Source organism: Streptomyces sp. NPDC043427 (assembly GCF_056436655.1).
On record NZ_JBWKCC010000005.1, the window covers coordinates 101286 to 156771 of the forward strand.

Annotated in this window: 53 protein-coding genes (1 of these 53 running past the window's edge); 23 read left to right on the top strand and 30 right to left on the bottom strand. The window is 71.9% G+C overall.

The window, feature by feature from the left end; translation table 11 throughout:
• Window positions 1-135: 135 nt before the first annotated feature.
• Window positions 136-1620: an MFS transporter gene (locus tag AC067M_RS12435; RefSeq protein WP_478696968.1), complete on the bottom strand. Its 1485-nt coding sequence runs from the start codon at window positions 1618-1620 to the stop codon at window positions 136-138.
• Between the two features lie 85 nt (window positions 1621-1705).
• Here AC067M_RS12435 and AC067M_RS12440 point away from each other — a divergent pair, with 85 nt between their 5' ends.
• Window positions 1706-2113, top strand: a complete 408-nt coding sequence (locus tag AC067M_RS12440; protein ID WP_478696969.1) for a MarR family winged helix-turn-helix transcriptional regulator — start codon at window positions 1706-1708, stop codon at window positions 2111-2113.
• Between the two features lie 17 nt (window positions 2114-2130).
• Here AC067M_RS12440 and AC067M_RS12445 read toward each other — a convergent pair whose 3' ends face one another.
• The 13 genes from AC067M_RS12445 to AC067M_RS12505 all read right to left on the bottom strand — a co-directional run bounded on the left by AC067M_RS12445 (window position 2131) and on the right by AC067M_RS12505 (window position 14381).
• On the bottom strand, window positions 2131-2859 hold the full coding sequence (locus tag AC067M_RS12445) for a maleylpyruvate isomerase family mycothiol-dependent enzyme (protein WP_478696970.1): 729 nt from the start codon (window positions 2857-2859) through the stop codon (window positions 2131-2133).
• Window positions 2860-2942: 83 nt separating this feature from the next.
• Window positions 2943-4031, bottom strand: a complete 1089-nt coding sequence (locus AC067M_RS12450) for an S-(hydroxymethyl)mycothiol dehydrogenase (protein ID WP_478696971.1) — start codon at window positions 4029-4031, stop codon at window positions 2943-2945.
• 3 nt (window positions 4032-4034) lie between these two features.
• Window positions 4035-4916, bottom strand: a complete 882-nt coding sequence (locus tag AC067M_RS12455; protein ID WP_478696972.1) for a 3-hydroxybutyryl-CoA dehydrogenase — start codon at window positions 4914-4916, stop codon at window positions 4035-4037.
• The gene (locus AC067M_RS12460; RefSeq protein WP_478696973.1) at window positions 4913-6139 is read right to left on the bottom strand and encodes an acyl-CoA dehydrogenase family protein; all 1227 of its coding nucleotides are present in this window, start codon (window positions 6137-6139) and stop codon (window positions 4913-4915) included. Before AC067M_RS12460 ends, AC067M_RS12455 begins: the two co-directional genes overlap by 4 nt.
• Window positions 6140-6163: 24 nt before the next feature.
• On the bottom strand, window positions 6164-7282 hold the full coding sequence (locus AC067M_RS12465; protein WP_478696974.1) for an alcohol dehydrogenase catalytic domain-containing protein: 1119 nt from the start codon (window positions 7280-7282) through the stop codon (window positions 6164-6166).
• Window positions 7283-7379: 97 nt separating this feature from the next.
• The gene (locus AC067M_RS12470; protein WP_478696975.1) at window positions 7380-8873 is read right to left on the bottom strand and encodes a class I adenylate-forming enzyme family protein; all 1494 of its coding nucleotides are present in this window, start codon (window positions 8871-8873) and stop codon (window positions 7380-7382) included.
• Window positions 8870-10120 (bottom strand): NAD(P)/FAD-dependent oxidoreductase, encoded by a 1251-nt coding sequence (locus AC067M_RS12475; protein WP_478696976.1) that lies wholly within the window; start codon window positions 10118-10120, stop codon window positions 8870-8872. The genes AC067M_RS12470 and AC067M_RS12475 overlap by 4 nt, the downstream gene beginning before the upstream one ends.
• Window positions 10117-10440 (bottom strand): 2Fe-2S iron-sulfur cluster-binding protein, encoded by a 324-nt coding sequence (locus AC067M_RS12480; protein WP_478696977.1) that lies wholly within the window; start codon window positions 10438-10440, stop codon window positions 10117-10119. Before AC067M_RS12480 ends, AC067M_RS12475 begins: the two co-directional genes overlap by 4 nt.
• Window positions 10441-10463: 23 nt before the next feature.
• Window positions 10464-11663 (bottom strand): cytochrome P450, encoded by a 1200-nt coding sequence (locus AC067M_RS12485; protein WP_478696978.1) that lies wholly within the window; start codon window positions 11661-11663, stop codon window positions 10464-10466.
• A complete protein-coding gene (locus tag AC067M_RS12490) occupies window positions 11660-12190 on the bottom strand; it encodes a cupin domain-containing protein (protein ID WP_478696979.1) in 531 nt (176 codons plus the stop codon). The genes AC067M_RS12485 and AC067M_RS12490 overlap by 4 nt, the downstream gene beginning before the upstream one ends.
• Window positions 12191-12376: 186 nt before the next feature.
• The gene (locus tag AC067M_RS12495) at window positions 12377-12919 is read right to left on the bottom strand and encodes a MarR family winged helix-turn-helix transcriptional regulator (protein WP_478696980.1); all 543 of its coding nucleotides are present in this window, start codon (window positions 12917-12919) and stop codon (window positions 12377-12379) included.
• 35 nt (window positions 12920-12954) lie between these two features.
• Window positions 12955-13803 carry a fumarylacetoacetate hydrolase family protein gene (locus AC067M_RS12500; protein WP_478696981.1) on the bottom strand — a complete coding sequence of 283 codons (849 nt, stop codon included), beginning with the start codon at window positions 13801-13803 and terminating at the stop codon, window positions 12955-12957.
• A complete protein-coding gene (locus AC067M_RS12505) occupies window positions 13800-14381 on the bottom strand; it encodes a carboxymuconolactone decarboxylase family protein (RefSeq protein WP_478696982.1) in 582 nt (193 codons plus the stop codon). The genes AC067M_RS12500 and AC067M_RS12505 overlap by 4 nt, the downstream gene beginning before the upstream one ends.
• Before the next feature lie 81 nt (window positions 14382-14462).
• Between AC067M_RS12505 and AC067M_RS12510 the strand changes: the two genes are divergently transcribed.
• From AC067M_RS12510 to AC067M_RS12520, 3 genes are all read left to right on the top strand, one after another.
• Window positions 14463-15368 (top strand): VOC family protein, encoded by a 906-nt coding sequence (locus tag AC067M_RS12510; protein ID WP_478696983.1) that lies wholly within the window; start codon window positions 14463-14465, stop codon window positions 15366-15368.
• A gap of 251 nt (window positions 15369-15619) precedes the next feature.
• The gene (gene paaZ, locus AC067M_RS12515; RefSeq protein WP_478696984.1) at window positions 15620-17191 is read left to right on the top strand and encodes a phenylacetic acid degradation bifunctional protein PaaZ; all 1572 of its coding nucleotides are present in this window, start codon (window positions 15620-15622) and stop codon (window positions 17189-17191) included.
• Window positions 17192-17252: 61 nt separating this feature from the next.
• A complete protein-coding gene (locus tag AC067M_RS12520; protein ID WP_478696985.1) occupies window positions 17253-18236 on the top strand; it encodes an aminoglycoside phosphotransferase family protein in 984 nt (327 codons plus the stop codon).
• Between the two features lie 4 nt (window positions 18237-18240).
• On the opposite strand, the gene AC067M_RS12525 is transcribed toward AC067M_RS12520, so the two are convergent.
• On the bottom strand, window positions 18241-19572 hold the full coding sequence (locus AC067M_RS12525) for a Gfo/Idh/MocA family protein (protein WP_478696986.1): 1332 nt from the start codon (window positions 19570-19572) through the stop codon (window positions 18241-18243).
• A gap of 108 nt (window positions 19573-19680) precedes the next feature.
• Between AC067M_RS12525 and AC067M_RS12530 the strand changes: the two genes are divergently transcribed.
• The 9 genes from AC067M_RS12530 (at window position 19681) to AC067M_RS12570 (ending at window position 31630) form a co-directional block, all read left to right on the top strand.
• The gene (locus tag AC067M_RS12530; RefSeq protein ID WP_478696987.1) at window positions 19681-23967 is read left to right on the top strand and encodes an AAA family ATPase; all 4287 of its coding nucleotides are present in this window, start codon (window positions 19681-19683) and stop codon (window positions 23965-23967) included.
• The gene (locus AC067M_RS12535; RefSeq protein ID WP_478696988.1) at window positions 23964-24815 is read left to right on the top strand and encodes a serine peptidase; all 852 of its coding nucleotides are present in this window, start codon (window positions 23964-23966) and stop codon (window positions 24813-24815) included. Before AC067M_RS12530 ends, AC067M_RS12535 begins: the two co-directional genes overlap by 4 nt.
• A gap of 200 nt (window positions 24816-25015) precedes the next feature.
• On the top strand, window positions 25016-26137 hold the full coding sequence (locus tag AC067M_RS12540) for a Gfo/Idh/MocA family protein (RefSeq protein WP_478696989.1): 1122 nt from the start codon (window positions 25016-25018) through the stop codon (window positions 26135-26137).
• Window positions 26134-27063: a DUF6807 domain-containing protein gene (locus AC067M_RS12545; protein ID WP_478696990.1), complete on the top strand. Its 930-nt coding sequence runs from the start codon at window positions 26134-26136 to the stop codon at window positions 27061-27063. Before AC067M_RS12540 ends, AC067M_RS12545 begins: the two co-directional genes overlap by 4 nt.
• A gap of 59 nt (window positions 27064-27122) precedes the next feature.
• Window positions 27123-27848 carry a cupin domain-containing protein gene (locus AC067M_RS12550; protein ID WP_478697111.1) on the top strand — a complete coding sequence of 242 codons (726 nt, stop codon included), beginning with the start codon at window positions 27123-27125 and terminating at the stop codon, window positions 27846-27848.
• A 65-nt stretch (window positions 27849-27913) separates the two neighbouring features.
• Window positions 27914-29197: an ABC transporter substrate-binding protein gene (locus tag AC067M_RS12555; protein ID WP_478696991.1), complete on the top strand. Its 1284-nt coding sequence runs from the start codon at window positions 27914-27916 to the stop codon at window positions 29195-29197.
• On the top strand, window positions 29194-30147 hold the full coding sequence (locus AC067M_RS12560; RefSeq protein ID WP_478696992.1) for a carbohydrate ABC transporter permease: 954 nt from the start codon (window positions 29194-29196) through the stop codon (window positions 30145-30147). Before AC067M_RS12555 ends, AC067M_RS12560 begins: the two co-directional genes overlap by 4 nt.
• On the top strand, window positions 30144-31010 hold the full coding sequence (locus tag AC067M_RS12565; RefSeq protein ID WP_478696993.1) for a carbohydrate ABC transporter permease: 867 nt from the start codon (window positions 30144-30146) through the stop codon (window positions 31008-31010). The genes AC067M_RS12560 and AC067M_RS12565 overlap by 4 nt, the downstream gene beginning before the upstream one ends.
• A gap of 5 nt (window positions 31011-31015) precedes the next feature.
• Complete coding sequence (locus AC067M_RS12570; protein ID WP_478696994.1) at window positions 31016-31630, top strand: hypothetical protein; 615 nt, start codon at window positions 31016-31018, stop codon at window positions 31628-31630.
• A 22-nt stretch (window positions 31631-31652) separates the two neighbouring features.
• On the opposite strand, the gene AC067M_RS12575 is transcribed toward AC067M_RS12570, so the two are convergent.
• The 4 genes from AC067M_RS12575 to AC067M_RS12590 form a co-directional block, all read right to left on the bottom strand.
• Entirely contained in the window at window positions 31653-32222 is a 570-nt protein-coding gene (locus AC067M_RS12575; protein ID WP_478696995.1) for an AMIN-like domain-containing (lipo)protein, read from the bottom strand.
• Window positions 32223-32526: 304 nt separating this feature from the next.
• Window positions 32527-32724 carry a hypothetical protein gene (locus AC067M_RS12580; RefSeq protein ID WP_478696996.1) on the bottom strand — a complete coding sequence of 66 codons (198 nt, stop codon included), beginning with the start codon at window positions 32722-32724 and terminating at the stop codon, window positions 32527-32529.
• A 50-nt stretch (window positions 32725-32774) separates the two neighbouring features.
• Complete coding sequence (locus AC067M_RS12585; RefSeq protein ID WP_478696997.1) at window positions 32775-34592, bottom strand: glycoside hydrolase family 15 protein; 1818 nt, start codon at window positions 34590-34592, stop codon at window positions 32775-32777.
• Between the two features lie 154 nt (window positions 34593-34746).
• Window positions 34747-35526, bottom strand: coding sequence for a DeoR/GlpR family DNA-binding transcription regulator (locus AC067M_RS12590; RefSeq protein WP_478696998.1), 780 nt, complete (start codon window positions 35524-35526; stop codon window positions 34747-34749).
• A gap of 123 nt (window positions 35527-35649) precedes the next feature.
• On the opposite strand from AC067M_RS12590, the gene AC067M_RS12595 reads away from it, so the two are divergent.
• Both AC067M_RS12595 and AC067M_RS12600 read left to right on the top strand, forming a co-directional pair.
• Window positions 35650-36570: an SIS domain-containing protein gene (locus AC067M_RS12595; RefSeq protein WP_478696999.1), complete on the top strand. Its 921-nt coding sequence runs from the start codon at window positions 35650-35652 to the stop codon at window positions 36568-36570.
• Window positions 36571-36649: 79 nt separating this feature from the next.
• Complete coding sequence (locus AC067M_RS12600; RefSeq protein ID WP_478697000.1) at window positions 36650-37498, top strand: class II fructose-bisphosphate aldolase; 849 nt, start codon at window positions 36650-36652, stop codon at window positions 37496-37498.
• A 68-nt stretch (window positions 37499-37566) separates the two neighbouring features.
• On the opposite strand, the gene AC067M_RS12605 is transcribed toward AC067M_RS12600, so the two are convergent.
• A complete protein-coding gene (locus AC067M_RS12605) occupies window positions 37567-38703 on the bottom strand; it encodes a methyltransferase (protein ID WP_478697001.1) in 1137 nt (378 codons plus the stop codon).
• A gap of 68 nt (window positions 38704-38771) precedes the next feature.
• Between AC067M_RS12605 and AC067M_RS12610 the strand changes: the two genes are divergently transcribed.
• Window positions 38772-39479: an alpha-ketoglutarate-dependent dioxygenase AlkB family protein gene (locus AC067M_RS12610; RefSeq protein ID WP_478697002.1), complete on the top strand. Its 708-nt coding sequence runs from the start codon at window positions 38772-38774 to the stop codon at window positions 39477-39479.
• A 27-nt stretch (window positions 39480-39506) separates the two neighbouring features.
• Complete coding sequence (locus tag AC067M_RS12615; RefSeq protein ID WP_478697003.1) at window positions 39507-40751, top strand: ROK family protein; 1245 nt, start codon at window positions 39507-39509, stop codon at window positions 40749-40751.
• Between the two features lie 10 nt (window positions 40752-40761).
• On the opposite strand, the gene AC067M_RS12620 is transcribed toward AC067M_RS12615, so the two are convergent.
• Entirely contained in the window at window positions 40762-41529 is a 768-nt protein-coding gene (locus AC067M_RS12620) for an SDR family NAD(P)-dependent oxidoreductase (RefSeq protein ID WP_478697004.1), read from the bottom strand.
• A gap of 20 nt (window positions 41530-41549) precedes the next feature.
• The gene (locus tag AC067M_RS12625) at window positions 41550-42134 is read right to left on the bottom strand and encodes a TetR/AcrR family transcriptional regulator (protein ID WP_478697005.1); all 585 of its coding nucleotides are present in this window, start codon (window positions 42132-42134) and stop codon (window positions 41550-41552) included.
• A gap of 160 nt (window positions 42135-42294) precedes the next feature.
• On the opposite strand from AC067M_RS12625, the gene AC067M_RS12630 reads away from it, so the two are divergent.
• The gene (locus AC067M_RS12630; RefSeq protein WP_478697006.1) at window positions 42295-42717 is read left to right on the top strand and encodes a PPOX class F420-dependent oxidoreductase; all 423 of its coding nucleotides are present in this window, start codon (window positions 42295-42297) and stop codon (window positions 42715-42717) included.
• 166 nt (window positions 42718-42883) lie between these two features.
• On the opposite strand, the gene AC067M_RS12635 is transcribed toward AC067M_RS12630, so the two are convergent.
• The 4 genes from AC067M_RS12635 to AC067M_RS12650 form a co-directional block, all read right to left on the bottom strand.
• Window positions 42884-43069 (bottom strand): DUF1272 domain-containing protein, encoded by a 186-nt coding sequence (locus AC067M_RS12635; protein ID WP_478697007.1) that lies wholly within the window; start codon window positions 43067-43069, stop codon window positions 42884-42886.
• A 126-nt stretch (window positions 43070-43195) separates the two neighbouring features.
• Window positions 43196-44104 carry a phosphotriesterase family protein gene (locus AC067M_RS12640; RefSeq protein ID WP_478697008.1) on the bottom strand — a complete coding sequence of 303 codons (909 nt, stop codon included), beginning with the start codon at window positions 44102-44104 and terminating at the stop codon, window positions 43196-43198.
• Window positions 44101-44685, bottom strand: coding sequence for a DUF4865 family protein (locus tag AC067M_RS12645; protein ID WP_478697009.1), 585 nt, complete (start codon window positions 44683-44685; stop codon window positions 44101-44103). Before AC067M_RS12645 ends, AC067M_RS12640 begins: the two co-directional genes overlap by 4 nt.
• Before the next feature lie 30 nt (window positions 44686-44715).
• The gene (locus AC067M_RS12650; RefSeq protein WP_478697010.1) at window positions 44716-45294 is read right to left on the bottom strand and encodes a TetR/AcrR family transcriptional regulator; all 579 of its coding nucleotides are present in this window, start codon (window positions 45292-45294) and stop codon (window positions 44716-44718) included.
• Window positions 45295-45430: 136 nt separating this feature from the next.
• Between AC067M_RS12650 and AC067M_RS12655 the strand changes: the two genes are divergently transcribed.
• Genes AC067M_RS12655 through AC067M_RS12665 form a run of 3 tightly spaced genes read left to right on the top strand, consistent with a single transcriptional unit; the run spans window position 45431 to window position 49019 of the window.
• The gene (locus tag AC067M_RS12655) at window positions 45431-45718 is read left to right on the top strand and encodes an SHOCT domain-containing protein (protein ID WP_478697011.1); all 288 of its coding nucleotides are present in this window, start codon (window positions 45431-45433) and stop codon (window positions 45716-45718) included.
• The gene (locus AC067M_RS12660) at window positions 45715-46461 is read left to right on the top strand and encodes an ABC transporter ATP-binding protein (RefSeq protein WP_478697012.1); all 747 of its coding nucleotides are present in this window, start codon (window positions 45715-45717) and stop codon (window positions 46459-46461) included. The genes AC067M_RS12655 and AC067M_RS12660 overlap by 4 nt, the downstream gene beginning before the upstream one ends.
• Window positions 46458-49019: an ABC transporter permease gene (locus tag AC067M_RS12665; protein ID WP_478697013.1), complete on the top strand. Its 2562-nt coding sequence runs from the start codon at window positions 46458-46460 to the stop codon at window positions 49017-49019. Before AC067M_RS12660 ends, AC067M_RS12665 begins: the two co-directional genes overlap by 4 nt.
• 46 nt (window positions 49020-49065) lie before the next feature.
• On the opposite strand, the gene AC067M_RS12670 is transcribed toward AC067M_RS12665, so the two are convergent.
• Both AC067M_RS12670 and AC067M_RS12675 read right to left on the bottom strand, forming a co-directional pair.
• Complete coding sequence (locus AC067M_RS12670) at window positions 49066-49605, bottom strand: ATP-binding protein (protein ID WP_478697014.1); 540 nt, start codon at window positions 49603-49605, stop codon at window positions 49066-49068.
• A gap of 214 nt (window positions 49606-49819) precedes the next feature.
• On the bottom strand, window positions 49820-50143 hold the full coding sequence (locus AC067M_RS12675) for a hypothetical protein (RefSeq protein ID WP_133929813.1): 324 nt from the start codon (window positions 50141-50143) through the stop codon (window positions 49820-49822).
• Between the two features lie 305 nt (window positions 50144-50448).
• On the opposite strand from AC067M_RS12675, the gene cds1 reads away from it, so the two are divergent.
• Window positions 50449-51573 (top strand): L-cysteine desulfhydrase Cds1, encoded by a 1125-nt coding sequence (cds1, locus tag AC067M_RS12680; RefSeq protein WP_478697015.1) that lies wholly within the window; start codon window positions 50449-50451, stop codon window positions 51571-51573.
• A 115-nt stretch (window positions 51574-51688) separates the two neighbouring features.
• Here the strand turns inward: cds1 and AC067M_RS12685 are convergent, their stop codons facing one another.
• Both AC067M_RS12685 and AC067M_RS12690 read right to left on the bottom strand, forming a co-directional pair.
• The gene (locus AC067M_RS12685; protein WP_478697016.1) at window positions 51689-52159 is read right to left on the bottom strand and encodes an SRPBCC family protein; all 471 of its coding nucleotides are present in this window, start codon (window positions 52157-52159) and stop codon (window positions 51689-51691) included.
• A gap of 49 nt (window positions 52160-52208) precedes the next feature.
• Window positions 52209-53039, bottom strand: a complete 831-nt coding sequence (locus tag AC067M_RS12690; RefSeq protein WP_478697017.1) for a DeoR/GlpR family DNA-binding transcription regulator — start codon at window positions 53037-53039, stop codon at window positions 52209-52211.
• Window positions 53040-53314: 275 nt separating this feature from the next.
• Between AC067M_RS12690 and AC067M_RS12695 the strand changes: the two genes are divergently transcribed.
• Window positions 53315-55486: the 5' portion of a hypothetical protein gene (locus AC067M_RS12695; protein ID WP_478697018.1), read on the top strand. Its footprint extends 294 nt past the window's final position; the window shows 2172 of its 2466 coding nt (coding positions 1-2172); the start codon lies at window positions 53315-53317; its stop codon lies beyond the right edge, outside the window.

Genomic DNA, 55486 nt, shown 5'->3' on the forward strand with positions numbered 1-55486 from the left:
TCCCCCCTCCCCCCCCCTCCCTCCCCCCCCCCCTCCCCTCCCCCCTCCCCCCCCCCTCCTCCCCCCCCCCCCCCCCCCCACCCCCCCCCCCCCCCCCCCCCCCCCCACGGTGGGGAGGCGTCCCCCGAGTCGCGTTCAGTCGCCGACGGCGACGCGCTCCGCCTCCTGGGGGGTGGACTTGGCGACCACCACGGAGGCCTGCGGGCGACGGGTGCGCAGTCCCGTGAGGGAGATCAGCAGCCCGGCGACGGCGATGCCCGTGGCGACCATGAACCCGGGCCGGTAGCTGTCGAGGACGGCCTGCGGGGTCGGGTCCGAAGGGGCGCCCGCGGTCACCACCGCCGTGACGACGGCCAGGAAGATCGCGCCGCCCACCTGCACGGAGGTGTTGAGCAGTCCGGAGACCATGCCCTGCTCGTGGTCGTCGACGCCGTTGGTGGCCTGGATGTTGAGCGACGGGAAGACCAGGGCACAGGCGGCGCCGATCAGCAGCATGCTCGGCAGGATCACCGCGGCGTACACCGGGTCGAGGTCGACGCGCAGGAACAGTGCGTACCCGAGGACCATGAGTGCGAAGCCGCCCGCGATCAGCCGCTGGGTGCCGAACCGGTCGACGATCGCGCCCACCTTCGTCGACGACACCGCCACCAGTGCGCCCGCGGGCAGGAAGGCGAGCGCCGTGTGCAGCGCCGACCAGCCGAGCAGCGACTGCATGTAGAGCGTCGCCAGGAACTGGAAGCCGACATACGAGCCGAAGAAGGCCATCGCGCCGAGCTGCGCGCGGATCTGGCTTCCGGAGCGCAGCACGCCGAGCCGGATCAGCGGTCCCGCCGAGCGTCGCTCCACCAGGACGAACACCGTCAGGAGCGCGGCCACCGCGAGGAAGGACAGCAGCGTGCGGGCCGACGCCCAGCCGGCCTCCGGTGCCTGGACGACGGTGAAGACCAGCAGCAGCATCGAGGCGGTGCCGAGGATGGCGCCGGGGACGTCGTAGCCGTTGTGGTCCTTCTCCCGTTCGCTGCGCGGCAGCAGCTTCAGACCGGCGACGAGCGCGATCAGGGCGATGGGGGCGGGCAGCAGCATGGTCAGGCGCCAGCTGGCCTCGGTGAGCAGGCCGGACAGCACCAGGCCCATGGAGAAGCCGGTGGCCGCGCAGGTGGTGTAGATGGAGAGCGCGCGGTTGCGCAGCGGGCCCTCCGGGAACGTGGTGGTGATGATCGACAGGCCGGCCGGTGCGGTGAAGGCCGCGCTCAGGCCCTTGATGAAGCGGCTGGCGATCAGCAGCGGACCGGAGTCGACGAGCCCGCCGAGCAGCGAGGCCAGCGCGAAGACGCCGAGCGCGATCAGGAAGACCTGGCGGCGGCCGAGCAGGTCGGCGGTGCGTCCGCCGAGCAGGAGCAGACCGCCGTAGCCCAGGATGTAGCCGCTGACGATCCATTGCAGCGTCGAGGTCGACAGACCGAGGTCGGAGCCGATGGACGGCAGGGCGACGCCGACCATCGACACGTCCAGCGCGTCCAGGAACATCGCGGCGCAGAGCACCAGCAGGGTGCCCCACAGTCGGGGGGTCCAGCGAACCGTCGAGGACGGTGACGCGGGGGTGGTGAGCGGAGAGGTCATGCGGAAGACACTACATGCGCATGCATTGGATGCAAACGCATTTAATTCCGATGCAACAAAGTCGCTTTTCTGCTACGGTGCGCCCATGGCGGCGAAGAAGGCCGAGCAGGCGCTCGTGGACCAGTGGCGGGACATCCTGTCGCTGCACGCCCGCACGCACTGCGAACTCGACCGTGCCCTGCACCAACACGGCCTGTGCGGCAGCGACTTCGAGGTGCTCGACGTCCTCGCCGAGGGCTCCACGTCGGACGGCGCGTGCAGCAGCTACCGCGTCCAGGAGATCTCCGAGCGCGTGCATCTGAGCCAGAGCGCGCTGTCCCGGCTGATCGCCCGGCTGGAGAAGGACGGTCTCGTCGAGCGCGGGATGTGCGCGGAGGACCGCCGAGGCGTCCGCGTGTCACTCACCGGGAAGGGGCGTGCGCTGCACGGCGAGGTGCTGCCGGTACAGCGCGCGGTGCTGACCCGGATGCTGGCGGGCGAACAGACCGGCTGACCGCCCGCCGATCTCGGTCAGATCGCCGACGTCTCCCGCCAGAACGCGGCCAGCGAGGCGTCGCCCGTCACCGTGGGAATCGGCACCCGGTTCCACAGCGCCAGGTACAACTGCTCGGCAGGACCGGACAGTTCGCATTCGGCGTCCCCGGACACGCCCCGGGTGGCGGCAGGCGGCTCGGACGTCAGCCGTACGGTCCACACCGCGTCCGCGTCCGTGACGCGCACCCGCAGCACCCGGGGTTCGTCCGTGCGGACCCGGCTCTTCTGCCGGGCGTGGAAGCCGCGCAGCAACTCGTCGATACCGTCCACCGCGAAGTCGGTGCCGATCGGATGCGGCGGACCGGCGAGCGCCGACTCGGCGTCGTAGCGGTGCACCGCCGTCTCGTGCGCCTGCCGCCGTGCCCAGAACGCCAGGGGCGAAGGGGCCGGCAGGAAGGCCCAGCACTCCGTGTCGGACGGCGCGGCGGCCAGGGTGTCCACGAGATGGCGGTGGCTGTCCCGGTACCAGGCCACCAGCTCGGGGCCGTCGACGTCCGGGGCGTCACCCAGCGGCCGGGGCGAGGTGTGGCCCTCGGCGACGAACCCCGCCGCCCAACGGTGGACGGCGCCCGTGTGGCGCAGCAGATCCCGCACCTGCCACTCCGGGCAGGTCGGCACCTTGGCATCGGTCCCGGCCTGCGCGGCGGCCGCGGCCAGCCACTGGCCCTCCTGGTCGAGGACCTCGACGAACTCGGCAGTCTCCATGGGGGAGAGTCTGCCTGATGGAGTGCGGTCGAAGGCCAGCGCTTTTTCCGTGACCACGCTCGTCCTTCAGTGGCCGCTTGTGATCACAGCACCACCACCGAACGCAGCACGTCGCCGTGGTGCATCCGCTCGAACGCCTTCTCCACCTGGTCGAGCTGGATCGTCTCGGTCACGAACGCCCCGAGGTCCAGGCGGCCCTGGAGGTGCAGGTCGATCAGCATCGGGAAGTCCCGGCTCGGCAGACAGTCGCCGTACCAGGACGACTTCAGGGCGCCGCCGCGGCCGAACACGTCCAGCAGCGGGAGTTCGAGCTTCATCTCGGGAGTCGGTACGCCCACCAGGACGACCGTGCCCGCCAGGTCGCGGGCGTAGAAGGCCTGCTTGTAGGTCTCCGGGCGGCCGACCGCCTCGATCACCACGTCCGCGCCGAACCCGCCGGTCAGTTCACGGATCGCCTCCACCGGGTCCGTCTCGCGCGAGTTGACCGTGTGGGTGGCCCCCATCGTGCGGGCGGTCTCCAGCTTGTGGTCGTCGATGTCGACGGCGATGATCCTCGCCGCGCCCGCCAGGTTCGACCCGGCGATCGCCGCGTCCCCGACACCGCCGCAGCCGATGACCGCGACCGTGTCACCCCGGCCGACATCGCCGGTGTTGATCGCCGCGCCGATGCCGGCCATCACCCCGCACCCCAAAAGCCCCGCCACCTGCGGAGTCACCGACGCATCGACCTTCGTGCACTGGCCGGCCGCGACCAGCGTCTTCTCCGCGAACGCGCCGATCCCGAGAGCCGGGGACAGCTCCTGGCCCGTCGAGGCGAGCGTCATCCGCTGCCTGGCGTTGTGGGTGTCGAAGCAGTACCAGGGCCGACCGCGCAGACACGCCCGGCACTGCCCGCACACCGCACGCCAGTTCAGGATCACGAAGTCACCCGGCGCGACATCGCTGACGCCCTCGCCGACCGACTCCACCACCCCGGCCGCCTCATGCCCGAGCAGGAAGGGGAACTCGTCGTTGATCCCGCCCTGCTTGTAGTGCAGGTCGGTGTGGCAGACGCCGCATGCCTGGATCTTCACCACGGCCTCGCCCGGCCCCGGGTCGGGGACCACGATCGTCTCGACCCGTACCGGTTCGTCCTTCTCCGGTGCGATCACGCCGCGCACTTCCTGCGCCATGGGTCAGTGGCCTTTCTCGGAGTAGTCGTGGAAGCCGCGCCCGGACTTCCGGCCGAGCAGCCCGGCCTCCACCATGCGCAGCAGCAGGGGTGGCGGGGCGTGCAGCGGGTCCTTGAAGTCGGCGTACATGGCTTCGGCGATGGCGGTGAGGGTGTCCAGGCCGATGAGGTCGGCCAGACTCAGCGGGCCCATGGGGTGGGCGCAGCCGAGGACCATCCCGGTGTCGATGTCCTCCGCGGAGGCGAAGCCGGACTCCAGCATCCGGATCGCGGAGAGCAGGTAGGGCACCAGGAGGGCGTTCACCACGAAGCCGGCCCGGTCCTGAGCGCGGATCACCTTCTTGCCGAGTACCCGGGTGACGAAGTACTCCGCGCGGGACTGGGTCTGAGCGCCCGTCAGCAGAGACGGCACGATCTCCACGAGCTCCAGCACCGGGACCGGGTTGAAGAAGTGCACCCCGATCACCTGCTGGGGCCGGGTGGTGGCCATACCCAGCTTCATGATGGGCAGCGAGGAGGTGTTCGACGCGAGCAGCGCGTCCTCCCGGGCGACGACCTTGTCGAGTGTGGCGAACAGCTCGACCTTCACCCGCTCGTCCTCGGTCGCCGCCTCCACCACCAGGTCCCGGTCGGCCAGGTCCGCCAGATCGGTGGTGACCCGTACGCGGGCGCGGGCCGCGTCACGTTCCGCGCCGGAGAGCTTGCCGCGCCGTACACCGCGGTCCAGCGAGGCGGTGAGCCGGGCGCGGCCGGCCGTGGCCGCGCCCTCACTGACCTCATGGACGACGACGTCAAGACCGGCCCGGGCGCACACCTCGGCGATGCCCGCGCCCATCAGGCCGCAGCCGACGACTCCCACCCTGCGAATCGGGTCCGCCGCGCTCATCGGAAGGCGGCCTCTCCCGTCAGGGCCTGGCCGATCATCAGGGTGTGCATCTCGACGGTGCCTTCGTACGTCAGGATCGACTCGAGGTTGTTGGCGTGCCGGATGACCGGGTACTCCAGCGAGATGCCGTTCGCGCCGAGGACCGTGCGGGCCGTGCGGCAGATCTCCAGCGCGGTACGGGTGTTGTTGAGCTTGCCGTAGCTGACCTGCTCGGGGCGCAGACCCCGGTCGTCCTTGACACGGCCGAGGTGGAAGGCCAGCAGGGTGCCCTTGTCGAGTTCGAGGGACATGTCGGTGAGCTTGGCCTGCGTCAGCTGGAAGGAGCTGATCGGACGGCCGAACTGGACCCGGTCGCCCGCGTAGGCCAGGGCCGTCCGGAAGGCCGAGCGGGCGGCGCCCATCGCGCCCCAGGCGATGCCGTAGCGGGCCTCGTTGAGACAGGACAGCGGGCCGCGCAGCCCGCGCACCTTCGGCAGCACGGCGGATCCCGGCAGCCGTACGGAGTCGAGGACGAGCTCGCTGGTCACCGACGCCCGCAGCGACATCTTGTGCTTGATCGCGGGCGCCGAGAAGCCGGGGGTGTCGGTCGGGACGACGAAGCCACGGATGCCGTCGTCGGTACGGGCCCACACCACCGCGACGTCGGCGACCGACCCGTTGGTGATCCACATCTTGCGCCCGTCGAGGACCCAGTCTCCCCCACTCTCGGCTCCGCTCGAGCGGGAGGTGCCCCCACCGTCCCGTCTGGCGGCGGTGCGCATGCTGCCCGGGTCGGAGCCCGAGTCGGGTTCGGTGAGCCCGAAGCAGCCGATGGCGGTGCCCGCCGCGAGACGGGGCAGCCACTCCTCCTTCTGCTCCTCGGACCCGAACGCGTGGATCGCGTACATGGCCAGCGAGCCCTGGACCGAGACCAGGGAGCGCAACCCCGAGTCCGTGGCTTCCAGTTCGAGACAGGCGAGCCCGTAGTCGACGGCGCTCATCCCCGCGCAGCCGTAGCCCTCCAGGTGCATGCCCAGCAGGCCGAGCTCCCCGAGTTCCTTGGTGAGCCCGCGGATGTCCTCGATCTCCCCCCGCTCGAACCATTCCGCGATATGCGGTTCCACGCGCCGGTCGCAGAAGGTGCGGACGGCGTCGCGCACGGCCCGCTCGTCCGGGGTGAGCAGGCTGTCGAGTTCGAGGAGGTCGAGGGGATCGGCCGGTCGCCCGGCGTGCTGAGCGTGCATCTGGGTCTCCAAACAGGGGGGTGGTCAGGCCGTGGCCGTCGGGCTGATGATGAAGTTGCTGAAGCCGCCGTTGCGTCGGGCGATTCCGCCGATGGCCTCGTTGACCTGCTCCAGCGGGAACACCTGGTGTTCCAGCGGGCCGAGGTCGAGCAGTCCCGCCTCCACCAGGTCGGCCATGGCCTGGCCCTCACCGGAGGTGAACCACGCCGATCCGATGAGCCGCAGCTGCTGGTCCATCATCCGGTGGATGTCGATGGGCAGGTCACCGGCGACGGCGCCGATGTTCACCGCGATGCCGCCGCGCGCCATCGCCCGCATGCCGGCCAGGAAGGTCTCGTGCGGTGCGCCCGGGCCGAGCGCGTCGATGTAGATGTCGGCGCCGTAGCCGTCCGTCTCGTCGCGGATCCAGTCGTCGAGCGGGCCGTCGTCGAGGGAGCGCAGGTTCAGCCGGCCGCCCGCCAGTTTGCCGACCTGGTCCAGCAGGCCCTGGTCGCGGCCGGTGCCGTAGACGTGGGTCAGACCGAGGGCGGGCGCGAGGAGGGCCGCGCCGATGCCGAGGGTGCCGCTGATGCCGTTGATCAGGATCGTCTTGCCCGGTCCCGCGCCCGCCTTGCGCAGCGCGGAGTACATCGTGCCGAGGTAGCCGAAGCGGGCGGCCGCCTCGAAGGACAGGTTGTCGGGGAGCCGCACCAGGGAGTAGGCGGGCGCCACCATGTACTCGGCGAGGCCACCCTGGTAGCGGTCGAGCAGGTCGATCGCGGTCGGAGAGAAACCGAAGTACCCGGCGAAGGCGTAGCTGGCGCAGTTGATCGAGTCGTTGTTGCGACACGACCGGCACGACCCGCAGGAACGGCCCGGGTTGACGTACACCCGGTCTCCCGGCTTGAACGCCTGGACGCCCTCGCCGACGGCCTCGACGACGCCCGCCGGGTCCAGGCCGAAGATCGCGGGGAGGGTGGGCAGCGGGCTGTGCGGGAACCAGGTCGTCCACATGTTCAGGATGTTGGCGAGGTTCGGGACGATGTTGACGGCGTGCACGGCCACACGGACGTCGCCGGGGCCCGGCTCGGGAACGGGCAGATCCTCGAGCTTCATCGGCTCGCCGACGTGGTGCATCCGCGCGGCTCGCATGGTCGCACTCATGGCCTCTCCTTGGGGGTGGGTGGTGGAAACGACGCCGGGGGTGCCGACGGCCGTCTCGGACGCGTGGGGGGAGAGAAAAACGTGGGTGGGGGTAGGGTCAGTCGTCGAGCAGGTTCGACAGCCGGGCCCGCTGGAGCTTGCCCGTCGCCCCGCGCGGCAGGGCCGGTACGACACACAGCCGCCGTGGCCACTTGTGCCGGGCGAGCCTGCCGTCGAGGTGGGCGCGGATGGCGTCCAGATCCAGGGCCGGGGCGCCGGTCTCCGTGACCATGAACGCGGTCACGACCTCGCCCCAGACCGGGTGCGGCGCCCCGGACACGGCGACCTCGACGACGGCCGGGAGGTCGGCCAGCGCGTTCTCGACCTCGGCGGGGTCGACGTTCTCGCCGCCGGTGATGATCGTGTCCTTGACCCGTCCGACGACCTCCAGCCGTCCCCGCGGGTCGATCCGTCCCCGGTCGCCGCTGTGGAACCAGCCGTCGGGGTCGGTGGCGGGCCGCGGCCCTACGGCGGTCCAGTACGCGGAGGCGACGGACGGACCCCGGACCCAGATCTCGCCGGGGGCACCGTCCGGGGCGGCCGCGCCCGTCTCGTCCACGATCCGCAGCTCGACGTCCGGCACCGGCGGGCCCGCCGAGGTGGCCGGCTCTTCCGCGTCGGCGGAGTCGGGCACGTCCGCCGCCGAGTACGTCACCCCGGCGCTGGTCTCCGTCAGACCGTAGGAGTTGACCACCCCGATGCCGTGCCCGTGGAGCAGCGCCCGCGTCGCCGTCTGGGCCGGCGAGCCGCCGGAGAGGATCCACCGCAGGGTGCGCGGCTCGCCGGCGCCGAAGCGGGGATGCCGGGTCAGCAGCGCCGTCATGGCGGGGACCGCGAAGGCACAGGTCACCCGGTGGACCCGGACGAGGTCCAGGAACAGATCCGGGTCGAACCTCGGCGCCAGGACGACGGTCCCGCGCCGCGCCCAGGTGTACTGCGGGAGTCCGCCCAGTACGGCGACGTGGGCCAGCGGCGTCGACACGAGGGCGACGTCGTCCTCGCCGACGGGCAGCCGGGACAGCCCGCCCACCATGCTCCAGTGCAGGTTGGCGTGGGTCAGCGCGACGCCCTTGGGACGGCCGGAGGTGCCCGACGTGAATGCGATGATCGCGGTGTCGGAGTCGGCCGGCGGTTCGAGGTCGAGCCCGTCGACCGCTTCCTCCCCGCGCAGGTCGTCCCAGGTCAGGCGCACACCCGGCACCTCGTCCGCGCCCGGGAAGTGCTCGTCGGCGACGACGGCGCACGGCGAGGTCTCCGCGCAGAGGACGGCCAGTTCGCCGGCCGTCACCTGCGGATGGACGGGGACCAGGACGGCTCCCATCCGGGTCACCGCGAACAGCGTGATCAGCGCCTCGGGGCGGGCCGCCCCCTGCATCACCACCCGGTCGCCCCGGCACACCCCGGACTTCTCCAGGCGGGCGACGGTACGGCGGACGGCCAGGTCCAGCTCGGCATAGGTCCAGGACCGGTCGGTGAAGACCAGGGCGGGACGGGATCCCGCCTCGGCCGCACTGGTCACCAGATGGGCCCCGAACCAGGAGGTCGCGCTCATGCCCGCACCTCCGCCTTGCGTCTGGCGCGGGCGAGCGCGCCGAGGGTCGAGCCCGCGAGGTCCACGGCCCGTACCGGCGTGTCCCGCTCCAGCAGACGCCGGGCGGCCAGGTGCTCCGCGGGCCAGTTCAGCGTCTCCACAGCCACCAGCCGGTCGGCGCGGAAGGCGTACGCGGCGAGCCGTTCCGGGGAGCCGCCCGTCACCAGGCGCACGGTGTCGGAAGGGGCGCGCAGTCCGGCGATCTGCAACTTGATGTCACCCTGGTCGCTCCAGAACCACGGCAGGCTCGTGTACGCCGACGGCGTGACCGCACCGCCGATGCGACGGCCCACCAGCGCACCCTGGTCGGTGGCGTTCTGCACGGACTCCAGGCGCACCAGCCCGTCCGCGTGCGGGTGGGGATGGCGGGCGCAGTCGCCGACGGCGGAGATCCGCGGGTCGCTGACCGACCGGAGCTGCTCGTCCACGATCACTCCGTCGTCCACGGCCAGGCCGGCGTCCCGCGCCAGCTCGTCCCGGGGGGAGGCACCGATGCCGTAGACCACGAGGTCGGCGGGGAGCGTGCCGTGGTCCGTGACGACCCGGCGCACCCGGCCCCGCGTGCCCTCGATCGCCCGGACGGCCGTCCCGGTCAGGACGCGGACCCCGCTGCGTTCGTGGCGGTCCCGCAGATGCTCCTGGAGCTGTGGTGAGACGGCCCGACTCAGGAGCCCGTCGGCCAGCTCGACGACGGTGACGTGGGTGCCGCGCGCGGCGGCGACCTGGGCGAGTTCGAGGCCGATGAACCCGCCGCCCACGACGACCACTTCCCGGGCCGTCGTCAGCGCCCGGCCGACGGCCAGGGCGTCGTCGAGGGAGCGCAGGGCGTGCACGCCGGTCAGCTCGGCGCCGGGGACGGGCAGCGGGCGGTTGCGCGCGCCGGTCGCCAGGACGAGGTGGCTGTACGGGACACTCGTGCCCGTGGAGGTGAGGACCGTACGGGCGGCGGGGTCGAGCGCGACCACGTACTCGCCGAGGCGCAGGTCGATGTCCCGCTCACGGTAGAAGGAATCCGGCACCAGCTCCACGCGGACGCCGTCCGGCTCGGTGTGGGCCTTCTTGGACAGCGGTGGGCGCTGGTACGGCAGGTGGGGCTCGTCGGTGAAGACGGTGACCGGGCCGTCGTGGCCCGCCCCGCGCAGGGCCGACACGACGCTGAAGCCGGCCTGTCCGCCGCCGACCACGACCACGCCCGCCTTGCTCGTCATACCTGCTCCTCGGGCACGTGCACGACCAGGCCGTCCAGCCCGTCGGAGAGCTGGATCTGGCAGCTGAGCCGACTGGTCGGCCGGCGTTCGGCGGCGGTGAAGTCCAGCATCTCGTCCTCGACGTCGTTCGGCGGCCCCGCGAGGTCGCTCTGCCGGGCGTCGACGTAGACGTGGCAGGTGGCGCAGGCGGCGTTGCCGCCGCACTCCGCGACGATGCCCGCGACGCCGTTGGACACGGCCGCCTGCATCAGCACCGTCCCCGACGCGGCCGTGACCTTGTGTTCGCTCCCGTCGGGCAACTGGAAGATGACGGTTGGCATGAAGTCCTCCCGGTGGGAGCGGCTCAGGCTGCTTGCCAGGTGACGTGCAGCGAGGTGAGTCCTCGGAACACCCAGCCCTCCACGCGGTCCTCCGGGTCATGGGCGAGACGGAGTCCCTTGAGGCGGCTGAAGACGAGGGGCCAGGCGATCGCGCTGACCTCGTGGCGCGCGACCCACGCGCCCATGCAGAAGTGCGGGCCGCCGCCGAAGGCGAGGTGGGGGCGGTGGGGGCGGTCGACGTCGAACTCGTCGGCCCGCTCGAAGACCGAGTCGTCCCGGTTCCCCGAGGCGATCACCAGGGCCACGCGGCTGCCGGCGGGCAGGGTCACCCCGGCGATCTCGTAGTCCTGCGTGAGCTGGCGCGGATACATGCCGATCGGCGAGATCCAGCGTGCCGTCTCCTCGAACACCCGCTTCCACAGCGCCGGGTCCTTCGCCACCCGGTCGAGGACCTCGGGGCGGCGCAGCAGCGCCCAGGCTCCGACGCTGAAGACGTCACGCGGCTCGTTGACACCGCCCCCGATGATGACCTTGACGTTGTTCTGGATCTCGGTGAGCGCCACCGGCTCCGGGGCGTTGACCATCGAGGAGATGACCGAGCCGTCGGGCTCGCGCAGGGCGGCCTCGGCCATCTCGGCCACCGCATCCTCGATCGCCCGGGTGGCCCGCTCGGCGCGCAGCCAGATGTCGGGGTCGTCGGCGTAGTTGCTGTTCCCGGCCATCATGGCCCGCGACCAGTCGGCGACGTCGTCGGCGCTCGTGTTGCGCAGGCCCAGGACCAGGGCCAGGTTGGCGGCGGCGAGCGGCTCGGCGAAGTCGGCGATCAGGTCGGCCTCGCCGCGGTCGGCGATCCGGTCGAGCAGCTCGTGCGCGGTGCGCTCGAAGGCTCCGGCCCACAGGTCGCGCACCTGGCGGGGCCGGGTGGGCGGCTCGGCCGCGGCCCGCAGCCGCCGGTGCTCAGGGTCGTCCTCGCGCAGCATGTTCGGGCCGACGGTCCGCAGCAGCAGCGAGCCCTCCTCGCGGGAGGAGAACACCTCAGGCAGCTTCTCCGCGTGGACGATGTCGTCGTAGCGGGTCAGCAGGTGCCGACCGACCGAGGGGACCCAGGCCAGCGGAGCGGTGCGGCGCAGCTCCGCGTAGGCGGGGTAGGGGTCGCGGCGCAGTTCGGCGAGGTCGAGGTCGACCACGGGGGCGCCGGGCGCCGCGGTGGTCAGGGGGCTCATGAGGTGCCGCCCGCGCCCATCAGGACGAAGAACATCGTGGCGGGCTCGGTGCCGTTGTTGCGCCAGGCGTGCCGGGTGGCGTTCTGCACGACGATGTCGCCGGGCTTGAGCACCGCCGTCTCGCCGCCGTCGAGGTCGAGCACGATCTCGCCGGTCAGGACCACTCCGTAGTCGACGGTGGGGGTGGTGTGCATGCCGGGGTTGTCCGGCTCGAAGAGTTCAGCGAGGCCGGGGGAGGCCTCCAGCTGCTCGGCCGCCGCGGCGGCGGGGTTGTAGTCCGGGTCGGCGTAGACGCTGCCCGGCGGGAAGGTGACGGTCAGCGCCACCGTCTCGCCGGGGGCGGGCACGAAGTTCTTCAGGGACTCCGTCGGGTCGGCCGACGGGGTGGCGGGCGCCGTCGTGTTCCACACCACGGACCGGGCGAAGCCGGGCGTGTGGGTGAACTGAAGGGTGCGGGGCGGCTCGCCGTCACTGACGATCACGGGCTTGCCGCTCGGGCTGACACCGGTGACGACACGACGGACCATGACTCATCTCCTTTGGGGGAACCGACGGCGGGGGCGTCAGGTCGAGGGTGGCTGAACGCTAAAGCGCCTTGGGAAAATTGGTTAGAGATCTGACGGTAAAAGTTCTGACGATGTTCGGGATGTCGGCGACCGGCGCTCATGCGTGAGGTGCGCCGACCGGCGCTCAGGGGGAGAGGCGGCCGGTGATCAGTCCTCGGCCGGGGTCTCCTGGTTGACCAGAGTACGCAGCAGATGCACCAGCTCACTGAGCTGGTCGTCACGCAGGACGCCGGTCCAGGCCCGCTCCCGCTTCGTCTGCGCCTCGATGGCCCGGCGCAGCGTCTCAGTGCCTTCGGGGGTGAGCTCGACCGTCAGCTGGCGGCGGTCGGACTCCACACGTTCACGGGTGACCAGACCGCGGCTCTCCAGGGTCGCCAGCGCGCTGGAGATGCTCGCCCGCGTCGACCCGGAGACCCGTCCGATGTCCTGCTGGGCGAGCGGTCCGTACACCCACAGGGCGTTCAGGATCCGGAAGCCCGCCCAGGTCAGGCCCAGTGGCCGGTGGACGTGCTTCTCGAAGTCCTTCGTCAGCCGGGCTTCGAGGCGGGTGAGGTCCGTGACCATCTCGATCGCGTCGAGGTCCCTGGGGTCGGTCGTGCCCAGCTCGCGGTGGTGGTGGCGCAGCAGCTCCGAGAACTCCCGGGTCCGGCTCGCGCCCGTGGCCTCCGGTTCGCGCACGGTGTCCGTCACGATGTCCCACCCTTCCTGGTCCGGCCGTACCGGTGTCAGCCGGCGACGACCGGGTTGACCATAGTTCCCACGCCCGTGACCTCGGTCCGCAGGACCTTACCCTCGCTCAGGTACAGCCGCGGAGTACGGCGGACCCCGCAACCGGCGGGCGTCCCGGTGAAGATCAGGTCGCCCGGCTCGAACGTCACCCGCTTCGACAGCCAGGCGATCAGCTGGGGCACGCTGAAGATGAGGTCCGAGGTGCGGCCCCGCTGCACCTCCAGGTCGTCGACCCAGCCGGCCACCTCGATGTCGTCCGGGTCCTCGAACTCGTCGACCGTCACCAGGTACGGGCCGATCGGGCTGAAGGTGTCGTACGACTTCGGCAGCGTGAACTGGTTGATCGGTTTGCGCCACTGCTCCTTGCGGTCACTGATGTCCTGACCGGCGGTGACGCCGGAGACGTAGGACCAGGCGTCGGCCTCGGAGATGTTCTTGCCGGTCCTGCCCATGACGACGACGAGCTCGGCCTCGTAGTCGACCTTGTCGTACCGGGCCTCCACCACGACGGAGTCGTACGGCCCGATCACGGACGAGGCGAACTTGGCGAAGACCGACGGCTCGTCCGGGACGGGCAGGTTGGACTCCTCGGCGTGCGCCCGGTAGTTCAGCGCCACGCCGATCGCCTTGTACGGCTTGGCGACGCGCCCCAGGTCACGCTGATCGAATGCCTTCCAGTCGGCGTCCGCGGCGCGCTCGGCGAGGGTGCGCAGTTCGTCGTGGAGCGAGAGGTCGGACAGGACCTCCAGGCGCGGCTCGATCGCTCCCTTGCTGGCGTCCGCGATGTCGAGGACGCGGTCGTCGCGCACGACGACGGGCCGGCCGGCGAGGTTGGCGAGCTTCATGCGGGCACTTCCTTGAGATGGACGGGTCGGGGGAGGGGCAGTGCGAGGTCGCCGTCCGTCCTGACCCCGAGGGTGTTGATGACGGTGGCGATGGTGAGGTACTGGCCGACGGTGTAGAGGACGTCGATGATCTGTTCGACGCCCAGCCGCGACTCCAGCCGGCCGAACAGCTCGTCGTCGACACCCTGGTGTTCGACCAGCGAGTCGGTGGCGGCGAGCAGGTCCTGGTCGAGCTCGTCCAGCCCGTCCCACGCGCCGGTCGCGGCGGCGAGGATCGTGTCGTCGTCGAGACCGGCGCGGCGGGCGATCCGCACGTGCTGGTCCCACTCGTACGCGGCCTGCGCCCGGGCCGCGATCCGCAGGATCATCAGCTCCCTCGACCTCGGCGGCAGGGTGTTCTTGCCCAGCACGTGGTTGCTGAAGACCAGGAAGCGGCGCAGCGCGTCCTCGTGGTGCGCAAGCGTCGCCCAGATCGTGTAGATCCGGCCGTCCTGGTCGCGGTACGGCGCCAGCGACGCCAGTGTCTTCTCCTGCAGGTCGGCCTCGTCGACGGGCCGTACCCGGGCTTTCTCCGGCATCGGAGACCTCCTCGGCTCGATGACGTCAACGTATTCGTATGACCCTTGACCGTCAAGGGTCTAACAAATATCTTCGTCGTCATGACGATCCAGAGCCTTGGTTACGTAGGGATCGGAACCCCCGATCCGGCAGCGTGGGCGCAGTACGCCCGGAGCGTGATAGGCCTCGCGGTCGAGCCGGTCGAGCCGGTGGACCCGCCCGGGCCCACAGCCCCCGTCCGCTATCGCCTGCGCATGGACCAGCACCCCTTCCGCATGTGGCTCACCGAGGCACCGAAGGGCGGCGTGACGGTCATCGGCTGGGAGGTGCGCGACGCGTCGGCGATCGACGAGGCGACGGTGCGCCTGAAAGAGGCGGGCGTCGACGTCACCGTCGGCACCGAGGAGGAGTGCCGCGAGCGCCAGGTGGCCCGGATGGTGCACTTCACCGGCCCCGTCGGCATCCGCACCGAACTGTTCTGCGGCCGCCGCCTCGCCGAGAGCCAGTTCGTCTCACCGCTGGGCGTGGACTTCGTGACGGGCGACCAGGGCCTCGGCCACGTCGTGCTGAAGACCCCGCACGTGCAGGAGGCCCTCGACCTGTACTGCGACGTCCTGGGCTTCCGGCTCAGCGACACCGCCGACTACCCCTGGGGCACCTTCCACTTCCTCGGCTGCAACCCGAGACACCACAGCATCGCCTTCGTCCGCTCCTACAGGAACGAGGGCACCCACCACATCCTGTGCGAGGTGACCACCCCCGAGGAGGTCGGCCGTGCCCTGGACCGGACGCGCGAGCACGACGTGAAACTGATGGCCACCCTCGGCAAGCACTCCAACGACGGGATGTTCTCCTTCTACATGACCTCACCGGCCGGCTTCGGCATCGAGATCGGTGCGGGCGGTGTGCAGGTCGACGAGAGCACCTGGGTCAGCCGCGTCTACACCGCCGACGTCTGGGGCCACCACCCGGTCGACCAGGGCCTGTCCGGCGGATCATGCCGCTGACGCGGGGCCTGGCGCGCCCAGCTGCCGCGTTGTCGTCGGTTGCCGACTCCCCCACGCACGGCTGCGCTCGCGCGGGAGGGGCCCCATCGCGTCGCCGCCCTCCTCCGCCTTGCAGCAGGACGCTCCAGGCCCCGCTCACCTGCGCCAACTCGTTGCCGCCGCTATCCCGCGACCTGATCCGCCGGACAGACCCCTAGCCCGTCTCCCCGCCGAGTTCCGCACCGCCCCCTCGACGAAAGTGGTCGTATCCCATGCTCGAAAGCTACTTGCAGGACACCTGGGTCACCCCGACGGCCACCGACGACGCGGCCGACGTACGCGACGCGGTCACCGGCGAGACGGTCTGCCGTGTCTCCTCCGCGGGACTCGACCTCGCCGGGGCGTTCGACCACGCACGGCGCGTCGGCGGCACGGCGCTGAGCCGGCTGACCTTCCACCAGCGGGCCGACCTCCTGGACGCGCTGGCGGTGGCGGTCCGCGCCCGCAGGGAGGAGCTGTACGCGCTCTCCGCCCGCGCGGGAGCCACCCCGGTCGACGCCCGCTACGACATCGATGGCGGCATCCGTGTCCTGCGCGACTACACCGGCCGCGCCCGCACCGAACTCCCAGACGCGCCCCACCTCATCGAGGGCCCCGCAGAACGCCTCGCACGTGGCGACGACTTCCTAGGCGTCCACCTCCGCACCCCGTCACCGGGCCTGACGCTCCAGGTGAACGCCTTCAACTTCCCCGTCTGGGCGCCCCTGGAGAAGCTGGCCCAGGCGGTGCTGGCGGGCCTGCCCTCGGTGGTGAAGCCGGCGACTCCCACCGCGTACCTCACCGAACACCTGGTCCGGATCATCACCGACGCCGGGGTCCTGCCGCCCGGGGCCCTGCAACTGGTCGTGGGCTCCGTCCGTCCGGCGCTCGACCTGCTCCGCGAACAGGACGTGCTCTCCTTCACCGGCTCGGCCGCCACGGCCGAGACACTGCGCACCCACCGCAACCTGGTCTCCCGCTCCGTCCGCTTCAACGCGGAGGCGGACTCCGTCAACGCCCTCGTCCTGGCCCCCGACGTACGGCCCGGGTCACCACTGTTCACCGCGTTCGTACGCGAGGTCGTCACCGAGATGACCGTCAAGGCGGGCCAGAAGTGCACCGCGATCCGCCGCGTCCTGGTTCCCCGGGAACATGAACTCGCCGCCCTGGACGCGATTTCGGCGGAACTGGCCGGGGTCGTCATCGGCAACCCCGCCGCGGACGGCGTCCGCATGGGCGCCGTCGTCAGCCTCGCCCAGCGTGACGACGTACGCCGGGCCGCACGCCGTATCGCCGAGTCCGGCCGCTTCGTGCACGGCGACCCCGACAAGGTGCGGGTGGTCGACGCCGACCCGGAGCAGGGCGCCTTCCTCGACACGCTGCTCATCTCGGCGGACCCGGACGCCTCGGCGCCCCACGAGGTCGAGCCGTTCGGCCCGGCCGCCTCCGTACTGGCGTACCGCGACACCGCACACGCGGCGGACCTGATCGCCCGTGGCCGCGGCAGCCTCGCCGCGTCCCTGGTGAGCGACGACCTGACCTGGACGACCGGCTTCGTCCGCCGGGCGGCGCCCTGGCACGGGCGGCTGCACCTGCTGGACTCGACGAACAAGGACCAGACGACCGGCCACGGCTCACCGTTGCCCGCCCTGCGGCACGGAGGCCCGGGGCGCGCGGGAGGCGGCTCGGAGATGGGCGGAATCCACGGTGTGCTGGACCTGATGCAGCGGACGGCACTCCAGGCGTCGCCGCGGGTGCTGGAGTCGCTGGGCGGGAATTCGGAGGCCGTCCGACCGGTCCGGTGATATTGCTGTTGTCGAACCACCCACCAGTGGCCGTCAGTTCGACAGCCGGAGAGGCACTGAGATGCGGAGCGCAGCAGCCGATCACATCGCGGAGACCTATGCGCTCGGCACCGGAGCCTGGACGGTCGCACCTGTCACACGCGGCGCGTTGGGGCAGATCTGGAAGCTGACCGGGAACGGCTCCGCATGGGCCGTGAAGGAACTGCTCTTCGGCTGCGACGAGGAGCAGGTCCACCGGGAAGCTGCGTTCCGCAACGCCGCGGAGGAGCTGGGGATCTCCTCGCCCCGGCTCTTCCCGAACAGCGAGGAGGCATACGTCTCACAGCTCCCCGCCGCGCTGGGCGGTTCCTACGTGAAGCTCTACGACTGGGTGGACGGAGCAGAGGCGGACGCTTCCCGTCCGGAGATCCTGGACTGGTGCGGCCGGACCCTGGCACTCCTCCACAGGGCCGGGGCGGGCGCGACCGAGGCACCGAACTCCTGGTACGAACATTGCCCCGAGGACGCCGACTGGGGGAAGCTGCACGATGCGGTACGCCGGGAAGACATGCCGTGGGCGGACGAGCTCGACCGCTTCATCGCCACGTCGGCGAAGCAGTTGGGACGCCACGTCACTCCGTCCGGCCCTGGTGATCTCGTGACGTCACATCTCGATGTGCAGCCCCAGAACGTTCTGGTCGGTCCGGCCGGGCCGCTCCTCCTCGACTGGGACAACACCGGGCCCATAGCGCCGGAACGCGAACTCGCTCATGTCGTGTATGTGTGGGCCGGGCGAAACCACTTCCACGCCGACTCCGCCCGGCGGATCGTGCGTGCGTACGTGGGCGCCGGAGGCCCGGCGGCCATCAAGGGCCTGGACGCGTTCTCGATGCTGTTCGCGACCGCCGTCAACTACGTTTACGTACAGGCCGAGTGCGCTGTCGATCCCACCGTGACGGCCGCGCAGCGCAAGTTCGCGAGCGAGCAGGCCGTCGCCTCCCTGCGGAACCCGCCCGAGCTGAAGGCCGTCTCCCGACTGGCGGAAGCCATCGAGGGCGAGTGGTGACGTCTCAGAGCTCCAGCAGGTCCCGTGTCCGCACCGGAAGGCCCGTCTCGAACGAGCGGTTCGCGGCGAGCCCCGTGACCAGGGAGAGGGCGCCGTCGCCCGCGTCGGCCGCGCGGTGCAGGGGGTCCGGAGCCCGGGTGCCGAACAAATCCCGCAGCATGCGTACGTCACCGCCGCCGTGCCCGCCCTCGCCGGTCGCGACCTTGATCTCACGCGGCTCCTCCCAGAAGCGGCGCAGCAGCAGTTCGGTGCGTCCGGCGGTGTCCTCGACCTCGGTGCCGTGCAGGACGGCCTCGGAACCGTCGGCGCGTACCCGGGGCCGGGCCCACGTCGACTCCTCCACCAGCAGTTCCAGGCGCCCCTCGCTGCCGTTGAAGGCGATCCGGTAGCCCTCCCACGGGGAGTACGCGGTCAGGTGGTACGTGAGACTGGCGCCCGTGGCGTACCGGACCAGCACCGCCATGTCGTCCTCGATCGTCACCCCGGGCCCGAACACGTTCTGGTCGCGGTGGTAGCCGTCCTCCGCCTCCGCCTCCAGGTACAGCGCGCTGAGCACGGGCGAGTCGGCCAGGCGCAGGGCGAAAGGGTCGGTCTCGGCCGCCGGGGAGCCGTGGGCGCGGTCGTAGTCACGGGCGAGGCCGCGGCGCCGGCCGGCTTCGTCGCCGTAGAAGAACAGGCCGCCCTGGGCGTAGACCGTCTCGGGACGTGTGCCGAGCCACCAGTTGACCAGGTCGAAGTGGTGCGTGGACTTGTGCACCATCAGGCCGCCGGAGTTGGCCTTGTCGCGGTGCCAGCGCCGGAAGTAGTCGGCGCCGTGGCGCAGGTCCAGCAGCCACTCGAAGTGCACCGAGCCGACCTCGCCGATCCCGCCGTCCGCGAGGAGTTCCCGAACGGCCGAATGCACCGGGTTGTAGCGGTAGTTGAAGGCGACCCTGACCTCGCGGCCGGTGCGCCGCCGCGCGTCGAGGATGCGGCGGGCCTTGTCGGCGTCCGTCGTCATGGGCTTCTCGGTGACCACGTCGCAGCCCGCTTCGAGGGCCCGCACGATGTAGTGGTCGTGGGTGCGGTCCACCGTGCACACGACGACCAGGTCCACCTGTTCCCGGCGCAGCATCTCGTCGAAGTCCTCGGCCGCGTACGCCGCTACGGAGGCACGGCCCGGACGCGCGTCCGCGAGCCAGGCGTTGTGGACTGCCATCCGGTGGGAGTTGACATCGCAGAAGCCGACCAGCTCGTACCGGTCCGCGTAGGGCCCGGCCAGCGCCTCGACGAACAGCCCGGCGCGGGCGCCCAGTCCGACCACTGCGGCTCGGCGGCGTGCGGTGTGGGGGGTCATGCAGGTCTCCGTTCAATCGGGGGACGGCGCCCGCGGGCAGCGACAGTACCTAGAATCCGCTGAACAAGGGCAGGGGAGGGGTCCGTGGTAAGAGCGCTCGTAGTCGGGATGAGCACCTTCGACGAAAGCAGGCGGCTGCCCGACGACCCCCTCGCCCGGCCCCCACTGGCCCCCTTGCCCTCGGTCCGCACCGTCGCACCGGAGCTGGCCGCCTTGCTCGGCAGGCATCCGGGAGTATCACTGCACGCCGACAGTCCTCGCCTCGACCTCGCGTACGAAGACCTCCAGAACCTGTGGGAGTTCACCTACGACGACTGCGCGCGTACCGGCACCGGGCTGATCGTGCACTTCATCGGACACGGCATCAACGGCCAGGTGGACAACTCCCTCTACCTGGCCGCCAAGAACACCGACTCGCGCCGCCCCGACCGTACGGCCGCCGACATCGGTGCCTGGCTGAAGGAAGTGGAGAACTCGGACGGCGGGCCTCCCGTGCTGTTCCTCCTCGACGTCTGCGGCGCGGGCCGCGCCCCCCTGCAACAGTGGCTGCACGGCCTGCCGGCGGATCGCAGACGTGCATGGGTCATCGCCGCCTGCGCCGAGGACCGCAAGGCCTACGGGGCACGCTTCTCACAGGCCACCGTCGCCGTCCTGGAGCGGCTGCGGCTCGGCTGGCTGGACCTGTCTCCCGGTCTGACACACGTGCCGGTCGAGACCTTCGCGCAGGAGATCGACCGAGAGCTGGCCCGCCTCGCACGCACACAGGGCGGCCCTCCCCAGCGGGTGTTGAGGACGGCGCATCCCGAGGCCGACGTCCCGGTCCCGCCCTTTCTCCGCAACCCGGGCTTCCGTGAAACCCCGGCCGGCCGGTATCAACAGCATCTGGAGAACGGCCTGTGGCAGTTCGCGTCCGCCGTCGACCCCGCGCTCGACCCCTTGCACTTCGTCTCCCGGGCCTCCGGAACACCGCACCAGCAGAACGTCGCCGGCCGCTGCTTCTTCACCGGCCGACAACGGCAGTTGGCGAAGCTCAAGGAGTGGCTGGAGGACGACCGGGCACGGCGGACCATGGTGGTCACCGGCAGTCCCGGATCAGGGAAGTCCGCTCTGCTGGGTGTCCTGGCCTGCCTCGCGCATCCCCAGCTCGCGGAGGTGTCCCGGACGATCCGGTCCGTCGTTCCCCGCCATCTGCGCTTCGAGCGGCACCCGCTGCTCGCCGCGGTCCACGCCCGGCAGCGCGACCCCGCCGCCGTGATCGCGTCCATCGCCCGCCAACTCGGCTTGGGTGACGGACCGTTGCGGGGCTGGACGGTCGAGGGCATGCTGGAACAACTGCGCCAACGGGGAGCGGGCACGCCGGCCGTCGTGATCGTCGACGCCCTGGACGAGGCGTCCCTCGACACCGAGCTGCTGCGCTCGGTCCTGTTGCCGCTGGCCCAGAAGGGTGCCGACGACGACCGGCCCCCGGTGTGCAAGGTCGTGATCGGGGTGCGTCCTTGGTGGGACAGGTTTCCCGAACTCGGGCCGCGGTCGTCGTACGCGACGGACCGCGTCGACCTCGACCGTACTCCCGCAGAGGAACACGAGTCCGATCTCCGCAACTACCTCGCCGACCTCCTGGAGGAGGCCCCCGGATATGTGGGCCGCCACACGGCCGGGCTGCGGGACGACGTGGCGAAGGCGGTCGCGAGGCGGCTGTCGGCCGTTCCGCACGGCGGTGGCTTCCTGCTCGCCTCGGTGTTCGCGCACTACCTCGGCGCATACGACACCGCGCTGGAGGCGGACGAGGCGGTCCGCCGCGTCCCCAACGACCTGCCCGGCATGCTCGATCTCCATCTCGGGGTGCTGGCGAAGGACCGGCCTGCCATCCACGCCGTGCTGCGCGCCCTCGCCCACGGCCGCGGCCAGGGCATGCCGCTGGAGATCATCCGTGCCGTGGCGGAAGCGTTCACCGCTCCCGGAGACAAGGCTCCCGACCTCGCGGACGTCAAGCAGGCGATCGAGGCGGCCGCGTTCTATGTCCGCTCCGGCAAGGACACCGACGGACGCCGGCTCTACCGGTTCTTCCACCAAAGTCTGTCCGACCACCTCGCTCCGGCCTCGTCGGACCACGGCGCACTCTTCGACGCCCTGGTGGCCACGGTCCCCGGAAAGGACGAACACGGCAATCCGGCGTGGGACCTGGCCCTGCCGTACGTACTGCGGCACACCGCCGAGCACGCGGTGGCCGCCGGGCGACTGGACGAGCTGCTGAAGTCGCCCGCGTTCCTCGTGCACGCGAGCCCCACGGAGTTGCGCGCGCAGTTGCCGCACGCCCGCTCCCTGCGGGCCCGGAACACCGCACGGATCATCGAATCGGCGCTCGCGCCCCAGAAGGACCCCTGGGTGCGTTGGGAGTGGCTGCGCACCAGCGCCATCGGCGCCGACGAGAAGTGGCTGGAGCACGGCCTCGACGCTCTGCGCAGCCCGGACAACCGGCCACCGGACCCGCTCGTCCTCCAGTGGGGGTCCCAGTCCCGGGAGACGGAGAGCGCCCTGAGCCACCCCGAACGGGCCGTCTTCGTCCCCTCAGACGAGGGCCCCGTCGTGGTGACCGCGCACGCGGGGGGCGGTGTACAGGTCTGGGACACGAGGACAGGAGGGCTGGTGGACGACCTCCAGGTCAACGGCCACGAGGTCACCGCGCTCTCGGCCGGGATGTCCGACGACACCCTCCTGGTCGCCATCGGCACCGAGGAGGGCGAACTGACTGTGTGGCACCTGGACACCCAGCGGATCGCCTGGTCGGATTCCCTGCCCGCCCGGGTGACGGCCATCGCCTTCGGCACACTTCGCGGCACCCCGGTCGTGGCCGTCTGCGCGCCGCAGGAGCTCTACTTGTACACCCGGACCGGCGAACGGCTGTGGCACGTGGACATCCTCTGGAGCTGGTTCGACGCGAGCGAAGGCGACGAGGAACACCCGTACATGCTCCAGATGGAGCAGGCCGCCACGGCCGAGGTGGTCGCCCTCGCGGAGCTCGACGGCACCCCCACGGTGATCGTGGGCACCTCGGTGGGCACGGTCGAACTGTGGGACGCCGACGGTGGCAACCACCGCAGCAGACGCGTGCACTCCGCCCCCGTGCACACCCTCCTGCCGAGCCGGAACGGCACCGACCGCACGGTCGTCACCTGCGGGGACGACGGGGTCCGCGTCCTGAACATGGACGCGGGCACCGTGCTGGACGTGCCGGACTCCGCAGGCAGGAACCAGGTGGCGGCGCTGCTCGACATCAACGGAGAGGAGCATCTCGCGATCGGACGGGCCGAGCGGGTCGAGGTCCGTTCGCTGCGGAACCCGGCGCTGCCGGGCGGCCTCGTGCGCTCCCACCTCCGCCCGGCGGGCACGAGCCTGCGGGCCCTCGCCGGTGACGGCGCCCGGCTGCTCGCGGTCGCCGAGTCGAAGTACTACGGGGTCGTCGTGCTCAACCGCATCGACAGCGCGGAGCGGCTCGCCCCCTGGGAGGGGCACGACGACGAGGTGGTCTGTGTCGCCATGACCGCTCACCGGGACCGGCAGTTCGCGCTGAGCCTGGACGCGAGCGGTGCGCTGCACACCTGGGACACCGAGGACGGGCTCTGTCTGTCGACCGGCCACTACCCGTACGCGGAGTCGGCCACAGCGGGAGTCGTGCGGGGCCGGCCTGTGGCCTTCGTGGGCGACGTCAGGGGGACGGCCCGCGCCGTCGACATGACGGACGGCAGCGTCCAGCACACCTGGCGCTGGTCCGTACGGCCACGCCACCTGTTCTGGACCGGTCTCGCGGGCAGGCCCCTCCTGGCGGTCCGCGACTTCGCGGGCCGCCTGTACCTCGCGGACGCCGAACACCCCGAACAACTGCGGCGGGTCGACGTCGGACAGCCCTTGCCCGTACTCACCGGCACGGATCTGTCGGGTCTGGGGAACGACGGTCCCGGTTTCCCGGAGGACGCCGATTTCCCGGAGGATCTGGATTCTCCGGAAGATCTGTTTTTTCGGGAGGAACCACAGGTGATCGCCGCCTTGTACGGGCTGCACGAGGGGGAGCCGGTGCTGGTGCGCGGGTTCGAGTCCGGTTGGGTCACCGGGCACTTCACCGCCGACCGGCGCCCGGCGTTCTCCTTCGAGGCCACCGCCCTGTCGCTTGAGCGGATGCACGTTGCGCAGCGCGGCCGGCGGATGCGTGTGGTGACTGCCTCCTACGACGGAACCATCCGCGCCTGGGCGCCGTTCGACCGATCGGAACCACTGGGGCAGGTACAGGTTCCGGGCGGGACGGGCCCGCTGGCTGTCTCCTCGTCGGGGATGCTTGCCGCGTCCGGATCGCGCATCTCGTACTTCAGCTGGGCCGCTACGGGGGAGGAATCAAGGTGACACACCACGACGTGGTCGTCGTTCACGGCGTACGGAACTGGCTGCCGGGGGTCCCCGCGGACGAGGCCGCGGCCGTGTTCGCGGAGAAGTGGGCCGGGGCCCTCGCGAACGGCTACCGGGCGGCCGGCCTCGGGCACGTGGCCTCACCACGCATTCATGCCGCCTACTACGCCGATCTGCTCAACGATGCCGAAGCGCAGTCCGTCGTGGACGACGTGGACGATCTCAGTGCCGGCGAGCAGGCCTTGCTGTTGGCCTGGTTGCGTGCGGCGGGCCTGCCGGATGACCCGCCCGAGGGGCAGGCATTCGGCACGATGCCGGTCCGTCAGGCGCTGGCATGGTTCGCCCAGCGGGGCTCGGCGTCGGCCGAGCGAACGGCCCGGGTGGCCGTCGCCCTGCTGCCCGAGGTGTACGGCTACCTGGCCTCTCCGGCGCGTCGGAAGGGTGCCCGCCGCGTGGTCGCGGACGCGGTGGAGGCGTCGGGGGCGAAGGTGGTCATCGCCCACTCGCTCGGTTCGGTCGTCGCCTACGAGGCCCTGCACGCCCACGCGCTGCCCCAGGTCGAACTGCTGGTGACCCTCGGTTCGCCGCTCGGGCTGCCCGGCGGCGTGTTCGAGATGCTCGATCCCGCGCCGAGGGGCGGGCGCGGCAGCCGGCCGCCCGGCCTGGCCCGCTGGGTGAACATCGCGGACCCCGGTGACCTGGTGGCCGTGCCCCGGCGACTCGGCGAGCGGTTCGACGTCGACGCCCACCACGAGGAGCACATCGCGGCCGTCGACTTCCACATGCTGGACCATTACCTCGGTTGTGGTCTCGTGGCCGCGGCCGTGGTGCCCTATCTCTCCTGACTCGCCGCTCCAACTCCCGGTCCTGCGGGTTCCTCCCAGGCCGTGCCCGGGGCCACCGGGGCATGCCGCACAGCGGCGCCAGGCAAGCCTTACCGCATCTCTCCGCCCAGGGGTTGTCCTGACATTCACCAACGCCTAAGGTCACCAGGGTGTAAGCGCTTTCTGCACGTCCGGGCAGCCGGCCGTCCGAGGAGGACCGCATGTCTCCGTCCCCGTCCGCACCCCGCCGCCGCGTCGCCGTGGTCGGCACCGGCGCCATCGTCGGCGGGAGCCACCTCCCGGCACTCAGAGCCCACGCCGACCGGGCGGAGCTCGTCGCCGCCGTCGACGTGGACCAGGGCCGCCTCGACGACTTCCGGGAGCTGGCGGGCGGGGAGGTCGCCGGGTACACCTCGATGGGCGCGATGCTGGACGCCGTACGCCCCGATCTGGTCCTCATCGGCACGCCGCCGTCCCTGCACAAGGAGCAGACCGTGGCCGCGCTGAAGGCGGGCGCCTGGGTGCTGTGCGAGAAGCCGCTGTGCCTGTCGCTCGCCGAGTACGACGACATCGCGGCGGCCGAGGAGGCGTCCGGCGCTTACGCGTCCGTGGTCTTCCAGCACCGCTACGGCTCCGGCGCCGTCCACGCCCGCGAGCTGATCGCGAGCGGCGACCTGGGCACGCCGCTCGTCGCGCACTGCCAGACCACCTGGCACCGTGACGCCGCCTACTACGCGGTGCCCTGGCGCGGGCGCTGGGCCACCGAGGGCGGCGGGCCCACGATGGGGCACGGGATCCACCAGTACGACCTGCTGCTCCACCTGCTCGGCCCCTGGGTGGAGGTGCGGGCCATGGCGGCGCGCCTGGTCCACGACACCGAGAGCGAGGACGTCTCCACGGCCCTCGTCCGGTTCGAGAACGGCGCCCTCGCCACCGTCGTCAACAGCGTGCTGTCCCCCCACGAGGTGAGCCGCGTCCGCATCGACTGCTCCGACGCCACGATCGAGCTCACCCACCTCTACGGGCACCGCAACGACGACTGGGTCTACACCCCGGCCCCACACGTCGCCTCCGAGCGCGCCGCCGCCTGGAGCACCCCCGCGACGGACGTGCCCAGCTCGCACACCGCGCAGCTCGGCGCCCTCCTCGACGCCTACGACAACGGTGTCCGTCCCCCGGGCAGCGGTCCGGACGCCCGCGCCACCCTCGAGTTCGCCGCCGCCCTCTACAAGTCGGCGTTCACCGGGCAGCCCGTCCACGCGGGGGAGATCGCGCCGGGCGACCCCTTCTACCCGGCCATGCACGGAGACCACCCCCACTGGGCCCCCAAGGAGACGGTATGAGCGCGATCCTTGTCAGCCACGTCCACGGCGAGCACATCGCGGTCTCGGCGTCGGACGGCACCGAGATCCTCCGTTACGTCTACCGGCCGGACCCGGAGCCGTTCGAGTCGCGCAAGCCCTACGCCCACCCGGTGCGCACCCTGTCCGGGCGCACGGTGACCGGCTACCGCCCGAACGACCACCGCTGGCACAAGGGCCTGCAGATGACGGCCAGTCACCTCTCCGGCCAGAACTTCTGGGGCGGCAACTCCTACGTCCACGGCCAGGGTTACCTCGCCCTGCCCGAGCGCGTCGGCTCCATGCGGCACGACGGCTTCCCCGTGTTCGCCGTCGAGGACGACCGGTTCACGTTCGCCGAGGACCTCACCTGGGTCGCGAACGGCGGCGAGGAGTGGGCCCGCGAAGAGCGCGGCCTCACCGTCCACTCGGTCGACGAGGAGGCCGGCGCCTGGGCCCTGGACTGGTCGATCCGCCTCACCAACCTCCGCGACGAACCCCTCGCCTTCGGCTCCCCGACGACCGCCGGACGCGAGATGGCCGGCTACACCGGCCTCCAGTGGCGCGGCCCCCGCGACTTCACCGGCGGCGCCGCCTTCGCCCCGGACAGCGACGCCGGTGCGGAGAAGCTGATGGGTACCCAGGGCCCGTGGCTCGCCTTCACCACCGAGCACGACGACGTCGACGGCCACTCCACGCTCGTCTTCGCACACGCGCCGGAGAACCTCGACGAGCAGCGCGCGATCCACGAATCGCACTGGTTCGTGCGCTCCGAGCCGATCCCGACGGTCGCGTTCTCGTGGGCGTTCTTCGAGGAGTTCGAGCTGCCGCCGGGGGAGTCCTTCGCGTACCGCTACCGGATCGTCGTCGCCGATGGCGCCTGGGACCGCGACCGCGTCGGAACGTACCTGGAGGGCCTGCCGTGGTGAACGAAGCCGTGGAGCAGGACTTTGAGGGGCAGGGCTCCAAGCCGACTCTTCCGCACCCCCTGCCCGGCGCCGTCGGCCTGTCCCACCTCAGCGCCTACGACTGGGAGGCCGCCGACGGCGTCTGCGGCGGCAGCCCGCACCTGCATCTGGTGTGCACGGAGGCGTACGTCGTCACCGGCGGCCGGGGCGCGGTGCAGACCCTGAGCCCGGACGGCTACCGGGACATCCCCCTGGAGCCCGGCTCGGTCGCCTGGTTCACGCCGGGCACCGTGCACCGCATGGTGCAGGGCGGCGACCTGCGCATCACCGTGCTGATGCAGAACAGCGGTCTGCCCGAGGCCGGGGACGCCGTCTTCACCTTCCCGCCCGAGGTGCTCGCCGACCCGGAGAAGTACGCGGCCGCGGCCGCCCTTCCGCCCGGCACCGGACCCGAGACGGCCGCCGTCGCACGGCGCCGCCGGGACCTTGCCGTCGAGGGCTACCTCGTGCTGCGGGAGGCCCTCGTCGACGGCGACAACGGCCCGTACGTCGAGTTCCAGCGCGCCGCCGCCCGGCTCGTCCGCGACAAGGTGCCCACCTGGCGCGAGCTGTGGCGGGCCGGTGCCCTCGCCACCGCCGAACGTACCGGTGCCCAGCTCGACGCGCTGGCCGAGGGGGAGCCGTCGTATCTCGGCGGGGCGACCGCCCACGAGGCCGCGCCCACCCGGCTCGGCGGCTTCGGCATGTGCGGGCGCCGCGACGAGTACGCGCTGCCGGGGACGACGCTGCCGTACCAGGGCGAATAGCAAGGCCAAGGGGGGCCGGAGGGGGGCCAACAGGAAGTCCGAGGAAGGGATGAGGTGACCTCGGCATGCCCGGACACAGGACAAAGGGGTTCTGCGCGTCGGCTCTGACACTCGCACTCTGTGCGGTGCTGGCCGGATGCGGGGGATCCGGGGAATCGGTCGGCGGCGGCAAGGTCGTGCTGCGCTACACGTGGTGGGGCAACCCCGACCGCGCGGAGCGCACCGAGCAGGCCGTCGCCCTGTTCGAGAAACAGCACCCGAACATCACGGTGCAGACGTCGTTCTCCGGCTACGACGCCTACAAACAGAAGCTCGCCACCCAGGCCGCAGGCGGCGACGCACCCGACGTGATGCAGCTCGACTACCGCCAGATCGACCAATACGCCTCCGGAGGCGTATTGCTCGACCTGGCGAAACACAAGGACGCACTCCGCACCTCCGAGATCGATCCCGGCCTGCTCGGCACCGGGCGGGTCGACGGCACCCAGTACGCCGTCCCGCAGGGCCGCGGCACCGAGACCGTCGTGTACGACGTCCAGGCGTGGAAGGCGTCCGGTGTACCCCTCCCGCGTCGGGGCTGGACCTGGGACGACTGGGCCGACGCCATGCGCGCGCTGGCGAAGAGCACCGGCAAACCCGGGGCCACCGACCCGGGCCAGAGCGAGGACGCCTTCGAGGTGTGGCTGCGCGGCCGGGGCAAGTCCCTCTACACCAAGGACGGCAAGCTCGGCTTCACCGCCGACGACCTCACCCGCTGGTGGACCTTCGCCGACAAGCTGCGCCGCGAGGGAGCCGTCTCCCCGGCCGAGCAGACCACCCAGCTCGACGGGTCCGTGGAGAACACCCCGCTCGGGCGCGGCAAGGCCATCGCCGACGCCAACTGGGACGCCCCGTCCAGCGGTTACCTCGCGATCGTCAAGGGCGGGGTGGCGCTCGCCCCGATGCCGTCCGGCGAGAACGGCACGCCCGGCCAGTACTTCAAGCCGTCGATGTTCCTCGGGGTCGCGGCCAACACCGGGCACCCGAAGGAGGCCGCCGAACTCGTCGACTTCATGATCAACGACAGCGAGGCGGCGAAGATCCTCGGCGCCACCCGCGGCATCCCCGTCAACGAGACCATCCGCGAGGAGACCGCCGCGCAGCTCAAGGACTTCGACAAGACCATCGCCGACTTCCAGGCCTCCCTGGAAGGCACCCTGAAGGACCCGCCGCAGGCGCCGCCCTCCGGCGACAACGCCCTGCAGACCACCTTCCAACGCGACTACGACCAGGTCTCCTACGAGCGCATGTCGCCCCGCGAGGCGGCCGAGAACTACGTCACCGAGGCGAAGGCGGAGCTGAGGTCATGACCACCACCGACGTCCCCGCACCCACCGCACGCCCGTCGCACCCCACCCCCGCCCCGAAACGCCGCCCCAAGCGCGAACGCGAGGGCGCCGCATGGGTGTTCCTCTCCCCGTGGGTGCTCGGCGCCATCGTCCTCACGCTCCTGCCGATGGCCGTGTCGCTGTACCTGTCGTTCACCGACTACGACCTCTTCAACCCGCCCCGCTGGGTGGGCCTGCGCAACTACGTCCAGATGCTCACCGAGGACCCCCGCTACTGGCGGTCGGTCGTCACGACCCTGACGTACGTCGTCATCGCCGTGCCGCTGCAACTGGCGCTCGCGCTCGTCGTCGCGCTCGCCCTGAAGTCCATGAAGCGCGGCAGGGGCTTCTACCGCTCCGCCTTCTACGCGCCCTCGCTGCTCGGCGCCTCCATGTCGATCGCCCTCGTGTGGCGGGCCGTCTTCAACGACGGCGGCACGGTCGACCACCTGCTCGGCACCGGCGGCTGGGTCAACAAACCCGGCTGGGCGCTGCTCGCGGTGGCCCTGCTGACGGTGTGGCAGTTCGGCGCGCCGATGGTCATCTTCCTCGCCGGTCTCCAGCAGATCCCCGCAGAGCTCTACGAGGCGGCGGCCGTCGACGGGGCCGGAAAGTGGCGGCAGTTCCTGTCCGTCACCGTGCCGATGCTGTCCCCGGTGCTGTTCTTCAACCTGGTCCTCCAGACCATCCAGGCCTTCCAGGTCTTCACGCCCGCCTTCGCCGTCAGCGCGGGCAAGGGCGGCCCCGCCGACTCGACCCTCGTCTACACCATGTACCTCTACGACCGCGGCTTCGTCGCCTCCCACATGGGCTACGCCTCCGCCATGGCCTGGGTGCTGCTGCTCGTCATCGGCGCCGTCACGGCGGTGCTGTTCCGCACCTCGCGCTCCTGGGTCTTCTACGCGTCCGACACCGATGGGGGAGTCCGATGACCGCCGTATCGACCTCCGTGTCCCGCAAGCCCGTTCGCTGGGGACGGATCGCCCTGCACCTCGGCTGCCTGGCCGCCCTGCTGGTCATGCTCTACCCACTCGCCTGGCTGCTCGCCACCTCGCTCAAGCCCGCCGACGAGGTGATCGCCAGCCTGAACCTGCTGCCCGGCCACCTGGAGTGGTCGAACTACAAGACCGCCTTCGAGGGCGTCAACGACGTCTCCATTTGGCGGCTGCTGTCCAACTCGCTGCTGATCGCGGGCGGCGCGGTCCTCGGCAACGTCATCAGCTGCTCGCTCGCCGCCTACGCCTTCGCACGCCTCAGGTTCCGCCTGCGCGGTCCGCTGTTCGCCTTCATGATCGCGACGATCATGCTGCCGCACCACGCCGTGCTGATCCCGCAGTACATCATCTTCAACCAGCTCGGCCTGGTGAACACCTACTGGCCGCTGATCCTGCCGAAGTTCCTCGCCACGGAGGCGTTCTTCGTCTTCCTCATCGTGCAGTTCATGCGCGGTCTGCCCCGCGAACTGGAGGAGGCGGCCCGCATCGACGGCTGCGGCCCCTTCCGCAGCTTCTTCCAGGTCGTACTGCCGCTCACCCGGCCCGCGCTGATCACCACGGCGATCTTCACGTTCATCTGGACCTGGAACGACTTCTTCACCCAGCTCATCTACCTCTTCGACCCGGACAAGTTCACTCTCACCCTCGCCCTGCGGTCCTTCGTGGACGCCTCCAGCCAGTCGGCGTTCGGCCCGATGTTCGCGATGTCGGTGATCGCGCTGCTGCCCATCGTGCTGTTCTTCCTCGCCTTCCAGCGGTTCCTGGTGGAGGGCATGGCCAGCTCCGGACTCAAGGGGTGAGCGGCATGCGAACACGTGAGCCGGGTGAGGTCTTCGGCCCCCGCATGACCCTCTTCGCCGACGTCCTGAGCGTCGGCCTGGCCATGGCGCTGACCTGCCTGCCACTCCTGACCGCCCCGGCCGCGCTCTCCACCGCGTGCGCGGTGCTGCGGGGCGCCGGGGAGGGACAACCGGCCACCGCGGGGCGCTACTTCGCGCTGCTACGGCAGCGGCTGCGGGCCGGCGACCTCCTCGCCGGGGCCGTCGCCCTCGCGGGCGCGCTGGTGTGCGCGGCGGACCTGGCGCTGGCCGGGGCGGGGCTACCGGGGGCGCCGCTGTTCGCCGTGGCGGCCGCGGGGATCGGCCTGGGCGTCGCAGTGGTGGGCCTCAGGGCGTGCGGACGCCCCGAGTCCCTCACCGACTGGCGGGAGGCGGTCCGCGAGGCCGCCCGGGACGCCGTACGGGACACGGGCGGCAGCGCGCTGGTCCTGCTGGCGCTGGTCACGGCCGCCCTGTGCGCCTGGATGCTGCTGCCGCTCGCCTTCCTCGCCCCGGGGCCACTGGCCCTGGCGATCACAGGCGTCGACGTACGCCACGCCGCCGCCCGCACGGGAAGGGAGAACGCGCGGGAGACGGCGTGACGGCGCGGGTCCGTGCCGGCACCTACCAGGTGTGGGCGACGTCCACCACGATATGGTCGGGCAGCACCTGCACCCGGAACGGCAACCGGGCGCGGACCCCGATGGCGACCTGCGTGTCGCCCTCGAAGCTGACCCCGTACTTGGCGTCCCTGAAGGTGCGGTACCCGGTGAGGTTCACGCCCGGGAGGGCGCGGCCGGACACCCCGGGATACGAGGCCGTCCCGGTCTCGGGGTCGTACGCCGGGGCGTGCAGCCGTACCTCGATGATGGCTCCGCCGCTGACCGGTACCAGACGGCCCGACCCGTCCAGGTAGAACTGGTCGACGTAGCTGACGTAGTACCCGAGCTCGCTGGTGCCCGCGCCGGGGACGTCGAAGACCATCCGGTCGTAGCAGTCGTGACGGCCGGTCCTGATGTCTTTCAGCGGCTTGGCCGTGGAGGCCGTGCTCGTCTTCTCGACGCTGCCCCAGCCGGTCGGGCAGGTGGTGGCCTGAGCGGCGGCGACCGGAGCGGCCTCGGCCGGTACCGCGGCGACCGCCAGCGTCGCGGTCATGAGGGCGGCGGCCGCCCATGCGGTTCTGCTGCGGATCATGATGTCCCCCCGATTGGTGCGGGTTCTGTTGTCAGATGGGACACCCCGACCGCCCCAAAGGTTGCATCGATCGCGGGGGCAGTCATCTCGATCACCCGGCCCAGTATCGCGGCGAGCGTGCCCGTGATGCCCACGGAGGCCGACCTGGTACCGGGAAGCAGTTCGCTCGGCCCGGGGGGTTCCGGATGAGCCGTCGGTCTGGCACTAAAGCAGTACAGGCACGACAGCCCCCGTCACGCCACCGCGACATCCCCACCCCGAGCCGACCGGCGCTCGCCCCACTCGAGCGCCGGTCTCCCTTCCGTCAGCCGGCGCCGGCGCCGACGTACCCGAGCACCGCTTCGGCCAGCTCACCCACGGACCGGCCGCCACCCGCGTGGTTCCGGGCCAGGCTGTCCGTCGACCGGTGTGCGGACTCCAGTCGCTCGGCCGCGGGCTGGGCCACCGTCGGCTTCCCGACGTTCGAGGTGCCGCCGATCAGCGCCACCCGTGCACCGGTCATGGAGAGGCCCTACGCGCTCGGACCACGACCGCACCCCGCCCGATGCACGGTCAGCCCAGTGCCTTGTCCAGGTTGAACGCCGCGCTGATGAGGGCGAGGTGGGTGAAGGCCTGGGGGAAGTTGCCCTGTTGCTCGCCGGTGTGGCTGATCTCCTCGGCGTACAGGCCGAGATGGTTGGCGTAGGTGAGCATCTTCTCGAAGGCGAGGCGTGCCTCGTCCAGGCGGCCCGCGTGGACCAGGGCCTCGACGTACCAGAAGGAGCAGATGGAGAACGTGCCCTCGTCGCCGCGCAGCCCGTCGGGGCTGGCCACCGGGTCGTAGCGGTAGACCAGCGAGTCGGACACCAGGTCCTTCGTGAGCGCGTCCAGCGTGGACAGCCACTTGGGATCGGTGGGCGCGATGAACTTGCTGAGCGGCATCATGAGAACGGCCGCGTCGAGCACGTCGCCGTCCTCGTGCTGCACGAAGGCCCCGCGCCGCTCGGACCAGCCCCGGCTCATGATCCGCCGGTAGATCGCGTCCCGGCACTCCCGCCAGCGCGTCAGGTCGGCGGGCAGGCCGCGCCGGTTCGCCATCCGGATGGCCCGTTCGATCGCCACCCAGCACATCAGCCGCGAGTACAGGAAGTTCCGGCGACCGCCCCGGGTCTCCCAGATGCCCTCGTCGGGCTGGTCCCAGTGCGCGCACACCCAGTCGACCAGCGCACACACGTCGTCCCACTGGTCGCTGGAGATCGGTTGCGCCCACTTGTCGTAGAGGTAGATGGAGTCGATGAGCGCGCCGTAGATGTCGAGCTGGAGCTGATCCGCGGCCGCGTTGCCGACCCGCACCGGCGCGGACCCGAAGTGCCCCTCCAGATGGGCGAGTTCCCGCTCGGGCAGGTCGGTGCGGCCGTCGATGCCGTACATGATCTGCAGGGGGCCGGAGGCCTTGCCGTCGCCCGGGCTGATGTGCCGGGTCACGAACTTCATGAACGCCTCGGCCTCGCCGTGGAAGCCCAGTCGCAGCAGCGCGTACACACAGAACGCGGCGTCACGCACCCACAGGTACCGGTAGTCCCAGTTGCGGTCGCCCTCGAACATCTCCGGCAGGCTCGTGGTGGGCGCGGCCACGATCGCACCCGTCGGCGCGTACGTCAGCAGCTTCAGCGTGAGCGCCGAGCGGTGCACCATCTCCCGCCAGCGGCCACGGTACTTGGAGGCGGACAGCCAGCGCCGCCAGTACGCCACCGTCGCCGAGAACTGCTCGTCCGCCTCGGTACGCGCACACCGGCGAGGAGACACCTCGCCGCCGACCTGGTCCAGCGCGAACACCGTCGACTCGCCCTCGGCCAGTTTGAACTCCGCCCGCACGTCCGGCCCTTCGGCCTCCAGCGGCACGGTCGCGGTGAGCCCCAGCGACAGCTCGCCGGAGTCGAAGACCGCCACGTCGCCGACGAAGCGCAAGGTGTGCTCCCGGGCGCCGTAGTCGAACCTCGGCGCCACCCGCGCCCGGAACGGGATCGAACCGCGCACGCACACCACACGCCGGATCAGCCGATGCCGCTCGGCCTCCGTCGGCCCGCCGCCCACCGGCATGAAGTCCTGCACCTCGCCGACCCCGTCCTCGGTGAAGAAGCGGGTGATCAGGACGTTGGTGTCGGGGAAGTAGAACTGCTTGGTCCGCGCCGCCCCGACCGCCGCCAGCTCGAAACAGCCGCCGCGCTCCGCGTCCAGGATGGAGCCGAACACGCTCGGGGCGTCGAAGGACGGGCAGCAGTACCAGTCGATCGTGCCGCCGGTACCCACCAGGGCGACGCTGCGCAGGTCTCCGATCAGCCCGTGCTCGGAGATCCGTAGATAGCGAGCACCTCCGGACGCCTCCGTCATCGCAGCCTCCCTGGGGTCGGCCCGCGCATGGCGATTTCCAGCTTAGGCGGAGCAGCGGGCGTCGGCCCAGGGATGGCGCCCCCGAGCAACTCTCCGAGCGAATCGCTGAGTGCCTCTCCGAGCCGTCCCCCGAGTGGCGCTCCCGGTCGGCGCCTCAGACGGTCACGACCCGGATCCCCGCCTCCTCGAACCGCCCCACCGTCTCCGCCCCGGCCGCCGTGTCCGTGACCAGCGTGTCCACAGTCTCCGCCGCGCAGATCCGGGCGAACGCCCGTCGGCCCAGCTTGCTGGAGTCCGCGGCGACGATGACCCGCTCCGCCCGCTCGCACAGCAGCCGGTTGATCGCGGCCTCCTCCTCGTCATGCGCGGCGGCACCGTGTGTGGCGTCGAAGGAGACCACCCCGAGCACGGCCACGTCGAGGGTGATCTGCCCGAGCACACCGTCCGCGAGCGGCCCGACCAGTTCGTACGACTGCGCCCGCGCGACCCCGCCGGTCACCACGATCTTGAACTGGGGCCGCACGGTCAGTTCGTTGGCGATGTTGAGCGCGTTCGTGACGATGGTCAGCGCGGGCGACCCCGCCGTGAGGTCCCCGCGCACGGCCAGCGCGCGCGCCACTTCGGTCGTTGTCGTGCCTCCGGTCAGCCCGACCGCCTCCCCGGGCGTGATCAGACCGGCCACCGCCTTGGCGATGCGCTGCTTCTCGGAGGCGCGGCGGGCCGTCTTGTACCGCAGTGGCAGCTCGTACGACACGCCGTGCACGACCGCGCCGCCCCGCGTGCGTACGAGCATCTGCTGCTCGGCGAGCTGGTCGAAGTCACGCCGGATCGTCGCGGCCGACACCGCCAGCTCGGTCGCCGCCTCCTCGACGTCCAGGCGGCCTCGCTCGACGAGCAGCTCCAGCAGCGCCTTCCAGCGGGCGTCGCGCGACATCCGCACCCTCCGTTCACCGATCTCCCGGCGACCTTAGCGCAACCCGGTCCGGTCGGAATGCTTGATTGTGCTCGAAAAAGCGCTGTATCTTGCAAGAAAAGTCAGCCCGGGAGAGGTGTCCGCATGAGCCATGTCGAGGACGAGCTGAACAGCCAGCCCGAGTGCTGGACGCGCGCCGCCGAGGAAGCCGCCGAGCAGGGCGGTGCGCTGCCCCGGCCGGGGGAGCGGGTCGCGATCGTCGGCTGCGGGACCTCGTACTTCGTGGCGCAGTCCGTCGCGGCCCTGCGCGAGCAGGCCGGCCAGGGGGAGACGGACGCCTTCGCCGCCTCGGAGTTCCCGCACGGCCGGACCTACGACCGGGTCGTCGCCCTCACCCGCTCCGGCACCACCACGGAGGTCCTCGACCTGCTCACCCGCCTGAAGGGCCGCACCCGCACGACCGCCCTCACCGCCGACCCCCGTACTCCGGTGATGACGGCCGCCGACGACGTGGTCGTCCTCGACTACGCGGACGAACGCTCCGTCGTCCAGACCAGGTTCGCCACCACCGCCCTCACCCTGCTCCGCGCCCACCTGGGACTGCACACCGAAGCCGTCGTCACCGACGCTCGCAGGGCACTGCGCGCGGAACTGCCCCAAGGGCTCGTGGAGTGCGCGCAGTTCACCTTCCTGGGGCGTGGCTGGACCGTGGGGCTCGCCCACGAGGCCGCGCTGAAGACACGCGAGGCGTCGCAGTCCTGGGCCGAGTCCTACCCCGCGATGGAGTACCGGCACGGCCCCATCAGCGTCACCACCGGCGGTACGGCCACCTGGATGTTCGGCGCGGCACCCGAAGGGCTGGCCCAACAGGTCCGGGAGACCGGCGGGTTGTGGGTCGGGGACAGCGACACGGCGGGGTCGACCGGCCTCGCCCTCGACCCGCTCGCCGACCTGGTCCGCGCCCAGCGGCTCGCGGTCGCGGTCGCCGTGGCCCGCGGCCTGGACCCCGACCGTCCGCGCCACCTCACCCGCTCGGTGATCCTCGAACCCTCATCCGCTCCGTGATCCTCGACCCCTCATCCGTTCGGTGATCTGCGTACCGTCACCCACTCGGTGACCCCCTGACTTCGAGGAAGGACCGGCCGTGCCCCTCACAACCACCGGCGAGCTCGTCACCCGCGCCGCCGCAGCCCGCTCCGCCGTCGCCGCCTTCAACGTCGTCACCCTGGAACACGTCGAGGCCGTCATCGCCGGCGCCGAGTCCGTCGCCTCACCCGTCGTGCTCCAAGTCAGCGAGAACGCGGTGAAGTACCGCCGCGGACGCCTGCTGCCCCTCGCCCGCGCGGCCGTCGCCGCCGCCGAACAGGCCGCCGTGCCCGTGGCCTTGCACCTGGACCACGTCCAGAGCGACGCCCTGCTGCACCAGGGGGCGGACGCCGGGTTCGGCTCCGTGATGTACGACGCCTCCCGCCTGCCGTACGCCGAGAACCTCGCCGCCACCCAGGCCGCCGCCGACTGGGCGCACGGACAAGGGCTGTGGATCGAGGCGGAGTTGGGGGAGGTCGGCGGCAAGAACGGCGAGCCGCCGCCCGACCCGCACGCCCCGGGGGCCCGCACCAACCCGGCCGCCGCCCGGGCCTTCGTCGCGGACTCCGGGGTGGACGCCCTCGCCGTGGCCGTCGGCAGCGTACACGCGATGACGACCCGCACCGCCTCCCTGGACCACGCCCTCCTCGCACGCCTGTCCGCCGCGCTCGACGTACCCCTCGTCCTGCACGGCTCCTCCGGCCTCCCCGACGCCGAGCTGGCCGCCGCCGTCGCGGGCGGCATCACCAAGGTCAACATCGGCACCGCCCTGAACCTGGCCCTGACCGGCGCCGTGCGGGCCTTCCTGGACGCGCATCCCGAGGCGGTCGACCCGCGGAAGTACCTCGCCGGGGGCCGGGAGGCGATGGAAGCGGCGGTGGCGGGACTCATCCGGGCGCTGCGGTGACGCAGGCAGGCCCGCCACGCAGGTCCGCTTGACGACCCGGCTTCCCGGGTCCGTCGGGTGGCCGGCGCTCACGCCCGCTTGACAGCCTTGAGCACCACGAACTTCGGATCGCTCGCCACCAGTGCGCTGTTGCCGAACAGCTTCCGCAGCTTGACGTGGTAGCCCAGGTGCCGGTTGCCCACCACCCACAGCTCCCCGCCCGGCCGCAGCACCCGCCGGGCCCCGGTGAACATTCGCCATGCCGTGGTGTCCGTCGTCGCCTGGTGGGAGTGGAACGGCGGGTTGTTGAGCACGACGTCCACGCTCCCGTCCGGGACTCCGGCGAGCCCGTCCCCGACGCGGAACTCGGCGTGCCCGGGCACCCCGTTCGCCTTGTACGTGGCCTCCGCCGACGCCACGGCCTGGAACGACTCGTCCGTGAACAGCACCGCGGCCTCGGGATTGGCCAGCGCCACCGCCGTCCCCACGATCCCGTTGCCGCATCCCAGGTCCACCACCCGCCGCGGCCCCCGCGTCCCGGGCAGGTGCCCGAGGAAGAACCGGGTGCCGATGTCGAGCCGGTCGGCGCAGAACACGCCCGCGTGGTTGACGACGGTCCGCCCGGAGGCCGGACCGATCCCTTCGGGAAGCGCGTAGCTGTACGGCCACGGATTCGCGGCCCGCTCCGACGAGGTGTCCGGGGTGCAGAGGATCAGCCGGGCCTTCTTCTCGGCGAGCGAGGTGCGGGTCGGGCCGAGGACACGCTCGAACAGCGCCAGCGTCGAGGTGTGGATCTCCTTCACCATGCCGGTGCCGACGACGACCGTGTCCGCGTGTACCGCGGGCGCCAGCCGCAGCAGCTGGTCCTCCAGCAGGGCCAGACTCTTCGGCACCCGCACCAGCAGGACGTCCACCCGCTCGGGCGGCGGGTCCTGGGTGGTGAGCAGCCTCACGGAACCGGCCTCGACGCCATTGCGGTCGAGGTTCGCCCGGGTCGCCTCCCGGGTGAGGAAGGAGTCGGTGATCTGCGTCGGGCGGTGCGCCGCGAGCGCCGTGACCAGCGCGCCCCAGCGGTCCCCGACGACCACGACCGTGCCGGACAGCGGGGCCTCCTGCTCCGCGAGGTGCTTGAGGAGGTAGGCGTCGGAGGCGTCCCAGGCGCGCAGCCTGTCGCGGGGGTCCTCGGGGAAGCGGGTCAGCGCGAGCTCGCCCCATGGCGTCGTCATACGGTCGTCCATCGTGCGTCAAGGCTAACCGAGCCGCAGCTCAGGGCCGGTGGGGGAGGATGGACGGTATGGATCCCACGGACCGCGGGGAGGCCGGGCCCGCCCCGCGCGCCTTCGACGGCGAGCTGTTCCCCAGGGAGCGGACGGAGGTCGCCCCGGGCGCGGTGCACGTCCCCGACTGGCTGGACGCCGAGCGCCAGAGGGAACTGCTCACGGCCTGCCGCACCTGGGCCCGCCCTCCGGCCGGCCTGCGCACGGTCCGCACGCCCGGCGGCGGCACGATGACCGCCCGCCAGGTCTGCCTGGGCCGGCACTGGTATCCGTACGCCTACGCCCGCACGGTCGTCGACGGCGACGGCACCCCGGTGAAGCCCTTTCCCGACTGGCTGGGCGAACTGGGTCACCGCGCGGTCGCCGACACGCTCGGCCCGCGGGCGGCCACGGCAGCGGCGTACGATATCGCGCTGATCAACTTCTACGACGGTGACGCGCGCATGGGCATGCACCGTGACAGCGACGAACAGTCCGACGCCCCGGTGGTCTCCCTGAGCCTCGGCGACACGTGCGTCTTCCGCTTCGGCAACACCGAGACCCGGACCCGGCCGTACACGGACGTCGAACTGCGCAGCGGCGACCTGTTCGTGTTCGGCGGTCCGTCGCGGCTCGCGTACCACGGGGTGCCGCGGGTGCACGCCGGTACGGCCCCGCCCGGGCTCGGCCTGACCGGACGGCTGAACGTCACCCTGCGGGTCAGCGGCTTCCCCGACGCTCCCTGAGGAACGGATCATGGGAGACTCCCCCTCATGAGTGGCAAGGCGGACCCCCGCGCGGCGGGGGAAGGGACCACCTCGAGGACGCGGTTGGACCGGGGGCGCGGAGTGCTCGGGCCCGCGCTGGAGCTCATGCACACCGGCCGGGCGCCCACCCGGGCCGTGCTGACCGCCGAACTCGGTGTCACCCGGGCCACGGCGGGCGCGGTCGCCGCGGAACTGGAGGCGCTCGGGCTGATCCGGGTCGACGCGCGGCCCGGTGCCGCCGCCGGTTCGCAGGGCCGGCCCTCGCACCGGCTCTCCCTCGCCGAGGACGGCCCCGTCGCCCTGGCCGCACAGGTGCACGCCGACGGTTTCCGGGCCGCGCTGGTCGGGCTCGGCGGCCGGATCGTCGCGACCGCGCCGGGCTGCGAGACCGTCGACGCCGACCCGGCGAAGGTGCTCGGCTCCGTCGTCGACGCGGGCGCCGAGCTGCTGCGCGAGACCAGGCGCCGTTGTGTGGGCGCGGGCCTCGCCGTGCCGTCGGCGGTCGCCGAACCGGAGGGCCTGGCGCTCAACCCGCTGCACCTGGCCTGGCCTGCGGGGGCGCCCGTGCGGAAGATCTTCGCCGAGCGGGTCCGTGCGGCGGGCATCATCGGCCCCGCGTTCGCCGCCAACGATGTCAACCTCGCCGCCCTCGCCGAGCACCGGCACGGCGCGGGGCGCGGCGCCCGCGATCTGCTGTGTGTGGCCACCGGGCACCGAGGGGTCGGCGGCGCGCTGGTGCTCGACGGGCGTCTGCACACGGGCAGTTCGGGTCTGGCCCTCGAAGTCGGCCATCTCACCGTCAACCCCGAGGGCCGCCCCTGCCACTGCGGCAGCCGCGGCTGCCTCGACGTCGAAGCCGACCCGCTGGCCCTCCTCACGGCGGCGGGCCGCGAGCCGGGACCCGAGGTGTCCCTGCTCCAACAGGCCAAGGACCTGCTCCGTCACGAGTACGACGACCCGGCCGTCCGCACCGCCGCCGAGGCCCTCATCGAACGCCTGGGCCTCGGCCTCGCCGGGCTGGTGAACATCCTCAACCCCGACCGGATCATCCTCGGCGGCCTGCACCGCACCCTGCTCGACACCGACCCCGACCGCCTGCGCGCGGTCGTCGCCGACCGGAGCCTGTGGGGGCAGAGCGGCGGTGTGCCCATCCTGGCCTGCACCCTCGACCACAACAGCCTGGTCGGCGCGGCGGAGTTGGCATGGCAACCGGTGCTGGACGATCCGCTCGGCGCGCTGGCAGGGGGCTGAGAACCGCCCTCTACAGCGAGGCCCCGCCGTCGATCACCAGGTCGGCGCCCACGACGGAGGCGGCCGCGTCCGACGCCAGATACAGCACGGCCTGCGCCACCTCCTCGGTCGACGACACCCGCCCCAGCGGCGACTGCTCCTTCATCCGCGCGGCGCGGTCCGTCACCGACTCACCCGGACGCAGCGACATCGCGGTGTCGGACGGCCCGGGACTGACGGCGTTGATCCGGACTCCGTCCCCGATGTGTTCGAGCGCCGCCCCGCGGGTGAGCGAGCTGACGGCCGCCTTGGTCGCCGCGTAGGCGGTGGTGCCGGGCGCCTGCCGGTGCGGGCCCAGGTTGGACGACACGTTGACGATCGCCCCGCCGCCCGGCTGCGCGCGCATCTGCCGCACCTCGGCCCGCAGGGCGAGGAAGACACCGGTGACGTTGGTGTCGACCAGGTCCCGCCACTCCTCGTCGGAGAGCTCGGCGAAGGCTCTCCCACCGCGGAAGACGCCCGCGTTGTTCACGGCCACATCCAGCGATCCGAACGCGTCGACCACCGCCCGCACGAGCCCCTCCACGTCGGTGGGGCTCGCCACGTCGGCCACGCGGGCCACGGCCGTGCCGCCCGCCTTCTCGACGAGGACGACGGTCTCGTCGAGCGGCTCCCGGGTCCGCCCGGCGACGACGACCCGGGCTCCCTCCGCGGCCAACGCGAGGGCGACGGCCCGTCCGAGGCCCGAGCCGCCGCCGGTGACGAGGGCGGAGCGGCCGGAGAAGCGGTGCTCTAACATGCGGTTCCTTTCGAGAACGATCAGTTCAGTATTTGGAGGGCCTGCTCCGCCGCGTCCCGCACCCGCGACGGATCCGACGAGGCCTTACCGACCACGCGCAGCCCCTGCATCAGCACCAGCAGCATGCGTGCGAGGGCCCGCGGATCCCGGTCGGCCGGCAACTCACCCTGGGCCTGCGCCCGGACGAGCGCGGAGTGCAGCAGCGTTTCCAGGTGCTCCCAGCCCAGCTCCACGCGGCGAGCCGCCGCCGGATCGTGCGGGGCCAGCTCGGCCGCCGTGTTGGTGACGAAACAGCCGCTGGTACGGCAGGTGTCGTCCGCCGCCTCCGCGGCGAACCGTCGCACCAGCGCGCGCACGGCCGGCAGTGCGGGCCCCGGCTGGGACAGCTCGCGTACGAGCTCGGGGTTCTGCTGCTGCCCGTACCGGTCCAGCGCCTTGAGGTACAGGTCGTGCTTGTTGCCGTACGTGGCGTAGATGCTGGCGCGCCCGATGCCCAGGTGCGCGACGAGGTCCGCCATCGACGTCGCCTCGTAGCCCCGCCGCCAGAACAGCTCAAGCGCCGACTGCAACACCGCGTCCGGATCGAACTCCTTGCTCCTGGCCATGCGGGGACGCTAAGGCAATCAAGAACGATCAGTCAAGTATGGGGAGTTGTCGTCACCAGGCATGGCTCGACGGACTGGTTCGCGCCGCTTCGGGGCAGGCGAGCGCCAGACGAATGTCACGCGTGACCCGTCGCACCGCACGGATCAGAAGGAGCCACGCATGTCCAAGCCCCCGCTGCCCCCGGAGGCCGACGCCTTGCTGCGCCGACCCAACCCCTGCGTCATGGCAACCCTGCGCTCGGACGGCACGCCCGTCTCCACCCCCACCTGGTACGTGTGGGCGGACGGGCGGGTGCTGATCAACCTCGACGAGGGCCGGGTGCGCCTCAGGCATCTGCGGCGGGACCCGCGCGTGACCCTCACCGTGCTCGACGGGGACGACTGGTACACGCACGTCACGCTCATCGGACGCGTCGTCGACCTGTACGAGGACGAGGGCCTGGTCGACATCGACCGCCTCGCCACGCACTACACCCGCAAGCCCTACCCGGAGCGGGCCCGCTCCCGCGTCAGCGCCTGGATCGAGGTGGAGCGCTGGCACGGCTGGGGCGAACTGAAGGACAGCGACCAGGCGTCGATCTGACCCCCAGCGGTCGCCAGGCGTCCGTGTCCCCCCAGCGGTCGCCAGGCGTCCGTGTCCCCCCAGCCGTCGCCAGGCGTCCGTATGCCCCCCAGCGGTCGCCAGGTGTCCGTGTGACCCTGCCCGGTGGTCTCGTCAGGCGTCGATGTGATCCTGCCCGGCGACGCCGTCAGGCCCCCACCGCACGCCGTGGCCTGGCCACCAGCTCGCCGCCGCAGTTGGGGCAGACGCCCCGCATGGCCTCGCCGCACGGCACGCAGAAGGTGCACTCGTAGGAGCAGATGAGGGCCGCCGCGTCGTGCGGCAGGGCCGCCGTCGTGCAGCGCTCACACGTGTCGCGCATCTCCAGTGCCATCGTCCCGCAGCTCCTCACCCTCGGCTCCTTCGCGGCCCGTCCTGCCCATCCTCCCCGCGCGCGTGGAGTGTGACAGTGCTCCGGCGGGACAGGGGCCGACATGATCGGGCCACGCCCGGACCTGTCTCAGCGCCACTCCACGGCGAACGCCCGGCCGGGGTTCTCCGTCAGGATGCGCGCCACCAGCTCCTCGCCCACGGCTGACGCGAGCCGGGGCGCCACCCGGCGTAGCAGGTACGGCATGCCAGGACCGCCGTTGACCGAGCGCCCCGCGTCGGTCGTCGTGTCGCCGCCGAGCAGCAGCCGGTCGCCGAAGCCGGCGTCGGCGAGGGCTCGTACCGCGTCCGGCATCCGCCAGTCCGTGGCGTGGTGGGCGCGCGACGGCCCGTCGAAGGCGAGGTAACAGCCCGCGTCCGCGGCCTGCCGGTGCACGGTGAGGTCGGGGGAGCGGTTCAGGTGGCCGAGGATCACCCGGTACGGTGGCACGCCCAACTCCCCGCAGAGCAGGTCGAGTACGTCGAGTGCGCCGGTGCCGTGTTCCAGATGGACGCCGATGGGCGCGCCCGTCGCACGGTGGGCCTCGGCCGCCGCGGTCATCGTCCAGCGAGCGTGCGCGTCCAGCGCGTGGAAGCCGCCCGCGACCTTGATCAGCCCCGCGCGGACCTCCGATGCGCCGATGCCCTCCGTCAGTTCGGAGACGAACACCTCGGCGAGCCTCCCGCGCAGCTCCTCGATCACCGCGTCGTCGTATTGAGCGCGCTGGTGCAGTCCGGTGGCGGCCACGACGTGCACCCCGCTGTCCCGGGACAGCGGCGGCAGATCGGCGGCGCGCCGCCCCATCCCGTACGGAGTCCACTGCACCACCGTGCCGCCGCCCTGCGCGCGGAACGCGGCCAGTTCCGCCCGTGCCGCGGACACCTTCCGCAGTTCCTGCCCGGGCAGTCGGGGGCTGCTCAGGAACAGGTGGTCGTGGGCGTTGCAGACGCCCAACTGGTCGCCGGGCACGTCCCCGAGCACCGTACGGACCGCGCTCACCACTGGCGCCCCCGAGGAAGCCGGTCGAGACCGGGAGCCGAAAGGTGCAGGACCTGGAAGACGTCACCGTCGGCCTTGGGGCTGTCGTGCTCCCAGAGTGAGAAGTGGACGAGCTCCCACGCACGGCTGTCCACGGCGGCCGCCGTGAGTACGGCGCCGTCCTCCCGCGCCAGCCGCCCGACCTCGTCCACCGCCTCCGCCATGACCTCCGACAGCGTCACCCCGTCCGGCACCCGCTCCCGCCGCCGAACCGCGACCCGCGCGGGAGAGCCGACGGCGCCGCCCTCCTCGTACGCCAGCCCCGTCCATTGCTGCACCGAGGGACGCCCGAAGTCGTCGCTGAGCCCCTGGAAGGGGCCTCCCCACAGGAAAGTGTTCATGCCCTCGACGGTGTTCCACAGGTAGAACGGCGCGTACTGGTTGACAGGTGAGCTGTGCACCCCGCGCTCACGCAACAGATACGCCTTGAGACCCAGCCCCTCCCAGTCGTCGAGCAGATGCCCGATGCGGGACACGCGGGCGCGGATGATCCCCGTGTCGTAGTCGGCGGGCAGCGTGAGCTCGTACTGCATGGCGTGCATCGGGTGCCTCCTCGGGCGGAATGTGCGTCGTCACGCGGCGGGTGGGGTCAGCAGCGAGAGCAGCCCGCGGATGCCGGTGTCGAAGAGGGCCGGTGAACCGGCCGCGCGGGCCAGGACGTAACCGCCCTGAAGGGTCGCGAGGATCGTCGCGGCCACTTCCTCGCCGTCGAGCTCCGGCGCGAACTCGCCCTGCTCCTTGCCCTCTTCGACGAGACCGGCGAGCCGCTCGCGGACCCAGTCGAGCGTCTCGTCGACGGGAGCGCGCAACTCGTCGCTCGCGACGATGTCCGGATCCATCGTCAGCCGCCCCACGGGGCAGCCGCGCAGCACGTCCCGCTCGCGCAGGAGATACGCCCGGATGCGCTCCGACGGCGTCCCCGGCCCGTCGAGCAGCCGCTCGACGAGGGCCCGCATCTCCTCGGCCGTGCGCGTGATCGCGGCCAGGGCGAGATCGGGCTTGCCCTTGAAGTGGTGGTACATGCTGCCCTGTCCGGCGCCGGCGCGCTCCAGGATCGCCTTGGGGCTGGTGCCCACGTAACCGCGCTCCCAGAGCAGCTCGCGGGTGGACTCGATCAGTCGGTCCGAGGTGCTCATGGGAGCACTGTACATACTAGTAGTTACAGAAGTCGAGGTACTCCCTGGGAGGTACGCGCACTGTCGCTGGCCGTACGACGACCCGGAGCCCTCTCCCGAGCCAGTCTCGAAGCACACCGAAAACCGAGAACCCTCAGGGAGATGAACCGACATGCAGACCCTCGCGCACTGGGACGGCGGCCCCGGCCCCTGGATCCTCTTCCTTCCGCTGATCTGGGCCGCCGTCGTGATCGGCGTCGTCACCGTCCTGCGCCGCACCGTGGGGCGCGGCCGCCGCGGACCGTGGCACGCCATGGGCGACACCCGCCCGTCCGGCGACTCGCCGCTCGCCGTGCTCGGCCGCCGTTTCGCCTCCGGCGAGATCGACGAGGACGAGTACTGGCGCCGGCTGTCGGTGCTGGACGAGCAGTTCGGCCGGACGAAGGGCGGCGCGCTGTGACCACCACCGCCCTGCGGACCGCCGCCCGGGTCGTCGACGCCGTGAAGGTGTACGGCGTCGGCGACACCGCCGTCCGGGCCCTGGACGGGGTGGACGTGGCCTTCCCGGCAGGACGCTTCACCGCGATCATGGGGCCCTCGGGCTCCGGCAAGTCGACCTTGATGCACTGCGCGGCCGGACTGGACACCCTGACCTCGGGCGCCGCGTACATCGGCGACACCGACCTGAGCAGCCTCGACGACCGCCGTCTCACGCTCCTGCGCCGCGACCGCGTCGGCTTCGTCTTCCAGGCGTTCAACCTGGTGCCCACGCTGACCGTCGCGGAGAACATCCGGCTGCCGTTGGACCTGGCCGGGAGCAGGGGCGACCCGGAGTGGACCGACGCGCTGATCGACGTCGTCGGCCTGCGCGACCGGCTCCACCACCGCCCCTCCGAGCTCTCCGGCGGACAGCAGCAGCGCGTCGCCGTGGCCCGGGCGTTCGCCGGCCGCCCGGACGTGGTCTTCGCCGACGAGCCGACCGGCAACCTCGACTCCCGCTCCGGCGAGGAGGTGCTCGGCCTCCTCGGCCGCGCCGTGCGCCACATGAACCGCACGGTCGTCATGGTCACCCACGACCCGGTGGCCGCCGCCCACGCCGACGAGGTCGTCTTCCTGGCCGACGGGCGCCTGGTCGACCGTATGGAATCGCCGACGGCCGAGACGGTCCTGGACCGCATGAAAGCCTTCGAGGTGCCGTCATGAACGCCTCCGTCCGCCTGAGCCTGTCCTCCCTGCGCGCCCACAGGCGTCGCTTCGCCGGTACGTTCCTCGCGGTCTTCCTCGGGGTCGCGTTCCTGGCCGGGACGCTCGTCATGGGCGACACGCTGCGCGCCGGCTTCGACACCATGTTCGGCAAGGCGGCCGGCGGCACGGACGCCGTCGTCCGCGGCGCCGACACCATCACAACGCCGGGCGAGAGCCAGGGCGTGCGCCGACCGGTCGACGCCGACCTGGTGAACACCGTCGAGAAGGTCCCCGGCGTCGCGGCCGCCGCCCCCGACATCCAGGGGGCGGGCCAACTCGTGGGCGCGAACGGCAAGCCCATAGGCGGCCAGGGCCCTCCCACCCTGGCCGGCAACTGGATCACCGACCCCGAGCTCAACCCGTACCGCCTCGCCGAGGGCCGCGCCCCCGAGCGGTCGGGCGAGGTGGTCGTCAACCGCGGCACCGCCGAGAAGGGCGGCCTGCGCCTCGGCGACACCACCACGCTGCGCACCCCGGACCCCGTCCGGGTGACGATCGTCGGCCTCGCGACCTTCGGTGGCGAGGCCGGCATGGCCCAGGTGACGTACACCGGCATGACCCGCGCCGACGCCGAGCGGTACCTCACCGCACGGCCCGGCGAGGCGGCGAGCATCCAGGTGCGGGCCGGACCCGGTGTGAGCCAGCGGGAACTCGTCGACCGGCTGACGCCCGTACTGCCCAAGGGAGTCGAGGCGATCACCGGTCAGGAGTCGGCCGAGGAGAACACCGACATGATCTCCAGCCAGTTCCTGACCCTGTTCACCACCTTCCTGCTCGTGTTCTCCGGCATCGCCCTGCTGGTCGCGACCTTCTCCATCCACAACACCTTCGCGATCGTCGTCGCCCAGCGCACCCGCGAGAACGCCCTGCTGCGCGCGCTCGGCGCCTCCCGCCGCCAGGTCACCGCGTCGACCCTCGTCGAGGCGAGCGTCGTCGCCGTCACCGCGTCCGCCGCCGGGCTGGCGGGCGGCATCGGCATCGCAGCCGGACTCCAGGCGCTGTTCCCGGCCATCGGCTTCCCCTTCCCCGAGGGCGCGCTGGTCGTCGGAGCACTGTCGATGGCCCTGCCGCTCGCGGTCGGCGTCACGGTCTGCCTCGGCTCCGCGCTGCTGCCCGCCGTACGCGCCGGACGTACCGCTCCGCTGGCCGCGCTGCGCGAGACGGCCATCGACACGTCGGGCGCTTCCCGGTTTCGCGCGGTCACCGGCACGGGCCTGGCCGCCCTCGCGGTGGCCGTGACCCTCACCGGCGTCCTGGTCACCCCCTCCCTGTGGCTGGCGGGTACCGGCGCCGTCCTCGCCCTGATCGCGTTCGTCGTCCTCGGCCCGGTCGCCTCCACCACGGCCGTACGGATCCTCGGCGGCCCCCTCGACCGACTGCGCGGCGTCACCGGCGCCCTAGCCCGGCGCAACGCGCTGCGCAGCCCCAAGCGGACGGCCGCCACCGCGAGCGCCCTGATGATCGGTGTGGCCGTGGTGTCCCTGTTCACCGTGTTCGGCGCCTCGCTCAAGGCCACCATGGACCAGACGGTGTCGCGGTCCTTCGCGGGCGACGTCGCCGTCAGCACCCCCTCCTTCGGGGCGGGCGGCAGCGGCCTCAGCCCGAGACTCGCGGGTGCCGTCCAGCGCCTTCCCGAGGTCGACACCGCCGTCGGACTCGGGCGCGGCGTCGCCGAGGTCGACGGCAAGGGACGGGCGCTGACCGTCACCGACCCGGTCGCGCTGGAGCGCACCTTCGACCTCAGCACGGTCGACGGCTCCCTGCGTGACCTCGGAACCGACGGCATCGCGCTCACCGAGAAGGAGGCCGCCAAGCAGAGTCTCAAGCCCGGCGCCACCGCCCGGCTCACCTTCACCGACGGCACGACGGCGCCGTTCACCGTCCGCGCGGTCTACGGCCGGTCCGAACTCGCCGGCGACTACGTCATCACGCGCGCCGCCTGGGCCCCGCACCGCACCCAGGACTCCGACACCCTCCTCGCCGTGTCCTTCGAGGACGGCGTGAGCACGGACGCGGGCAAGGCCGCTGTGGAGAAGGTCGCCCGGCAGTACGGCAACCCGGAGGTGCAGACCCGCGACGAGTACGCCCAGTCCTCGGCGGCAGGGATCGACATGATGCTGACCCTGGTCTACGCGCTGCTCGCGCTCGCGGTCCTCATCGCGCTGCTCGGCATCGCCAACACGCTGACGCTGGCCGTGCACGAACGCACCCGCGAACTCGGTCTGCTGCGGGCCGTCGGCCAGACCCGGTCCCAGCTGCGGGCCATGGTCCGCTGGGAGTCGGTCCTGGTCGCCGCCTTCGGTACGTCGGGCGGACTCGTCCTTGGTGCCTTCCTCGGCTGGGTGCTGGTCTCCGCCTCCGACGGGGCGAGCGACAGTGCCTTCGCCTTCGCGCTACCGCCCGCGCGACTCGCGGTGGTGGCCCTGGTGGGCCTCGCGGCCGGCACCCTGGCGGGTCTGCGCCCGGCCCGGCGCGCGGCCCGTCTGAACGTGCTGCGGGCCATCGCCACGGAGTGAGCGGCCCCCAGCGAACGAGGGCACCGAAAGGGTGGTCACCGCCCGGTCAGCCGGCAACGGCGGACCGGGCGGGAGCGTGTGCGGGCCTGCGGCCGTCCGTCGCGAGCTCGACCTCGACCTCCGCGAACCTGCGCGCGGACTTCTCCCCGACCGGCCGGCGCAGCACGAGCGCGGGCTGGGCCGGCGCGGGCAGGGCCGTGGGAAGGGTGAACCACACGACCTTGCCCGACTCGCCGTCCGGCCGCGCGCCCCAGCTCTCGCTGACCGCCGCCACCATGGCCAGGCCGCGCCCGCATGTCGCGAGCGAGTCGGCGTCCTCCACCACGGGGAGACGGGGATCGTGGTCGCGCACCGAGACCATCAGCCGGTCGAGCAGCAGCTCCATCTCCACGGTGCACGTCTTGTCGGGCTGGGCGTGCCGGTGGACGTTGCTCAGCAACTCCGTCACACCGAGCGTGGCTCGGTCGATCAGGGCGTCCAAATGCCAGTAGCGCAACTGCGCCGATACGATTCTGCGGACCTGGCCGATCCGCGACGGCAGGGCCTGGAGCTCCACCGTGCAGTGCCTGCTTGGGTTGGTGATCACGGCTGCGACTCCCCGACGTGAGGTCCGGAAGAACACGGAGTTCGGATCGAATCCAGCAGGGCGTCTGCGCGAGGCGGCCGCCTGCTGTCGTGGCCGGCGGGCTGGTTCGCAGCGTTATCGCCGGTAAACCCAGAGTGACGTGTGACCAGCGTGACGGAGGGGGTGCGATACCGCAACTCGCGTCCGGATCCTTTCGCGCCCCCGTCGCCCCCGCTCAGCCCCCGCGGCCGGCCGCCCTGCGCACGGCCTCGATGAACCGGCGGGCCGCCGGCGGCCCCGGCTCGCCCGGGGCGGGGTCGTGGTCACCCAGAGTCAGGAGGTAGCGCTTGCCGTTGAGGTCCGCCAGGGCCCGGTCGTCCGCGGCGAACCAGGGCTTCGAGGCACGCACCGCCTGCACCGGCGCGCTGTCGATCTCGCTGCCGTAGCTCGTGAGCAGCTCCAGCCGGCCGTCGCTGATGCGGACCTGCCCGGCCCGGGTGAGCGAGCGCAGTCTCTTCCCGATGCGCACGCCCGTGGCCCTGAACTCCGGCTCTGCCATGCCGTTCCGCCCCCTTGTACAGTCCCTTGCGGTCTTTCCACGTACGGTGTCCGTCCGTCGTGCAGTCTGCCCGCGTACGGAGTCGAGCACCAGTACGCACGACACGCACAAGGGGGCGCCTGAAGCACTCGGCGAGTGCGCCCCCACGCCAGCGTGCCACCGGGGGGCGCACACCTGTACCCAGGGCTGTCTTTGAGGGCCCCAAAGCAACGTTTATGCAGGTGAGAAGCGTGCGGAAGGTGATTATGATCGGTGGCACAAGGCCGCGCGACCCCCCGTCGGCGCGCACCGTAAGGAGCCCCGCCGTGAGCACCCCCCAGCAGACCCGGACCGGCGCGACCCTCGACGTCGACCACAGCGACTCCGCCTACCGCGCGTGGCTGAAAGAGGCCGTCCGCAAGGTCCAGGCCGACGCCAACCGCTCGGCCGACACCCACCTGCTGCGGTTCCCGCTGCCGGAGCGGTGGGGCATCGACCTGTATCTGAAGGACGAGTCCACCCACCCCACCGGCAGCCTCAAGCACCGCCTCGCCCGCTCCCTCTTCCTCTACGGCCTGTGCAACGGCTGGATCCGGCCGGGCCGCCCGGTGATCGAGGCGTCCAGCGGCTCCACCGCGGTCTCCGAGGCGTACTTCGCCAAACTGATCGGCGTGCCCTTCATCGCCGTCATGCCGCGCACCACGAGCGCGGAGAAGGTCCGCCTCATCGAGTTCCACGGCGCGCAATGTCACTTCGTGGACGACCCCCGATCGATGTACGAGGAGTCCGCCCGCCTCGCGGCCGAGACCGGCGGCCACTACATGGACCAGTTCACCTACGCCGAACGTGCCACCGACTGGCGTGGCAACAACAACATCGCCGAGTCGATCTTCCGCCAGCTGCGCCTGGAGCGGTTCCCCGAGCCCGCGTGGATCGTCGCCACCGCCGGAACAGGCGGCACCTCCGCGACCCTCGCGCGCTACGTCCACTACATGCAGCACGACACCCGCATCTGTGTCGCCGACCCGGAGAACTCCTGCTTCTTCGAGGGCTGGACCACCGGCGACCCGGACGTCACCTGTGACTGCGGCTCACGCATCGAGGGCATCGGCCGGCCGCGCATGGAACCCAGCTTCGTACCGGGCGCCGTCGACCGGATGATGAAGGTGCCCGACGCGGCCAGCGTCGCCGCCGTACGGGCCCTGGAGCGGGCCATCGGCCGCAAGGCCGGCGGCTCCACCGGCACCGGGCTGTGGAGCGCCCTGAAGATCGTCGCCGAGATGGTGGCCGACGGCCGCCAGGGCAGCGTGGTCACCCTCCTGTGCGACCCGGGCGACCGCTACCTCGACAAGTACTACTCCGACACCTGGCTCGCGGACCAGGGCCTCGACATCACGCCGTACACCGAGGCGATCGAGTCTCTGCTGGCTACGGGAGTGTGGCCGCAGTGACGCGTGCCGGGACGACGAGCCGGCGTACGGCTCGCCTGTCACCAACGTGCTGCCACACCGCACTCGGCGGCCAGCCACCCATCACCCGCGTCAACAACCCTGCGGGTCAATACACCTAGACGGTGAGCCGGCGCTCCAAGGCCGTCACCGCGTCGCGGAACGCGCGGCCGAGTCCGGCGCGGGCCAGCCGCAGGGTGAGGCGGAACGGGGCCGGGCCGTCGGCTGCGAACGTCCACCGTACGCGCGTACCGGTCCCGGTCGGCGTGAGCCGCCACTCCTCGACCAGGGCGCGGGGCCCCGGCGCGGTCGTGGCGTCCATGCGGTAGACGTACACCTCGGGCTCCTTGGCCAGGAGGATCGTCTCCTCGAGGCGGACACCGCCCCTGAGCCGTATCTCCCGTCCCGCGCCGCCATCGGTCGGACGCGCACGTTCCACCGCCGAGAACCACTCGGCCCAGCCCGGCACGTCCTCGGCGAGCGCGGGGAAGACCGCCTCGGGCGCCGCCGCGATCTCTCTGGTGAACACCAGGCGCAGGGGAGCGGTGTCGACGAAGTCGAGCCCGACCGGGCGCAGACGACGAGCCATGGGCGACGTCCCCCTTCGTGGAGTGGGCGTCACCCTAGCTGGCACACCGTCAGATGTCTGCACCCTCTTCCGCCTCGCCGGCCACCATCAGCCGCCGCAGATGATCCGAGATCTCGGAACGCGCCTCGGCGGGCAGCCCCGCGTCGGTCACCAGCGTGTCGACCTGGTCCAGCGCCGCGAACGAACTCAGGCCCACCACACCCCACTTGGTGTGGTCGGCGACCACGACCACCCGCCGCGCCGAGTGCACAAGGCGCCGGTTGGTCTCGGCCTCCGCGAGGTTCGGCGTGGACAGACCGGCCTCCACCGATATGCCGTGCACACCGAGGAACAGCAGGTCGAAGTGGAGTGCCGCGATCGCCTGGTCGGCGACCGGCCCCACCAGCGAATCGGACGGGGTGCGCACCCCGCCGGTCAGCACCACCGTCGCCGCGCCCTGCCGCGGCCCCGACGTGCGCTGTGCCGCGTGGAAGACGTCGGCGACCCGCACCGAGTTGGTGACGACCGTGAGATCCGGAACCTCCACCAGCTGATGGGCCAGCGCGAACGTCGTCGTACCACCCGACAGCGCGATCGCACTGCCCGGCGACACCAGCTCCGCCGCGGTCCGCGCGATGTCCTCCTTGGCCGTCAGCTCCAGGCCCGACTTGGCCTCGAACCCCGGCTCGTGCGTGCTCGCCTCCACGATCGGCACCGCACCGCCGTGCACCTTCTCCAGGACGCCCTGGCGGGCCAGCGCGTCGAGGTCACGGCGGACCGTCATGTCCGACACGCCCAGTTTGCGCGTCAGCTCGTTGACGCGGACGCCACCACGGCGCCGGACCTCGTCCAGGATCAGGGCGCGGCGCTGCTCCGCGAGGAGGTTCTGATTCTCGCTCACGTACGCTCCGGTTCCTTTCGCCTCAAGCCGTCCGACGGGCCTGCCCACCTGCTCCGACGAGGACATTCTCCCCATCCCCGGTGTGCGGGCGTCCCATCCTTGCACGGGATGGCGCGGACGGTACCACCACCCCGTAGGGCGTCTGTCACCGAGCGCGCCCCGCGAACTCGGGTCACACGGATCGGGGAGATTCGGTGACAGGGGGTGTGCATCGCCCCCGGAACGGACATCCTGGTGCCCGCACAGGCACATGTCGACGGCGTGTCACGGGGGAAGTGCGAACAGTGGAACGTGCCTCAGCAACCTCATCGACCTCAGACAGCAGAGCCGCCCTGGAACTCCTGGTCCATGGAGTCGGCGGCGCCACACCCGAGAAGATGCTCAACGATCCGCGCACCGTGCGGATCACCGGCGACGACACGGCGGCCATCTTCCGGCGCGCCGACGACGTCGACGCGGACAACGGAACCGACGAACAGCGCACCGCGCCGGTGCCCGAGGCCTACGTCTGGTGCAACCTCACCTCCGGCAACGGCACCCGCGCCCTGTGGCTGTTGCTGCTGCCTTTCATGGTGGTCAACCTCGCCCACTGGATGCGCCCCGCCGCCCACGACCGGGTGCGGACGGTGCGGCTGTACGGCCTGCTGGTACGGCTCGCCGGGCTGACGCTCACGGTGCTGCTCGTCGCGGCGGCCTGCGAGGTAGCCCTCGACCTGACGGCCTGGCAGTGCGCGGGCACACCCGCGTGCGCCGCACGCCACTCCTGGCTCGGCTTCCTCTCGCCCGACGCCTCGAACGGCGGCTGGTGGAGCCGGCCCGGCCGCCGACTCGCCCTCGCGGCCCTGCTGCCCACCGCCCTGACCGGACTGCTGTGGTACCTCTCCCACCGCACCTGGCGCGCGTACGAGTCCCAGGAACCCATGGACCCCGCCGCCGAGCCCGAGAAGGAGACCGGCCGCACCGCATTGAACCGCCCCGGATTCTGGTACGGGCGCCGACTGGTCGCCCGGCTGCGCGCGGCGCACACCGCCGCCGGTCTGCTGACCGTGGCCGCCGCGGTCGGCACCGCGGCCGCACGCTTCGACCGCGAGCCCGGCGGTCCGGTGGTCCTCGAGGTGCTCGGCCGACTGCTCGAGGCGGCTCTCGGTGCCGGCGTGATCGTCGTGCTGTGGGTGGTCTGCCGCCGCGGCCGCAGCGAGAAACGCCTCGACCGGGAACCCGACACGCGCCTCGCGCGCTTCCTGCCGCTCGGCGCCCTCGGCCTGCTCGTCCTCACCCTGGTGTACGCCGGCTGGGAGCGACCGGGCTGGACCTCGACCGGACGACTGCAGGGCGACATGACCTTCGGGACCATCGCGCTGGGCCAGGGCGCGCTGGTGATCGCCCTCGCCGTGGTCGCGCACGTCCTCCACCGCGCCCTCCCCGACCGGCGCGCCGCGATGCGTGGCCTGGCCGGACCCGCCGTCGCCATGCTGGCCTGCGCCCTCGGCGGAGTGATGTCCGGCGGGGTCTCCCAGCGAGTCTCCGACTGGCTGGACGGCACCCATGCCACCCTCGACGGCCCCCCGGTCCTGCTCACCTGGCAGGCGTCGGTGATCCCCGTACTGCTCCTCGTGCTGCTCGTCCTCTGCGCCCGCCTCGGCCACAGTGCCTGGCGCCTGGCCCGGGCCGATTACGAGGCGGTGCGACGCGACTCCCAGGAGCAGAGCGAGGACGTGGCCGCGGAGAAGACGGATGACGCGGCCGGGGAGGCGGCCGGGGAGGAGAAGGAGGACGGGGCCCGGCCGAAGACCGGGGAGGCGGCCGGGGAGAAGACAGAGGACGCCGCTGGTGAGAAGACCGAAGACGGGGCCCGCACCCGCCGCATCGCCCGCGCTCGCGCCATGGCCACCCTCACCGACCAGGCGCCCCTCCTCGTGGCGGTCACCTCCACCGCGACCCTGCTCCTGGGTGCCGGCGCAGTCGTCGGCGCCCTCGGGACGAAGGAGACACCCGGCGGGGCCGCCACGCACGCGTACGCCTTCGTCCGGGGCGCCGCCGAGACCGCGCAGGCGCTGGGCTCCTGGCTGATAGGGCTCGGCTTCATCCTCTTCGTCACCTGGGGCAGGCGTGCCTACAAGGACCCCTCAGCGCGGCGCACCATCGGCATCCTCTGGGACGTCGGCACCTTCTGGCCCCGCGCCGCCCACCCCTTCGCCCCGCCGTGCTACGCCGAGCGCGCGGTTCCCGACCTGACCTGGCGGATGGCCACCTGGACGCAGACCACCCGCGGACGCCTGGTGATCTCCGGCCACTCCCAGGGCAGCGTCCTTGCGGCCGCCGCGGCCTGGCAGCTGCAACCGTCCGTCCGCAAACGTGTCGCGCTCCTCACCTATGGCTCCCCGATCGAGCGCCTGTACGGCCGCTGGTTCCCGGCCCACTTCGGCCCGGACGCGCTCGCCGCCCTG

What these genes read in the sequence shown, in the direction of transcription:
- AC067M_RS12580 (WP_478696996.1), bottom strand. Translation starts at nt 32,724, where the DNA reads ATGACCGGTGCACGGGTGGCGCTGATCGGCGGCACCTCGAACGTCGGG.
- AC067M_RS12525 (WP_478696986.1), bottom strand. Translation starts at nt 19,572, where the DNA reads ATGACCCCCCACACCGCACGCCGCCGAGCCGCAGTGGTCGGACTGGGC.
- AC067M_RS12530 (WP_478696987.1), top strand. Translation starts at nt 19,681, where the DNA reads ATGAGCACCTTCGACGAAAGCAGGCGGCTGCCCGACGACCCCCTCGCC.
- AC067M_RS12610 (WP_478697002.1), top strand. Translation starts at nt 38,772, where the DNA reads ATGGATCCCACGGACCGCGGGGAGGCCGGGCCCGCCCCGCGCGCCTTC.
- AC067M_RS12490 (WP_478696979.1), bottom strand. Translation starts at nt 12,190, where the DNA reads ATGGTCCGTCGTGTCGTCACCGGTGTCAGCCCGAGCGGCAAGCCCGTG.
- AC067M_RS12630 (WP_478697006.1), top strand. Translation starts at nt 42,295, where the DNA reads ATGTCCAAGCCCCCGCTGCCCCCGGAGGCCGACGCCTTGCTGCGCCGA.
- AC067M_RS12460 (WP_478696973.1), bottom strand. Translation starts at nt 6,139, where the DNA reads ATGCACGCTCAGCACGCCGGGCGACCGGCCGATCCCCTCGACCTCCTC.
- AC067M_RS12575 (WP_478696995.1), bottom strand. Translation starts at nt 32,222, where the DNA reads ATGATCCGCAGCAGAACCGCATGGGCGGCCGCCGCCCTCATGACCGCG.
- AC067M_RS12645 (WP_478697009.1), bottom strand. Translation starts at nt 44,685, where the DNA reads ATGCACGCCATGCAGTACGAGCTCACGCTGCCCGCCGACTACGACACG.
- AC067M_RS12500 (WP_478696981.1), bottom strand. Translation starts at nt 13,803, where the DNA reads ATGAAGCTCGCCAACCTCGCCGGCCGGCCCGTCGTCGTGCGCGACGAC.
- AC067M_RS12450 (WP_478696971.1), bottom strand. Translation starts at nt 4,031, where the DNA reads ATGGCGCAGGAAGTGCGCGGCGTGATCGCACCGGAGAAGGACGAACCG.
- AC067M_RS12470 (WP_478696975.1), bottom strand. Translation starts at nt 8,873, where the DNA reads ATGAGCGCGACCTCCTGGTTCGGGGCCCATCTGGTGACCAGTGCGGCC.
- AC067M_RS12555 (WP_478696991.1), top strand. Translation starts at nt 27,914, where the DNA reads ATGCCCGGACACAGGACAAAGGGGTTCTGCGCGTCGGCTCTGACACTC.
- AC067M_RS12615 (WP_478697003.1), top strand. Translation starts at nt 39,507, where the DNA reads ATGAGTGGCAAGGCGGACCCCCGCGCGGCGGGGGAAGGGACCACCTCG.
- AC067M_RS12465 (WP_478696974.1), bottom strand. Translation starts at nt 7,282, where the DNA reads ATGAGTGCGACCATGCGAGCCGCGCGGATGCACCACGTCGGCGAGCCG.
- AC067M_RS12445 (WP_478696970.1), bottom strand. Translation starts at nt 2,859, where the DNA reads ATGGAGACTGCCGAGTTCGTCGAGGTCCTCGACCAGGAGGGCCAGTGG.
- AC067M_RS12440 (WP_478696969.1), top strand. Translation starts at nt 1,706, where the DNA reads ATGGCGGCGAAGAAGGCCGAGCAGGCGCTCGTGGACCAGTGGCGGGAC.
- AC067M_RS12635 (WP_478697007.1), bottom strand. Translation starts at nt 43,069, where the DNA reads ATGGCACTGGAGATGCGCGACACGTGTGAGCGCTGCACGACGGCGGCC.
- AC067M_RS12565 (WP_478696993.1), top strand. Translation starts at nt 30,144, where the DNA reads ATGACCGCCGTATCGACCTCCGTGTCCCGCAAGCCCGTTCGCTGGGGA.
- AC067M_RS12455 (WP_478696972.1), bottom strand. Translation starts at nt 4,916, where the DNA reads ATGAGCGCGGCGGACCCGATTCGCAGGGTGGGAGTCGTCGGCTGCGGC.
- AC067M_RS12620 (WP_478697004.1), bottom strand. Translation starts at nt 41,529, where the DNA reads ATGTTAGAGCACCGCTTCTCCGGCCGCTCCGCCCTCGTCACCGGCGGC.
- AC067M_RS12570 (WP_478696994.1), top strand. Translation starts at nt 31,016, where the DNA reads ATGCGAACACGTGAGCCGGGTGAGGTCTTCGGCCCCCGCATGACCCTC.
- AC067M_RS12545 (WP_478696990.1), top strand. Translation starts at nt 26,134, where the DNA reads ATGAGCGCGATCCTTGTCAGCCACGTCCACGGCGAGCACATCGCGGTC.
- AC067M_RS12520 (WP_478696985.1), top strand. Translation starts at nt 17,253, where the DNA reads ATGCGGAGCGCAGCAGCCGATCACATCGCGGAGACCTATGCGCTCGGC.
- AC067M_RS12590 (WP_478696998.1), bottom strand. Translation starts at nt 35,526, where the DNA reads ATGTCGCGCGACGCCCGCTGGAAGGCGCTGCTGGAGCTGCTCGTCGAG.
- AC067M_RS12650 (WP_478697010.1), bottom strand. Translation starts at nt 45,294, where the DNA reads ATGTACAGTGCTCCCATGAGCACCTCGGACCGACTGATCGAGTCCACC.
- AC067M_RS12625 (WP_478697005.1), bottom strand. Translation starts at nt 42,134, where the DNA reads ATGGCCAGGAGCAAGGAGTTCGATCCGGACGCGGTGTTGCAGTCGGCG.
- AC067M_RS12540 (WP_478696989.1), top strand. Translation starts at nt 25,016, where the DNA reads ATGTCTCCGTCCCCGTCCGCACCCCGCCGCCGCGTCGCCGTGGTCGGC.
- AC067M_RS12475 (WP_478696976.1), bottom strand. Translation starts at nt 10,120, where the DNA reads ATGACGAGCAAGGCGGGCGTGGTCGTGGTCGGCGGCGGACAGGCCGGC.
- AC067M_RS12655 (WP_478697011.1), top strand. Translation starts at nt 45,431, where the DNA reads ATGCAGACCCTCGCGCACTGGGACGGCGGCCCCGGCCCCTGGATCCTC.
- AC067M_RS12595 (WP_478696999.1), top strand. Translation starts at nt 35,650, where the DNA reads ATGAGCCATGTCGAGGACGAGCTGAACAGCCAGCCCGAGTGCTGGACG.
- AC067M_RS12605 (WP_478697001.1), bottom strand. Translation starts at nt 38,703, where the DNA reads ATGACGACGCCATGGGGCGAGCTCGCGCTGACCCGCTTCCCCGAGGAC.
- AC067M_RS12510 (WP_478696983.1), top strand. Translation starts at nt 14,463, where the DNA reads ATGACGATCCAGAGCCTTGGTTACGTAGGGATCGGAACCCCCGATCCG.
- AC067M_RS12485 (WP_478696978.1), bottom strand. Translation starts at nt 11,663, where the DNA reads ATGAGCCCCCTGACCACCGCGGCGCCCGGCGCCCCCGTGGTCGACCTC.
- AC067M_RS12480 (WP_478696977.1), bottom strand. Translation starts at nt 10,440, where the DNA reads ATGCCAACCGTCATCTTCCAGTTGCCCGACGGGAGCGAACACAAGGTC.
- AC067M_RS12560 (WP_478696992.1), top strand. Translation starts at nt 29,194, where the DNA reads ATGACCACCACCGACGTCCCCGCACCCACCGCACGCCCGTCGCACCCC.
- AC067M_RS12435 (WP_478696968.1), bottom strand. Translation starts at nt 1,620, where the DNA reads ATGACCTCTCCGCTCACCACCCCCGCGTCACCGTCCTCGACGGTTCGC.
- AC067M_RS12675 (WP_133929813.1), bottom strand. Translation starts at nt 50,143, where the DNA reads ATGGCAGAGCCGGAGTTCAGGGCCACGGGCGTGCGCATCGGGAAGAGA.
- AC067M_RS12505 (WP_478696982.1), bottom strand. Translation starts at nt 14,381, where the DNA reads ATGCCGGAGAAAGCCCGGGTACGGCCCGTCGACGAGGCCGACCTGCAG.
- paaZ (WP_478696984.1), top strand. Translation starts at nt 15,620, where the DNA reads ATGCTCGAAAGCTACTTGCAGGACACCTGGGTCACCCCGACGGCCACC.
- AC067M_RS12665 (WP_478697013.1), top strand. Translation starts at nt 46,458, where the DNA reads ATGAACGCCTCCGTCCGCCTGAGCCTGTCCTCCCTGCGCGCCCACAGG.
- AC067M_RS12585 (WP_478696997.1), bottom strand. Translation starts at nt 34,592, where the DNA reads ATGACGGAGGCGTCCGGAGGTGCTCGCTATCTACGGATCTCCGAGCAC.
- AC067M_RS12685 (WP_478697016.1), bottom strand. Translation starts at nt 52,159, where the DNA reads ATGGCTCGTCGTCTGCGCCCGGTCGGGCTCGACTTCGTCGACACCGCT.